Source organism: Sphingomonas jatrophae (assembly GCF_900113315.1).
GTDB lineage: Bacteria > Pseudomonadota > Alphaproteobacteria > Sphingomonadales > Sphingomonadaceae > Sphingomonas_P > Sphingomonas_P jatrophae.
The window spans coordinates 1,062,328-1,116,608 of record NZ_FOZG01000002.1 but is presented as its reverse complement, the minus strand read 5'-3'; the positions used below and the strand labels follow the sequence as shown (position 1 = coordinate 1,116,608).

General features: G+C 69.3%; 62 protein-coding genes (2 of these 62 only partly in view). 22 read left to right on the top strand and 40 right to left on the bottom strand.

Annotation, left to right across the window (positions count from 1 at the left end; genetic code table 11):
* Window positions 1–1,186 carry the 5' end (the start) of a DNA topoisomerase (ATP-hydrolyzing) subunit B gene (gene gyrB / locus BM360_RS14715; RefSeq protein WP_093315780.1) on the bottom strand. The gene continues 1,283 nt to the left of window position 1, outside the view, so the window shows 1,186 of its 2,469 coding nt (coding positions 1–1,186); its start codon is at window positions 1,184–1,186; the stop codon falls past the left edge of the window.
* 77 nt (window positions 1,187–1,263) lie between these two features.
* Window positions 1,264–2,010, bottom strand: a complete 747-nt coding sequence (locus BM360_RS14710) for an OmpA family protein (protein WP_093315779.1) — start codon at window positions 2,008–2,010, stop codon at window positions 1,264–1,266.
* 172 nt (window positions 2,011–2,182) lie between these two features.
* Here BM360_RS14710 and BM360_RS14705 point away from each other — a divergent pair, with 172 nt between their 5' ends.
* The 4 genes from BM360_RS14705 to BM360_RS14690 all read left to right on the top strand — a co-directional run bounded on the left by BM360_RS14705 (window position 2,183) and on the right by BM360_RS14690 (window position 5,384).
* Window positions 2,183–2,788 (top strand): LolA family protein, encoded by a 606-nt coding sequence (locus tag BM360_RS14705; RefSeq protein WP_093315778.1) that lies wholly within the window; start codon window positions 2,183–2,185, stop codon window positions 2,786–2,788.
* Between the two features lie 249 nt (window positions 2,789–3,037).
* The gene (locus BM360_RS14700) at window positions 3,038–3,832 is read left to right on the top strand and encodes an exodeoxyribonuclease III (protein WP_093315777.1); all 795 of its coding nucleotides are present in this window, start codon (window positions 3,038–3,040) and stop codon (window positions 3,830–3,832) included.
* Window positions 3,829–4,890: a GTP cyclohydrolase II gene (gene ribA, locus BM360_RS14695; RefSeq protein WP_093315776.1), complete on the top strand. Its 1,062-nt coding sequence runs from the start codon at window positions 3,829–3,831 to the stop codon at window positions 4,888–4,890. Before BM360_RS14700 ends, ribA begins: the two co-directional genes overlap by 4 nt.
* Complete coding sequence (locus tag BM360_RS14690) at window positions 4,890–5,384, top strand: L,D-transpeptidase family protein (RefSeq protein WP_423228917.1); 495 nt, start codon at window positions 4,890–4,892, stop codon at window positions 5,382–5,384. Before ribA ends, BM360_RS14690 begins: the two co-directional genes overlap by 1 nt.
* Here the strand turns inward: BM360_RS14690 and BM360_RS14685 are convergent.
* The 9 genes from BM360_RS14685 to BM360_RS14645 form a co-directional block, all read right to left on the bottom strand.
* Window positions 5,381–6,082: a DUF899 family protein gene (locus BM360_RS14685; protein ID WP_093315774.1), complete on the bottom strand. Its 702-nt coding sequence runs from the start codon at window positions 6,080–6,082 to the stop codon at window positions 5,381–5,383. The genes BM360_RS14690 and BM360_RS14685 overlap by 4 nt on opposite strands.
* 41 nt (window positions 6,083–6,123) lie before the next feature.
* Entirely contained in the window at window positions 6,124–6,789 is a 666-nt protein-coding gene (locus tag BM360_RS14680) for a TerC family protein (protein WP_093315773.1), read from the bottom strand.
* Between the two features lie 58 nt (window positions 6,790–6,847).
* Window positions 6,848–7,348: a flavin reductase family protein gene (locus BM360_RS14675; protein ID WP_093315772.1), complete on the bottom strand. Its 501-nt coding sequence runs from the start codon at window positions 7,346–7,348 to the stop codon at window positions 6,848–6,850.
* Window positions 7,349–7,370: 22 nt separating this feature from the next.
* Window positions 7,371–8,663 (bottom strand): histidinol dehydrogenase, encoded by a 1,293-nt coding sequence (gene hisD, locus BM360_RS14670; RefSeq protein ID WP_093315771.1) that lies wholly within the window; start codon window positions 8,661–8,663, stop codon window positions 7,371–7,373.
* Complete coding sequence (hisG, locus tag BM360_RS14665) at window positions 8,660–9,325, bottom strand: ATP phosphoribosyltransferase (protein ID WP_093316073.1); 666 nt, start codon at window positions 9,323–9,325, stop codon at window positions 8,660–8,662. The genes hisD and hisG overlap by 4 nt, the downstream gene beginning before the upstream one ends.
* Before the next feature lie 102 nt (window positions 9,326–9,427).
* Window positions 9,428–9,988, bottom strand: coding sequence for a TMEM165/GDT1 family protein (locus BM360_RS14660; protein ID WP_093315770.1), 561 nt, complete (start codon window positions 9,986–9,988; stop codon window positions 9,428–9,430).
* A 296-nt stretch (window positions 9,989–10,284) separates the two neighbouring features.
* The gene (locus tag BM360_RS14655) at window positions 10,285–10,782 is read right to left on the bottom strand and encodes a Dps family protein (protein ID WP_093315769.1); all 498 of its coding nucleotides are present in this window, start codon (window positions 10,780–10,782) and stop codon (window positions 10,285–10,287) included.
* Between the two features lie 102 nt (window positions 10,783–10,884).
* The gene (locus BM360_RS14650; protein WP_093315768.1) at window positions 10,885–11,451 is read right to left on the bottom strand and encodes a TMEM165/GDT1 family protein; all 567 of its coding nucleotides are present in this window, start codon (window positions 11,449–11,451) and stop codon (window positions 10,885–10,887) included.
* A gap of 4 nt (window positions 11,452–11,455) precedes the next feature.
* A complete protein-coding gene (locus tag BM360_RS14645; RefSeq protein WP_093315767.1) occupies window positions 11,456–11,782 on the bottom strand; it encodes a hypothetical protein in 327 nt (108 codons plus the stop codon).
* 97 nt (window positions 11,783–11,879) lie between these two features.
* Here BM360_RS14645 and BM360_RS14640 point away from each other — a divergent pair, with 97 nt between their 5' ends.
* The 5 genes from BM360_RS14640 to BM360_RS19635 are packed head-to-tail and all read left to right on the top strand — an operon-like array spanning window position 11,880 to window position 16,947.
* A complete protein-coding gene (locus BM360_RS14640; protein ID WP_093315766.1) occupies window positions 11,880–14,090 on the top strand; it encodes a xanthine dehydrogenase family protein molybdopterin-binding subunit in 2,211 nt (736 codons plus the stop codon).
* A 27-nt stretch (window positions 14,091–14,117) separates the two neighbouring features.
* Window positions 14,118–15,125, top strand: a complete 1,008-nt coding sequence (hemH, locus tag BM360_RS14635) for a ferrochelatase (RefSeq protein ID WP_093315765.1) — start codon at window positions 14,118–14,120, stop codon at window positions 15,123–15,125.
* 36 nt (window positions 15,126–15,161) lie between these two features.
* Window positions 15,162–15,884, top strand: a complete 723-nt coding sequence (gene phbB, locus BM360_RS14630; protein WP_093316072.1) for an acetoacetyl-CoA reductase — start codon at window positions 15,162–15,164, stop codon at window positions 15,882–15,884.
* Window positions 15,885–15,894: 10 nt separating this feature from the next.
* Window positions 15,895–16,131: a ribbon-helix-helix domain-containing protein gene (locus tag BM360_RS14625; RefSeq protein ID WP_093315764.1), complete on the top strand. Its 237-nt coding sequence runs from the start codon at window positions 15,895–15,897 to the stop codon at window positions 16,129–16,131.
* Between the two features lie 57 nt (window positions 16,132–16,188).
* Window positions 16,189–16,947, top strand: coding sequence for an energy transducer TonB (locus BM360_RS19635; protein ID WP_093315763.1), 759 nt, complete (start codon window positions 16,189–16,191; stop codon window positions 16,945–16,947).
* 10 nt (window positions 16,948–16,957) lie between these two features.
* Here BM360_RS19635 and BM360_RS14615 read toward each other — a convergent pair whose 3' ends face one another.
* From BM360_RS14615 to BM360_RS14605, 3 genes are read right to left on the bottom strand one after another with little or no spacing between them, the layout of a single operon-like run.
* The gene (locus tag BM360_RS14615) at window positions 16,958–17,713 is read right to left on the bottom strand and encodes an SDR family NAD(P)-dependent oxidoreductase (protein ID WP_093315762.1); all 756 of its coding nucleotides are present in this window, start codon (window positions 17,711–17,713) and stop codon (window positions 16,958–16,960) included.
* Complete coding sequence (locus BM360_RS14610) at window positions 17,710–18,126, bottom strand: VOC family protein (RefSeq protein WP_093315761.1); 417 nt, start codon at window positions 18,124–18,126, stop codon at window positions 17,710–17,712. Before BM360_RS14610 ends, BM360_RS14615 begins: the two co-directional genes overlap by 4 nt.
* Window positions 18,127–18,137: 11 nt before the next feature.
* Window positions 18,138–19,298: an MBL fold metallo-hydrolase gene (locus BM360_RS14605; protein WP_093315760.1), complete on the bottom strand. Its 1,161-nt coding sequence runs from the start codon at window positions 19,296–19,298 to the stop codon at window positions 18,138–18,140.
* 79 nt (window positions 19,299–19,377) lie between these two features.
* Here BM360_RS14605 and BM360_RS14600 point away from each other — a divergent pair, with 79 nt between their 5' ends.
* Window positions 19,378–20,544, top strand: a complete 1,167-nt coding sequence (locus tag BM360_RS14600; protein WP_093315759.1) for a serine hydrolase domain-containing protein — start codon at window positions 19,378–19,380, stop codon at window positions 20,542–20,544.
* A gap of 3 nt (window positions 20,545–20,547) precedes the next feature.
* Here the strand turns inward: BM360_RS14600 and BM360_RS14595 are convergent, their stop codons facing one another.
* The 6 genes from BM360_RS14595 to BM360_RS14570 all read right to left on the bottom strand — a co-directional run bounded on the left by BM360_RS14595 (window position 20,548) and on the right by BM360_RS14570 (window position 26,291).
* Window positions 20,548–21,015 (bottom strand): hypothetical protein, encoded by a 468-nt coding sequence (locus tag BM360_RS14595; RefSeq protein WP_093315758.1) that lies wholly within the window; start codon window positions 21,013–21,015, stop codon window positions 20,548–20,550.
* Between the two features lie 115 nt (window positions 21,016–21,130).
* Window positions 21,131–22,651, bottom strand: a complete 1,521-nt coding sequence (locus tag BM360_RS14590) for a fumarate hydratase (RefSeq protein WP_093315757.1) — start codon at window positions 22,649–22,651, stop codon at window positions 21,131–21,133.
* 43 nt (window positions 22,652–22,694) lie between these two features.
* Window positions 22,695–23,312, bottom strand: coding sequence for a phosphatase PAP2 family protein (locus BM360_RS19800; protein WP_207544603.1), 618 nt, complete (start codon window positions 23,310–23,312; stop codon window positions 22,695–22,697).
* Window positions 23,306–24,343, bottom strand: coding sequence for a sensor histidine kinase (locus BM360_RS14580; RefSeq protein ID WP_093315756.1), 1,038 nt, complete (start codon window positions 24,341–24,343; stop codon window positions 23,306–23,308). Before BM360_RS14580 ends, BM360_RS19800 begins: the two co-directional genes overlap by 7 nt.
* On the bottom strand, window positions 24,340–24,783 hold the full coding sequence (locus BM360_RS14575) for a response regulator (protein ID WP_093315755.1): 444 nt from the start codon (window positions 24,781–24,783) through the stop codon (window positions 24,340–24,342). The genes BM360_RS14580 and BM360_RS14575 overlap by 4 nt, the downstream gene beginning before the upstream one ends.
* Window positions 24,780–26,291 carry a sensor histidine kinase gene (locus tag BM360_RS14570; RefSeq protein ID WP_341350600.1) on the bottom strand — a complete coding sequence of 504 codons (1,512 nt, stop codon included), beginning with the start codon at window positions 26,289–26,291 and terminating at the stop codon, window positions 24,780–24,782. Before BM360_RS14570 ends, BM360_RS14575 begins: the two co-directional genes overlap by 4 nt.
* 83 nt (window positions 26,292–26,374) lie before the next feature.
* Here BM360_RS14570 and BM360_RS14565 point away from each other — a divergent pair, with 83 nt between their 5' ends.
* Genes BM360_RS14565 through BM360_RS14555 form a run of 3 tightly spaced genes read left to right on the top strand, consistent with a single transcriptional unit; the run spans window position 26,375 to window position 30,080 of the window.
* Window positions 26,375–27,511: a glycoside hydrolase family 130 protein gene (locus BM360_RS14565; protein WP_093315754.1), complete on the top strand. Its 1,137-nt coding sequence runs from the start codon at window positions 26,375–26,377 to the stop codon at window positions 27,509–27,511.
* Window positions 27,508–29,076, top strand: a complete 1,569-nt coding sequence (locus BM360_RS14560) for an alpha-amylase family glycosyl hydrolase (RefSeq protein WP_093315753.1) — start codon at window positions 27,508–27,510, stop codon at window positions 29,074–29,076. The genes BM360_RS14565 and BM360_RS14560 overlap by 4 nt, the downstream gene beginning before the upstream one ends.
* Window positions 29,073–30,080, top strand: coding sequence for a glycosyltransferase family 4 protein (locus BM360_RS14555; protein WP_093315752.1), 1,008 nt, complete (start codon window positions 29,073–29,075; stop codon window positions 30,078–30,080). Before BM360_RS14560 ends, BM360_RS14555 begins: the two co-directional genes overlap by 4 nt.
* A 57-nt stretch (window positions 30,081–30,137) precedes the next feature.
* Here the strand turns inward: BM360_RS14555 and BM360_RS14550 are convergent, their stop codons facing one another.
* The 6 genes from BM360_RS14550 to BM360_RS14525 all read right to left on the bottom strand — a co-directional run bounded on the left by BM360_RS14550 (window position 30,138) and on the right by BM360_RS14525 (window position 36,069).
* Complete coding sequence (locus BM360_RS14550; protein WP_093315751.1) at window positions 30,138–31,151, bottom strand: sulfate ABC transporter substrate-binding protein; 1,014 nt, start codon at window positions 31,149–31,151, stop codon at window positions 30,138–30,140.
* A 135-nt stretch (window positions 31,152–31,286) separates the two neighbouring features.
* Window positions 31,287–31,898 (bottom strand): Ros/MucR family transcriptional regulator, encoded by a 612-nt coding sequence (locus BM360_RS14545; RefSeq protein WP_093315750.1) that lies wholly within the window; start codon window positions 31,896–31,898, stop codon window positions 31,287–31,289.
* A 115-nt stretch (window positions 31,899–32,013) separates the two neighbouring features.
* Complete coding sequence (locus BM360_RS14540) at window positions 32,014–33,033, bottom strand: MBL fold metallo-hydrolase (protein ID WP_093315749.1); 1,020 nt, start codon at window positions 33,031–33,033, stop codon at window positions 32,014–32,016.
* Between the two features lie 62 nt (window positions 33,034–33,095).
* Window positions 33,096–33,842, bottom strand: a complete 747-nt coding sequence (locus BM360_RS14535) for a molybdopterin-dependent oxidoreductase (protein WP_093315748.1) — start codon at window positions 33,840–33,842, stop codon at window positions 33,096–33,098.
* Window positions 33,839–34,696, bottom strand: coding sequence for a cytochrome b/b6 domain-containing protein (locus BM360_RS14530; RefSeq protein WP_093315747.1), 858 nt, complete (start codon window positions 34,694–34,696; stop codon window positions 33,839–33,841). Before BM360_RS14530 ends, BM360_RS14535 begins: the two co-directional genes overlap by 4 nt.
* A 65-nt stretch (window positions 34,697–34,761) precedes the next feature.
* Window positions 34,762–36,069 (bottom strand): hemolysin family protein, encoded by a 1,308-nt coding sequence (locus tag BM360_RS14525; protein WP_242653490.1) that lies wholly within the window; start codon window positions 36,067–36,069, stop codon window positions 34,762–34,764.
* 141 nt (window positions 36,070–36,210) lie between these two features.
* On the opposite strand from BM360_RS14525, the gene BM360_RS14520 reads away from it, so the two are divergent.
* Window positions 36,211–36,885, top strand: a complete 675-nt coding sequence (locus tag BM360_RS14520; RefSeq protein WP_093315746.1) for a YiaD family glycine zipper/OmpA-like lipoprotein — start codon at window positions 36,211–36,213, stop codon at window positions 36,883–36,885.
* Window positions 36,886–36,909: 24 nt separating this feature from the next.
* Here the strand turns inward: BM360_RS14520 and BM360_RS14515 are convergent, their stop codons facing one another.
* From BM360_RS14515 to BM360_RS14495, 5 genes are all read right to left on the bottom strand, one after another.
* A complete protein-coding gene (locus tag BM360_RS14515) occupies window positions 36,910–38,043 on the bottom strand; it encodes a GNAT family N-acetyltransferase (RefSeq protein WP_093315745.1) in 1,134 nt (377 codons plus the stop codon).
* On the bottom strand, window positions 38,040–38,762 hold the full coding sequence (locus BM360_RS14510) for a glycerophosphodiester phosphodiesterase family protein (protein WP_093315744.1): 723 nt from the start codon (window positions 38,760–38,762) through the stop codon (window positions 38,040–38,042). Before BM360_RS14510 ends, BM360_RS14515 begins: the two co-directional genes overlap by 4 nt.
* Window positions 38,763–38,779: 17 nt before the next feature.
* Window positions 38,780–39,235: a RidA family protein gene (locus BM360_RS14505; RefSeq protein ID WP_093315743.1), complete on the bottom strand. Its 456-nt coding sequence runs from the start codon at window positions 39,233–39,235 to the stop codon at window positions 38,780–38,782.
* 142 nt (window positions 39,236–39,377) lie between these two features.
* A complete protein-coding gene (locus BM360_RS14500; RefSeq protein WP_093315742.1) occupies window positions 39,378–39,998 on the bottom strand; it encodes a hypothetical protein in 621 nt (206 codons plus the stop codon).
* Window positions 39,995–40,276 carry a DUF3572 domain-containing protein gene (locus BM360_RS14495; protein WP_093315741.1) on the bottom strand — a complete coding sequence of 94 codons (282 nt, stop codon included), beginning with the start codon at window positions 40,274–40,276 and terminating at the stop codon, window positions 39,995–39,997. The genes BM360_RS14500 and BM360_RS14495 overlap by 4 nt, the downstream gene beginning before the upstream one ends.
* A 39-nt stretch (window positions 40,277–40,315) precedes the next feature.
* Between BM360_RS14495 and BM360_RS14490 the strand changes: the two genes are divergently transcribed.
* Entirely contained in the window at window positions 40,316–40,678 is a 363-nt protein-coding gene (locus tag BM360_RS14490) for a response regulator (RefSeq protein WP_093315740.1), read from the top strand.
* Window positions 40,679–40,961: 283 nt separating this feature from the next.
* Here BM360_RS14490 and rpmG read toward each other — a convergent pair whose 3' ends face one another.
* Window positions 40,962–41,129, bottom strand: a complete 168-nt coding sequence (rpmG, locus tag BM360_RS14485) for a 50S ribosomal protein L33 (protein ID WP_093315739.1) — start codon at window positions 41,127–41,129, stop codon at window positions 40,962–40,964.
* A gap of 182 nt (window positions 41,130–41,311) precedes the next feature.
* Here rpmG and lgt point away from each other — a divergent pair, with 182 nt between their 5' ends.
* From lgt to BM360_RS14465, 4 genes are read left to right on the top strand one after another with little or no spacing between them, the layout of a single operon-like run.
* On the top strand, window positions 41,312–42,187 hold the full coding sequence (gene lgt / locus BM360_RS14480; RefSeq protein ID WP_093315738.1) for a prolipoprotein diacylglyceryl transferase: 876 nt from the start codon (window positions 41,312–41,314) through the stop codon (window positions 42,185–42,187).
* Complete coding sequence (locus BM360_RS14475; protein ID WP_242653489.1) at window positions 42,171–43,157, top strand: class I SAM-dependent methyltransferase; 987 nt, start codon at window positions 42,171–42,173, stop codon at window positions 43,155–43,157. Before lgt ends, BM360_RS14475 begins: the two co-directional genes overlap by 17 nt.
* A 43-nt stretch (window positions 43,158–43,200) precedes the next feature.
* Entirely contained in the window at window positions 43,201–43,959 is a 759-nt protein-coding gene (gene pgeF, locus BM360_RS14470; protein WP_093315737.1) for a peptidoglycan editing factor PgeF, read from the top strand.
* Between the two features lie 54 nt (window positions 43,960–44,013).
* On the top strand, window positions 44,014–44,274 hold the full coding sequence (locus BM360_RS14465) for a hypothetical protein (protein WP_093315736.1): 261 nt from the start codon (window positions 44,014–44,016) through the stop codon (window positions 44,272–44,274).
* Window positions 44,275–44,280: 6 nt separating this feature from the next.
* Here BM360_RS14465 and BM360_RS14460 read toward each other — a convergent pair whose 3' ends face one another.
* A complete protein-coding gene (locus BM360_RS14460) occupies window positions 44,281–46,371 on the bottom strand; it encodes a RelA/SpoT family protein (RefSeq protein ID WP_093315735.1) in 2,091 nt (696 codons plus the stop codon).
* A 140-nt stretch (window positions 46,372–46,511) separates the two neighbouring features.
* On the bottom strand, window positions 46,512–46,853 hold the full coding sequence (rpoZ, locus tag BM360_RS14455) for a DNA-directed RNA polymerase subunit omega (RefSeq protein ID WP_093315734.1): 342 nt from the start codon (window positions 46,851–46,853) through the stop codon (window positions 46,512–46,514).
* 118 nt (window positions 46,854–46,971) lie between these two features.
* Between rpoZ and BM360_RS14450 the strand changes: the two genes are divergently transcribed.
* The gene (locus BM360_RS14450; RefSeq protein ID WP_093315733.1) at window positions 46,972–48,147 is read left to right on the top strand and encodes a phospholipase D-like domain-containing protein; all 1,176 of its coding nucleotides are present in this window, start codon (window positions 46,972–46,974) and stop codon (window positions 48,145–48,147) included.
* A 37-nt stretch (window positions 48,148–48,184) separates the two neighbouring features.
* On the opposite strand, the gene BM360_RS14445 is transcribed toward BM360_RS14450, so the two are convergent.
* From BM360_RS14445 to BM360_RS14425, 5 genes are all read right to left on the bottom strand, one after another.
* Window positions 48,185–48,793, bottom strand: coding sequence for a class I SAM-dependent methyltransferase (locus tag BM360_RS14445; protein WP_093315732.1), 609 nt, complete (start codon window positions 48,791–48,793; stop codon window positions 48,185–48,187).
* Window positions 48,794–48,875: 82 nt separating this feature from the next.
* Window positions 48,876–49,463: an ABC-type transport auxiliary lipoprotein family protein gene (locus tag BM360_RS14440; protein ID WP_093315731.1), complete on the bottom strand. Its 588-nt coding sequence runs from the start codon at window positions 49,461–49,463 to the stop codon at window positions 48,876–48,878.
* A complete protein-coding gene (locus BM360_RS14435; RefSeq protein WP_093315730.1) occupies window positions 49,463–50,413 on the bottom strand; it encodes an MlaD family protein in 951 nt (316 codons plus the stop codon). Before BM360_RS14435 ends, BM360_RS14440 begins: the two co-directional genes overlap by 1 nt.
* Complete coding sequence (locus BM360_RS14430) at window positions 50,413–51,315, bottom strand: ABC transporter ATP-binding protein (RefSeq protein WP_093315729.1); 903 nt, start codon at window positions 51,313–51,315, stop codon at window positions 50,413–50,415. The genes BM360_RS14435 and BM360_RS14430 overlap by 1 nt, the downstream gene beginning before the upstream one ends.
* Window positions 51,312–52,406: an ABC transporter permease gene (locus BM360_RS14425; RefSeq protein ID WP_093315728.1), complete on the bottom strand. Its 1,095-nt coding sequence runs from the start codon at window positions 52,404–52,406 to the stop codon at window positions 51,312–51,314. Before BM360_RS14425 ends, BM360_RS14430 begins: the two co-directional genes overlap by 4 nt.
* A 134-nt stretch (window positions 52,407–52,540) precedes the next feature.
* Here BM360_RS14425 and BM360_RS14420 point away from each other — a divergent pair, with 134 nt between their 5' ends.
* Together BM360_RS14420 and BM360_RS14415 are read left to right on the top strand one after the other, a co-directional pair.
* The gene (locus BM360_RS14420) at window positions 52,541–53,215 is read left to right on the top strand and encodes an HAD family hydrolase (RefSeq protein WP_093315727.1); all 675 of its coding nucleotides are present in this window, start codon (window positions 52,541–52,543) and stop codon (window positions 53,213–53,215) included.
* A gap of 51 nt (window positions 53,216–53,266) precedes the next feature.
* The gene (locus BM360_RS14415; protein WP_131819275.1) at window positions 53,267–53,647 is read left to right on the top strand and encodes a hypothetical protein; all 381 of its coding nucleotides are present in this window, start codon (window positions 53,267–53,269) and stop codon (window positions 53,645–53,647) included.
* 4 nt (window positions 53,648–53,651) lie between these two features.
* Here the strand turns inward: BM360_RS14415 and BM360_RS14410 are convergent, their stop codons facing one another.
* Window positions 53,652–54,281, bottom strand: partial view of a retropepsin-like aspartic protease gene (locus tag BM360_RS14410; protein ID WP_093315725.1) — the 3' portion only. The gene runs 294 nt beyond the window's last position; only the last 630 of its 924 coding nucleotides appear in the window; the start codon falls outside the window, past its right edge; its stop codon occupies window positions 53,652–53,654.

Here is a 54,281-nt window from a genome sequence, read left to right as displayed (position 1 = left end):
CGTCGATGATCTTCTGCACGATCATGCGCGCGTGGTTGGGATTTTCCTCCAGCCATTCGGCCAGCTTGTCCGCCATCAGCGATTCGAGCGGCGCGCGCACCTCGGACGAGACGAGCTTGTCCTTGGTCTGCGAGCTGAACTTCGGATCGGGCAGCTTGACCGAGACGATCGCGGTCAGCCCCTCGCGCATGTCCTCGCCAGCCAGCGTCACCTTCTCCTTCTTCAGGAGACCGGACTTCTCGGCATAGGCGTTGAGCGTGCGGGTGAGCGCGGCGCGGAAGGCCGCCATGTGCGTGCCGCCATCCCGCTGGGGGATGTTGTTGGTGAACGCCAGCACCTGCTCGTAATAGCTGTCATTCCATTCCAGCGCGACGTCGATGCCGACATCGTCGCGCTGGCCGTTGATCGCCACGGGATCGGGCATCAGCGGCGTCTTGGCGCGATCGAGATATTTGACGAAGGCGGCGATCCCGCCCTCGTAGAACAACTCCACCTCGCGCCGCTCGGCATGCCGCTCGTCCGCGAGGATCAGGCGGACGCCCGAATTGAGGAAGGCCAGCTCGCGGAAACGATGTTCGAGCTTGTCGAAATCGAACTCGACGATCTTGAACGTCTCGGGGCTGGGCAGGAAGGTGACGCGCGTCCCCTTCTTGGCGCCAGCGGGGCCGACCACCTTCAGCGGCGCCTCGGCATCGCCGCGGCGGAAGCGCATGAAATGCTCCTCGCCGTCACGCCAGATGGTGAGATCGAGCCAGTCGCTCAGCGCGTTGACCACCGACACGCCGACGCCGTGCAGGCCACCCGACACCTTGTAGGCATTGCTGTCGTTGGTGTTGTCGAACTTACCGCCGGCATGCAGCTGGGTCATGATGACCTCGGCGGCGGAAACGCCCTCCTCCGGGTGGATGCCCGTCGGGATGCCGCGGCCATTATCCTCGACCGACGCGCTGCCGTCGGGGTTGAGCGTGATCAGGATGCGGTCGCAATGGCCGGCCAGTGCCTCGTCGATGGCGTTGTCCGAAACCTCGAACACCATGTGGTGGAGGCCCGAGCCGTCGTCGGTGTCGCCGATATACATGCCCGGACGCTTGCGGACCGCGTCGAGGCCCTTCAGCACCTTGATCGAGGAGGCGCCGTAATCGTTCGCGGCGGGCGTGGCGGGATCGTTCGCAGTCGGTTCGCTCATGCCGATTATATAGGGAATCGGGCGCGGAACCCCAAGCAAAATGGGCAGGCAGGCGCATGGCCCGCCTGCCTGGTGGCTCAGCCGCGGAAGGCGTCGGCGCGCTGGCCGAGCAGCGTCACCTCGACGCGGCGGTTCTGGCGCATGCCGGCGGCATTGGTGTTGGGCGCGATCGGCTGCGCCTCGCCGCGCCCCTCGACGCGGAAGCGCGCGCGGGTGACGCCCATCGCGTCGAAGGCGGCGCGGACGCTGTCGGCGCGGCGCAGCGACAGCGCCTTGTTGTGAGCGGCGGTGCCGCGCGAATCGGTGTGGCCGGCGATCAGCACGCGCACGCCCGGATTGTCGCGGAGATAGGCGGCGAGCGGGCGCAGGCGATCGAGCGCGCCCGGGCGCAGATCGGCGCTATCGGTGCGGAACAGCACCTCGTCCTGCATCGTCATCACCGCACCCTCGCGGCCCTGGCGGAAGCCGTAGCCGCGCATCGCCGCCCGGTCCCATCCGCCGCGCGGCGGCGCGACGCGATCGCCCGGCGCAAGGCCGCGCCGATCCCAGTCGAAGCCGCCGCGATCGGCACCGGCCAGTTCGATGAAGGCGCGATTGGCGGCGTCCGCCTCCCGCGGGGAGATCAGGCGATCGCCATTGGCATCGAAGTTGCGCGCGACAAAGGCACGGCCGCGTGGATGGTTGCGCAGCTCAGGCAGCAGCACGGGCACGCCGCGGCCGGCGAGGCGGACGGGCGGTCCGTCCCCGCGCAAGTCCCAGCGCTGCGCCGTCGCGGGCGCGGCGAGCGTTGCGGCGATGAGGAGCAAGGGAGTTGCGCGCATCATGGTTCTCCTGAATCGTTCTGCCCGCCCGCTGCCCCGCTCTTGCGGGGGGCGGCTTGAACGCTCGATGAGGCGGATCGTCAGCCGCGGTTCAGCCGTTCGGCGACGCAATTCAGCGCGGGTTCAACGCTTCGCCGATAGGGGAAGCGGGAACCCCCACTCCAGGAGTGTGCCCATGTTTCGAGCGATCGCGCTCGCGCCCATCGCCCTCGTCGCCGCGGCCCCTCTGGCGGCCGCACCTGCCCCGCTCGACCAGGTGTCGCAGCATCTGCGCGCGGTCACCTCGATGACGGCGAACTTCACCCAGACCGATCGCACCGGCAAGGCGCTGACCGGCACGCTCAGCCTCAAGCGGCCGGGCAAGGTGCGCTTCCAGTACCAGCCGGGCGTGCCGCTGCTGATCGTCGGCGATGGATCGCGGCTGACGATGATCGACTATTCGGTGAAGCAGGTGTCGAGCTGGCCGGTCGGCGGATCGCCGCTGGGCGTGCTGCTCGACCCCTCCAAGGATCTGACCCGATTCGCCAAGGTGGTGCCGGGCGCGCCGGACGAGCTGCTGGTCGAGGCGCGCGATCCCAAGCACCCCGAATTCGGCGTGACGACGCTCGCCTTCCAGCGCAATGCGGGGGCGCCCGCGGGCCTCTCCCTCCAGGGCTGGATCACGCGCGACGCGCAAGGGAATCGCAGCTCGGTGATGCTGACCAATCAGCGGTTCAACGTGCCGGTGAGCGACGGAACGTTCCGCTGGCGCGACCCGCGCCCGCGGGGCCGCACGGGTTGATCGAGGTGAACCGACCCGTTCATGCAGGGGCAAGCTAGGCGCCCCTATAAGGACTTCAGCGGCCAGGGAGGCCGCCCGGGATTTTCCCCCTGTTGCCCGGGCCTAGACCCTGACCCGCCTCGCGTGACGAACGCCAGGTCGGCCCTCGCACCATGCCCCCGGTGCGGGGGCCTTTCTGTTTGCGGCATCGCGGAGAGGCCCGCCGGGCAGTGGCAGGACCGCCCCGGCCACGCTACATCGCGCGGCGACATGGCCGACACGCTCAAGATCGTTTCCTGGAACATCAATTCGGTGCGTGCGCGCGCCGGCATCGTCGAACGTCTGCTGACGGAGGAATCGCCCGACATCCTCTGCCTGCAGGAGACCAAGGTGCATGACGACAGCTTCCCGCACGACATGTTCGAGCGGCTGGGCTATACGCACCGCGTGCTCAACGGGCAGCGCATGCACCACGGCGTTGCGACGCTCTCGCGCGTGCCGCTGGAGGAGGCGAGCCGGCACGACTGGCAGGACAATGGCGAGGCGCGGCATATCGGCGTGCGCCTTCCCGGCGGCCTGAGGCTGGAGAATGTCTACATCCCCGCCGGTGGCGACGTGCCCGACCGGACGGTGAACCCAAAATTCGGTCAGAAGCTCGACTTTCTCGAACGCATGATCCGCTGGTCGGAAGAGTTGCGCGAGCCAACTCTGCTGGTCGGCGATTTCAACGTCGCACCGCTGGAATGCGACGTGTGGAGCCACAAGCAGTTGCTCGACGTGGTCAGCCACACGCCGATCGAGGTGGAAACGCTCGGCCGGTTGCAGGCGGCGCATGGCTGGGTCGATCTCGGCCGGCACTTCCACCCCGCGCCCAAGCGGCTGCATACGTGGTGGAGCTATCGCTCGCCCGACTGGACGGTGAATGATCGCGGGCGGCGGCTGGATCATATGTGGGCGAGCCCCGCCGTCGCCGCGCAGGCGACCGATCACCGCGTGCTGGAGCCGTGCCGCAACTGGCTGAAACCGTCCGATCACGTGCCGCTCGTCACCGAGTTCGCCTTTTGAGCGGGGATGCGCGGGTCGCGGCGCGGGGCGTGGATGCGCTGCGGCGCGGCTGGCCCGTCGCGGTGCGCGGGCCATCTGCCACGCTGGCGCTGCTCGCCGTCGAGACGGCGGATGCCGGCCGGCTGGCGGCGTTCGATCCGGAGGCGCGCGCGGGCGTGCTGCTGTCCGCCGGGCGCGCGGCGACGCTGAAGCTGGCGAACCAGGTGGATGCGGCGGTGCCCGATTCGCCCGTGCTGGTAGAGCGCGCGCCGTGGCTGGATTTCGACGCCGCCTTCGCGCTGGCGGACCCGGCACGCGATCTCGCGACGCCGCTGAAAGGGCCCTATCGCGCGGTGCCCGACCCCGATCCGGTCGCGGCGGCGGCGGCGCTCAGGCTGGCGCGGGTCGCGGGCCTGCTGCCCGCCTTCTTCGTCGGCGATGCGGTGGTCGAGGTGACGCTGACGCCCGAGGACATCGACGCACACGAGGATCCCGCCCGGCTGCTGCTCGCGACGCGCGCGCGGCTGCCGGTGGCGGGTGCGGAGACGGCCGAGATCGTCGCCTTCCGTGCGCCGGCAGGCGGGGACACGCATGTCGCGTTGCTGATCGGCACGCCCGACGGCCGCCCCCCGCTCGTCCGCCTGCACAGCGAGTGCCTGACGGGCGATGTGCTGGGCAGCCTGAAATGCGATTGCGGGCCGCAGCTCAACGCCGCGATCCATGGCATGGCGGCGGCGGGCTGGGGCATCCTGCTCTATCTCAGGCAGGAAGGCCGCGGCATCGGGCTGGTCAACAAGCTGCGCGCTTATGCGCTGCAGGACCAGGGATACGACACGGTCGATGCCAATACGCGGCTCGGCTTCGCGGTGGATGCGCGCGACTTCAAGGTGGCGGCGCGGATGCTGGCGCTGCTCGGCCAACGCGAGGTGCGGCTGATGACCAACAACCCGGCCAAGGCGGCGGCGCTGGGTGCGGCGGGCGTGACCGTAGTCGAACGCGTGCCGCACAAGGCGGGTGAGAATCCGCACAACGAACAGTATCTGGTCACCAAGCGCGACCGCACCGGGCACCAGCTGTGATCCTGCGCGCGGCGGCGGGTCGGCTGACCGGGCCGGGCGTCGACTTGCCGTGCGCGATCGGACGGAGCGGCACCGTGGCGGCGGAGGCGAAGCGCGAGGGCGACGGCAGCAGCCCGATGGGGCGCTGGCCGATCCGCGCCGTGCTGCTGCGGCCCGACAGGGTGACGGTGCCGGCGGGCATGACCTTGCCATGGCGCTGGATCGGGCGGGCAGACGGCTGGTCCGACGATCCCGCCGACCCCGCCTATAACCGCCCGGTGCGCCACCCGCATGGGCACTCCGCCGAGCGGCTGTGGCGCGAGGACGGGCTTTACGACGTGATCGTCGTGCTGGGGCACAATGACGCGCCGCCGGTGCCGGGCGCGGGCAGCGCGATCTTCCTGCATTGCTGGCGCGATGGCGCGACGACCGAAGGGTGCGTCGCGGTGGAGCGGGATGCGCTGCTGGCGCTGCTGCCGCGGCTCAGCCCGGGCGACGCAGTGGAGATCGCCTAGTCGTCGAGCGTCGGATACCAGTCCGGCCGGCGGCCTTCGGGCGTGAGATCGAGCAGGGTCCAGAGCGGCTGGAAGTCGGCCTGGCCGCGGGGATCCTGGCCGGGATCGGGCAGTGCCATCTCGTCCGCCCAGAACAGGCGGATCGTGCCGCCCGCGCGGGTGAAGACGGCGAGCCCGGGATTGTCCATGTCGTCGGGGCCGACCGCCTGGAGGTCGGCGACGAAACGGCCGTCGAGATCGGCGAAGAGGGGCAGGTTGCGCCAGCCGCGCTCTGCGGCAAAGGCCTGCATGTCGGCAGCGGACGTGCGCCGGGCGACGACGGCAGGCGCGAAATTGCGGCGCATCGACGGGATCGACTGGTCCCACGCCGCGATCGTCGAGGTGCACATCGGGCAGGGGCGGGTGCGGCCGCCCTGGGGCGCGAACATCATCACGTAGACGACCAGCGTGTCATGATCCCCGAAAAGGCCGGCGAGGTTCGTCTCACCGCCCGGACCCTCGAAGCGGTAGCGATCCTCGAACACGGGGCCGGGCGGCAGCGCGCGGCGCTGCGCGGCGACCGCCTCACGCGTGCGGCGGAGGCGATATTCCTCGGCAAGCAGCGCGGTGCGGGCCGCGCGATAGGCCTCGCTCTCGCCTGGCCAGCGGACCGGCGTCCGCGCTGCCATTGGCTCGACTGGTTCCAGCGCATCGCTCATTCGCCCGCTCCCTCAAGCCATGACGACGTCGACGCAGGCGATCAGAACAGGGTCAGCAGCCCCGTATCGTGCGCGACGAGGCCTTCGTAGATCATCTTGCCCGCGACGTAGACGATCACCGCGAGACCGACATAGGCGATCCAGCGATAGCGCTCGATATAGCGGGCGATCAGATTGGCGGCGACGCCCATCAGGATCACCGACAGGAGCAGGCCGATCATCAGGATGCCGGGATGCTCGCGCGCGGCACCGGCGACCGCCAGCACATTGTCGAGGCTCATGCTGACATCGGCGACCGCGACCGCCCAGGCGGCGGCGGCGAAGCTGCGCGCCGGCTTCACGCCCGCACCCTCGTCGCCCTCGATTTCGGGCGATCCGCCGCCCTGGCCGTGCGACAGTTCGCGCCACATCTTCCACGCCACCCAGAGCAGCAGCAGCCCGCCGGCAAAGACCAGCCCGACGACCTGAAGCAACTGGGTGACGATCAGCGCGAAGATGACGCGCAGCACCAGCGCGGCAAGGATGCCGATGAGAATGACCTGCTTGCGCTGCTTGGTCGGCAGGCCTGCCGCCAGCGCACCGACGACGATGGCGTTGTCGCCCGCCAGCATCACGTCGATCATCAGCACCTGGAGGAAGGCGGCGAGTTGCGCCGGCTGCCCGATGTTGGTGAAATCCGCGACGATGTGCTGCCAGAGTTCGGTCATGCACCGGGCTTAAACGCTCTTGCGCCATGCGCAAGGTCCGAGGCGGCCACGTCCCCGCTCAGGCGAGCGGGCCGAGCGCGGCGAACCCCCCTTCCAGCCAGCCGAGCGGTGCATCGCCGACGCTCGTGCGCACATCCTCGACATTGCCGATGAACAGCTCGTGCGTGCCGTGGATCAAAGTCGTCTGTACACGGCAGAAGATGTTGGCGCAGGCGGCGGGCAGGAAGGGCAGGCCGTCATGCGTCTGCCAGCCCTCATCGGCGAATCGCTGCGCGCGCATGTCGGTGCTCGAAAAGAGCGTGACGAGCGCGGTCTGCTGCGTGCTGAGCAGGTTGATGCAGAAGCGGCCCGACCGCTCGATCGCGCTGTGCGCGCTGGCGTTGCGGTTGATCGCGACCAGCATCGAGGGCGGTGCCATCGAGACCGGGATCACCGCGGACGCAGCGAGGCCGGCGGGCTCGCCACCCTCCGGATCGAGCGTGGTGATCAGCGCGACGGCGGCCGGCATCCGCCGCATCGCTGCCTTCAGCCCGGTTGCGATCTCCGCCTCGTCCGCCATCGCCTGCTCCTGTCTGACCCGCCTAGCGCCCGCCGAGCCGGATGGCGACCGATGCGGCGTGGGCAGGAAGCCCTTCGGCCTCCGCCAGCGCGACCGCTGCCGGGCCGATCCGATCGAGAGCGGCGGCATCGAGCGCGATGAAGCTGGTGCGCTTCATGAAATCGAGCACCGACAGGCCCGAGGCGAACCGCGCGCGACGACCCGTCGGCAAGACGTGGTTCGGCCCGGCGACATAATCGCCGACCGCCTCGGGCGTGTGACGGCCGAGGAAGACCGAGCCGGCATGGCGGACCCGGGCGAACAGCGTGTCGGGATCGTCGATGGCGAGCTGGAGATGCTCGGGCGCAAGCCGGTCAATCAGCGGGATCGCATGGTCAAGCGTCGGCAGGATCAGGATGGCGCCGTTCGCCGCCCAGCTTTCGCGCGCGGTGGCGCCGGTGCGGAGGACGTTCAGCTGATCCTCGACCGCCTCGGCGACGGCATCGGCGAAGGTGGCATCGTCGGTCAGCAGGATCGACTGGCTGGTCGGGTCATGCTCGGCCTGGCTGAGCAGATCGGCGGCCGTCCAGCGCGGATCGTTGGCGGCATCGGCCACGACGACGATCTCGGATGGCCCCGCGACCATATCGATGCCGACCACGCCGTAGAGCTGGCGCTTCGCCTCCGCCACCCAGGCATTGCCGGGGCCGACCACCACGTCGGTGCGCGCGATCCGGCCGGTGCCCCAGGCGAGCGCGGCGATGGCCTGCGCGCCGCCGACGCGCCACACCTCGTCAACGCCGGCAATCTCGGCGGCGGCGAGGACGAGCGGGTTCGTCTCGCCCCCCGGCGTCGGCGTGACCATCGCCAGCCGCCCGACGCCCGCCACCTTGGCGGGAATGGCGTTCATCAGCACGGAGGAGGGATAGGCCGCGCGGCCGCCCGGCACGTAGAGGCCCGCCGCATCCACCGCCCGCCAGCGCGCACCGAGGCGGACGCCCGCCGCGTCCGTCCGCTCGCCATCCTCGGGCTTCTGGCGGGCGTGGTAGTCGGCGATGCGGGACGCGGCGAGTTCGAGCGCGTCGCGCAGATCAGGGGCGAGCGACTCGAGCGCGGCGCGGCGCTCGGCGCGCGGCACCTGCCAGCCGGTGACATCGAGATCGTGGCGATCGAAGCGGAGCGTCAGCTCATGCAGCGCCGCGTCGCCCTCCGCCTTCACGCGGGCGACGATGGCGGCGACGGCCTGCGCGACATCCTCATCCGCCTCGCGCCGCGCGTCGACCAGCGCGGAAAAGGCGTCGGCAAAGCCGGGATCGCGTGCGTCGAGCCGGATCATGCCGCGCGCGCCCCATCCGTCAGGCGGCGAAAGCCCTCCACGAGAGGCGCGATGACGGCGGCACGCGTCTTGAACGCGGCGCGGTTGACGATCAAGCGGGCGGAAACCTCCGCGATCACCTCCACCTCGACGAGGCCGTTCTCCTTCAGGGTGCGGCCGGAGGAGACGAGATCGACGATGCGGTCGGCGAGGCCGAGGACGGGCGCAATCTCCATCGCGCCGTTCAGCTTGACGCATTCCGCCTGCACGCCGCGCGCCTCGAAATGCGCCCGAGTGATGCCGGGATATTTGGTCGCGACGCGGACGTGGCTCCACTCGCGCGGATCGTCCGCCGCCGCCATCGCAGCCGGCTCCGCCACCGAGATGCGGCAATGGCCGATGTCGAGATCGACGGGCGCGTAAAGCTCCGGATAGTCGAATTCATCGAGCACGTCGGAGCCGACGATGCCGACCTGCGCGGCGCCGTGCGCGACGAAGGTGGCGACATCGAACGCGCGCACGCGGATCAGGCTGATGTCCGCCCGGTTGGTAGCAAAGCGGAGCGCGCGCGAGTCGGGATCGGCAAAGGCAGGCTCGGGCTCGATGCCGAGCGCGGCGAAGAGCGGCAGCACCTCGCCGAGGATCCGCCCCTTGGGCACTGCGAAGACGATCGGGTCAGCCATGATCTGCGAGGCCTTAGAGCGGTTTCCACCTTCGTGGAACCGCTCACGGCTTTTGATGGTCTCGGTCGACGAACCGGCAGGCAAGCCTGCCTTGCGACCGCTTCATGCGAACAGCGCGATGAGCGCCACCAGCCCGAGGATGGCGAACAGCCCCGCCGCCACCATGCGGACGATGTTCAGCGGCACGACCCGCGTGATCCGCTCCCCCAGCCACACGGCGGGCATGTTGGCCAGCATCATGCCGATGGTGGTGCCCGCGGCGACGAGCGCGACCGAGCCGTAGCGAGCGCCGAGCGCGACGGTGGCGACCTGCGTCTTGTCGCCGATCTCGACGAGGAAGAAGGCGATCAGCGTGGTGACGAAGGCACCGCGGCCCGGCTTGGTGGTGAGGTCGTCCGCCTTGTCGGGGACGAGCGTCCACGCCGCCATGGCGAGGAAGCCGAGTGCCACCGCCAGGCGGAACCAGAAGCCGTTCAGCAGCCCGGCGACGGCGACACCCGCCCATGCGGCGAGCGCGTGATTGGCGATGGTGGCGAGCAGGATGCCTGCGACGATCGGCCAGGGCCGGCGGAAGCGGCTGGCCAGCAGGATGGCGAGCAGCTGCGTCTTGTCGCCCATCTCGGCAAGCGCGACGACGAGCGTGGAGGCGAACAGCGGTTCCATGGGCGAGCGATCCGGGCCGGGCGGCAGAGACAGGACGACGCCGCACCCCTCCGCCCGGCATGACGGGAGGTGTGGCGCCATCGGTCTCGCTGGAGGGCGTTCAGATCCCTCGATCCGCACCGCGGGCTCTCACCCGAGTATGTCGATACGGAACACGGTGCGCTGGAGGCACCGCCGGCTACTCCCCGGATGACGGGGGAGAGTTAGGCGGCACGGTCGGCTGAGTCAAACCGCGGACATGCGAACGGCGCGGCCTGCCGCTGGCAAGCCGCGCCGTCCTTCAACTTCGCGTCGGATCAGCCGGCGCGGCTGGCCTCGAACAGGAACCAGGCCCGCTCCTCGGCCTGATCGGTCCATTCGTCGACGATGCCGGACGTGGCATTGTCGCCCGCGGATTCGGCGGCTTCCTTAACCTCGCGGAAGGCCTCGACGAGCTTCAGATTGTCGTCGCGCAGCTCGCTCAGCATGTCGGTGGGGCTGACGAAATCGGCGTCATTGTCGCGGATCTGCTGACGGCGGGCGATGTCGCCGATCGAGCGGAGCGTGGTGTTGCCGGTCTTGCGCACGCGCTCGGCAATCACGTCGGTGGTGCCGAGGATCTGCGTCGCCTGATCGTCGAGCATCAGGTGATAATCGCGGAAGTGCGGGCCGGAGACGTGCCAGTGGAAGTTCTTGGTTTTGATATAGAGCGCATAGCTGTCCGCCAGCGCCTGGTTCAGCGTGTCGGCAACGGAGCGGGTGGCGTTGGACGCCAGATCCGTCGGGGTGGCGAGCTTCTCGGGCGCGTCGGCCATGATTGGGGGACTCCTTCGTGTCGGTCGGCGGGCGGAACGATCCGATCGCTTTTTGGTCGCAGAACGGTCCGATGAAATTGGGCGATCAGGCTGAACGCGCGATCAGATCAGCCGCAATGTTGCCAGCGACAGAACGATCCCGACAAGGAGAAACAGTGCGGCGCCGCAACGACGCAGCATGGTGAGCGGCCAGCGCCGCGGAAATGCCGCACCAAGCAGCAAGGCGGGCAGCAGACTGACAATGGCCCCCAGCGTGCCCCCGACCGCGGCGAGCAGCGGCACCTCTGCGCGGGCGGCAAGCGCGAAGATCAGGAACTGCGTGCGATCGCCGAACCCCTGCACGAAGGTGGCGACCAGGGTGGCGGCAAACGGACCCAGCCGCTGATACAGCTGCACCTTGAGCGTGCCCGGCGCGAACAGCATCGCGCCGCCCGCGGCGAGCAGCGCCAGCGCGGACATAAGCAGGGCGGCGCGGTAGGAGACGAGTGCGGCAGCGCCGGCGCCGGCCGCCGCGGACAGCGCAGCGTTGAGCGCGATCCCCGCGACCAGCCCGAGCGCGACGGGCCCGCTCCGCCCGAATCGGGCAAGCGCGGCGAGCACCAGCAATTGCGTGGCGCTGCCCTGTTCCGCGATCAGCGCGGCAAGGAAGCTGGAAAGGAGTGCGTCCACCCGGTCAGGCGAGGCGGACGGATGCGGCGGCGAGCAGCGCCTCGCCCGCGGCCGCGCCCTGGCCGGCGCAGCCGAGCGCGTCCTCCATCAGGTCGATATAGATGCGCACGGGCGCGGCGCGGCCATCCTTGGCCAGCGCATCGCCCAGCGCACCGGCAAGCCGCGCGAGTGCGGCAAAGCCACCCGCCGCCGCCTGCACGCGCAGCCGATCGGTGCGGTGGCACAGTTCCCCGACGGACAGGAGCGCACAATCGCGACCGAGCTGATGGATGCGGGCGGCCAGCTCCGTCGGCGCGCCTTGCTCCGCCTCGATCCGCATCACCGTCGCCATCGCCCGTCTCCCCTCGTCGCCCTTGTGGCACGGCCGGCTTTCAGCCCGGTTAAGGACATCCGCTTGATCGCCGCCCGCCATGGTCTAGACGGACAGGATGACAACAGGCCTTACCCGCCGCAGGCTTCTGATCGGCGGCGGCGCGGGGCTTGGCCTGCTGGTCGGCTTTGCGGCGCTGCCGCGGCGTGCGCCGCCGAACCTCGTCGCCGCCGTCGGCGAGCATGTGCTCGACCCGTTTCTGAAGATCGGCGAGGACGGGCATGTCACCGTCATCGTCGGCCAGGCGGAGATGGGGCAGGGCGTGTGGACGTCGCTGCCGCAGATCCTGGCGGATGCGCTGGGGGCGGATTGGCGGACGGTGGGCGTCGAGACCGCGCCGATCCACCCGGCTTATGCGAACGAGCTGATCGTCGGCGATGCCGCCGCCGCGCGCGCGCCGGCGATGCTGGACGGACTGGCGCGATCGATCGGCGGTGCGGTGGCGCGGCAGGGGCCGCTGATGCTGACGGGCGGTTCCACCTCGATCCGCGCGTTCGAGGCGAAATACCGCCATGCCGGCGCGGTGGCGCGGGCGCTGCTGTGCATGGCGGCGGCAGAGCGCTGGGGCGTGGCCTGGGAGGCGTGCGATACCGAGGCGGGCTTCGTCACCCGCGGCACCGACCGGCTGCGCTTCGGCGAGCTGGCGGCGAAGGCGGCGACGCTGACCCCGCCCGACGATCCGCCGCCGCGGGGACGGCGACCGGACGGGTTGGTCGGCAAATCGGTGCCGCGGCTGGATCTGCCGGCGAAGGTGGACGGATCGATCCGATTCGCCGCCGACGTGCGGTTGCCCGACATGGTGTTCGCCGCGATCCGGCAGGGGCCGCTGGGCGACAGCGTGGTCACCGGCTTCGACACCGCCAAGGCCTTTGCCGTGCCGCACTTGCTGGCAGTGATCGACCGGCCGGGCTGGGTCGCGGCGGTGGCGACCAACACGTGGGCGGCGGAGCGGGCGCTGGAGGCCATGGGGATCGCCTTCACCAGCCGCGCCGCGCGGCCGAGCCAGGCGACGATCGATGCGGCGCTGGAGCAGGCGCTGGCGACGGGCGCGGGCGGGCGCTTCGCCGAAGCGGGCGGCCTGGGTGAGGTGTTCCGCGGCCGGGAGGTGATCACCGCGCGCTATGCCGTGCCGTTCGCTGCGCATGCACCGATCGAGCCGCTGGTCGCCACTGCGCGTTTTTCCGGTGATCGGCTGGAGGTTTGGGCGCCGGTGCAGGCGCAGGTGGCGGCGCGCGATGCCGCGGCGCGGGCGATCGGCCTGTCGCCTGTGCAGGTGACGCTTTATCCGATGCCGATCGGCGGCGGCTTCGGCCGCAAGGCGGAGACGGACGCGGTGGAGCAGGTGGCGGTGCTGGCGGCCAAGCTGAAGCGGCCGGTGCAGCTCTGCTGGTCGCGCGAGGAGGAGACGCGGGCGGCGCGCAATCGGCCGCCCGCCCGCGCGGCGATGGCGGCGCGGCTGGCGCCGGACGGGCGCATCCTCGGCTGGCAGGCGCGGATCGCGGCGCCCTCCACCATGGGCGAGATGATGGTGCGGGGCGGCACGCGCGGCATGGGCGGCGCCGGAGAGGCGGAGGCCGCCGCGGTGGAGGGCGCGCGGCCGCCTTATGCCATCCCTGCGCTGGCGGTGGATCACCTGCCTGTCGATCTGGGCGTGCCGACGGGGATGTGGCGCTCGGTCGCGCACAGCTACACCGCCTTCTTCACCGAAAGCTTCGTCGATGAGCTGGCGGCGCTCGGCGGCCAGGATCCGTTCGGCTACCGCGTGCAGATGCTTGGCGGCCAGCCGCGACTGGCGCGCTGCCTGACGGGCGTCGCGGCGCTGGGCGGCTGGCAGGGGCCGGGCAACGGGCAGGGCCTCGCGCTGCATGCCGGCTTCGGCAGCTATGCCGCGGTGCTGGCGGAGGCACGGATTGCGGACGGGCGGGTGCGGGTGGACCGGCTGGCGGCAACGGTGGATGTCGGGCGCGTGATCCATCCGGAGATCGTCCGCCAGCAGGTGGAAAGCGGATTGATCTGGGGGCTGGCGGCGGCGCTGGGCGGCGCGATCACCTATGCGGACGGCTTGCCCGAGCAGACGAGCTTCGCCGACCTCGGCCTGCCGGTGCTGGCGGATACGCCCGAGATCCTCGTGGAGATCGTCGCGAGCGATGCGGCACCGGGCGGCGTCGGGGAACTCGCGGTGCCGCCGGTCGCGCCGGCCATCGCCAACGCGCTGGCGGCCGGCGGGCGGCGGATGCGAACCCTGCCTTTGCGCAGCGATGGCGCTTGACGCCATCGTCGGGCAAGGAGCGGGCGCATGACACCGCCTTCCGATCATCCCAACATCCCGCGTCCGCGTGTCGGCGTGCTGCTGGTCAACCTCGGGACGCCCGATGCGGCGGAGCCCGCTGCGGTGCGCCGCTACCTCGCCGAATTCCTCTCCGACCGGCGCGTGGTGGAGATCCCGCAGATCGTCTGGCAGCCGATCCTGCGCGGCGTGATCCTGCGCACGCGGCCGAAAAAATCCGCGCATGCCTACAAGCAGGTGTGGAGCGAGGCAGGATCGCCGCTAGCCGCGATCACCCGCGCGCAGGCGCAGGCACTGCAGGGTGCGTTCGGGCCGGACGTGATCGTCGATCATGCCATGCGCTACGGCAATCCCGCAATCGGCGAGCGGCTGGCGGCGCTGAAGGCCGAGGGGTGCGAGCGCATCCTGCTGGCGCCGCTCTATCCGCAATATTGCGCGGCGACGACGGCGACGGCGAACGATGCCGCCTTTCTCGCGCTCGCCGGCATGCGCTGGCAACCGGCGCTGCGCACGCTGCCGCCCTATCATGACGATCCCGCCTATATCGCGGCGCTGGCGGCGAGCGTGCAAAAGTCGCTGAGCACGCTGGAGCAGGCGCCGGACGCGATCCTCGCCAGCTTCCACGGCATGCCCGCGCGCACGCTGGCGCTGGGCGACCCCTATCACTGTCATTGCCAGAAGACCGCGCGATTGCTGTCGGAGGCGCTGGGGCGGGAGCTGATCGTCACCTTTCAGTCGCGCTTCGGCCGGGCGAAATGGCTGGAGCCGGCGACCGACACGGTGCTGGCCGGCCTGCCCGCCAGGGGCGTGCGCCGCGTCGCCATCGTCGCGCCCGGCTTCGCCGCCGACTGCCTGGAGACGCTGGAGGAGCTGGCGATCCGCGGACGCGAGACGTTCCTGGCGGCAGGCGGCGAGCGGTTCGATTACCTGCCCTGCCTCAACGACGGCGAGGCGGGCATTGCAATGTTACGAACCATCCTTGGGCGCGAGCTTGAAGGCTGGATCGGTGCGGCATAAGGCTTGTCGGACAAGTTTACAGCGGGAGAGGCGATGATGGCGCGCGTAGCGATCGTGACGGGCGGAACCCGTGGTATCGGCGAGGCGATCAGCACCGCGCTGAAGGCGGTGGGATGCACCGTCGCGGCCAATTATGCCGGCAACGAGGCGCGGGCACAGGCCTTTACCGAGCGGACGGGCATCCGCGCCTTCAAGTGGGACGTGGCCGATCATGAAGCTTGCGCGGCCGGCGTCGCCGCGGTGGAGGCGGAGCTCGGCCCCGTCGACATCGTCGTCAACAATGCCGGCATCACGCGCGACGGCACGCTGCTGCGCATGGACTACCAGGCGTGGAAGGACGTGATCGACACGAATCTCGGCGGCTGCTTCAACATGGCCAAGGCGACCTTCGCCGGCATGAAAGGGCGCGGCTGGGGCCGGTTCGTCAACATCGGCTCGATCAACGGGCAGGCGGGCCAATATGGCCAGGTCAATTATGCCGCCGCCAAGTCGGGCATCCATGGCTTCACCAAGGCGCTGGCGCAGGAAGGCGCGAAGTTCGGCATCACGGTGAACGCGATCGCGCCCGGCTATATCGATACCGACATGGTCGCCGCGGTGCCGCAGGACGTGCTGACCAAGATCGTCGCCAAGATCCCCGTCGGCCGGCTGGGCGAGGCGGAGGAGATCGCCCGCGGCGTCGTGTTCCTGTGCGGCGAGGAAGCCGGCTTCGTCACCGGATCGACGCTGTCGATCAACGGCGGCCAGCACATGTATTGAGGCGGGCGCGGTGGCGGGTCCGGTAAAACGATCGGTGACGATCGCCGGCCACGCCACGTCGCTCAGCCTCGAACCCATCTTCTGGACGGCGCTGGAGGAAGCGGCGGCGACTGACGGGCTGCCGCTGTCGGCGCTGGTCGCGCGGATCGACGCGGTGCGGGTGCAGGCGCAGGACGCTGCCAATCTCGCCAGCGCGATCCGGGTGTGGCTGTTCGAGCGGGCGCGGGCTGCGGCGAATTGCGATTGATTCGCATTACCTGTTCGATTAGCGAGATCGCTGAGACCGTTCAAAGAGGGTTCAGCGATGGCGACGGCATTTGCACGGGCCGAGCATCCGGACGCCGACCGGCGACAGCCGGCGTTGCGGCTGGTCGTCACGCCACCCGCGCCGCCTGCCCGTTATGGTGAGCGCTCCGGCCCGAACCTGATCGCGCTGGCCGCCATCGCGGCGCTGCACGTTCTCTTGATCTTCGTGCTCATCAAGTTGGACGTGATCCCCGTCAGCAAGCCGAAATATAGCGAGCTGAAGGTGATCGAGCTGGCGGAGGATGTGCCGCCGCCGCCGCTGGAGGCCGCGCCGCCGCCCCCGCCCGAGGCGCCGCCCCCGCCCGAGGCGCCGCAGCCGCCCGCCCCTGCGGTGACCGCGGTCGTCGCGCCGCCCCGCATCGTCGATGCGCCGGTCGCCTCCACCCCCGTCGTCAGCGTGCCCGCGCCGACGCCCGTCGTGGCGGAGACGCCCGCACCGGCCGCGCCCGCGCCTGCCGCTGTGATCGCAGCGCCGATCGTGCCGCCGAACGGGTCGGCCAAGAGCCTGAACAATCCATCGCCGCGTTACCCCACCGAGTCGCGCCGCAAGAAGGAGCAGGGCACCGTTCGCCTGCGGGTCGTCATCACGACGGACGGCCGGGTGAAGGAGATTGCCGTGGCGCGCACCAGCGGGTTCGACCGGCTGGACGAGGCGGCGCTGGATACGGTGCGGCGCTGGCGCTTCCTGCCCGGCACGCAAGCGGGCGAGCCGGTGGAAGCGGTCGGCTATCTCAACATCCCGTTCCAGCTGAGCTGAACGGGCGCGCTCAGCGGCGGCCCGGGCGATCCACCTGGAAGCCGGCGAAGCTCTGATCGACCGGCATCAATTCCAGTGCATTGATGTTGAGGTGCGGCGGCAGCGTCGCCACCCAGAAGATCGTCTCGGCGATGTCGTCGCCGGTCATCGGCGTCATGTCCGCATAGAAGGCGTCGGACGCGGCCTGATCGCCCGTGCGGACGGTGGTGAACTCGGTCTCGACCATGCCCGGTTCGATCGAGGTGACGCGCACGCCCGTTCCGTGCAGATCGGAGCGCAGGCCGAGCGAGAATTGGCGGACGAACGCCTTGGTGCCGCCATAGACGTTGCCGCCACGATACGGGTACGTCGCCGCCACCGAGGACAGGTTGACGATGGCGCCGCGCCGCTCGATCAGCATCGGCAACAGCCGGCGCGTGAGCGTGACGAGGGCGGTGACGTTGGTCGCGATCATCCGCTCCCACCCGTCGAGATCGGCTTCCTGCGCCACCGCCGTGCCGAGCGCGAGGCCGGCATTGTTGACCAGCAGATCGATGCCCGCAAACGGCGCAGGCAGTGCGGCGATGGCGGCCTCCATCGCCGGCCGGTCCGCCACGTCGAAGGCGGCGATGTGGACGCGCTCTGCCCCCAACTCGTCCTGCAGAGCGCGCAGCCGATCCTCGCGCCGCCCCGTCGCGACGACGCGCCAGCCACCCTCGACGAAGCGGCGCGCGGCTGCCAGCCCGATGCCGGCGGTGGCGCCGGTGATGAAGGCGGTGCGGCTCATTTCGCGAACAGCATCGCGTCGTCGGCAAACGCCTTGAATTCGAGCGCATTGCCCGCCGGATCACGGAAGAACATGGTCGCCTGCTCGCCTGTCTGGCCCTGGAAACGGATGTGCGGCGCGATGCCGAAATGCGTGCCCGCGGCCTCCAGCCGGTCGGCCAGTGCCTGCCAGTCGGCCATGGTCAGGACGATGCCGAAATGCGGCACGGGCACGTCATGGCCGTCGACCGGATTGGCCGCGGCATCGGTGCGGGCGGGCGCGAGGTGCGCGACGATCTGGTGGCCGTAGAGATCGAAATCGATCCACGTCTCGGCACTGCGCCCCTCGGGACAGCCGAGCACGCCGCCATAGAAAGCGCGCGCGGCGGCGAGATCGTCGACCGGAAAGGCGAGGTGGAAGGGCCTGAGCGTCATGGCCGTGCGCCTTAACGCCGCGCCGGCGCGGGCGCCAGCGGCGGCACCGCCCAGGGACGCCCGACCTCCAGCGTGCGGAAGCGATCCGCCGGCACGCCGCGCGCGCGCAGCGTCTGCGCGAGCAGCAGCGGCGGCGCGTCGATCGCCTCGTCCGACAGCTGGAACGTGCCCCAGTGGATGCCGAGCGCGTGGGCGGCGCCGACGCCGCGGAACACGTCCGCCGCCTCGACCGGGCTGATGTGGCTCGGCTGCATCATCTCGCGCGGCAGAAAGGCGCCGATCGGGATCAGGGCGAGGCGATAGGGGCCGTGGCGTGCCGCCTCCCGCACCCAGCTGCCGTCGCCCCAGCCGGTATCCCCGGCGAAGAACAGATTGCCCGCCGGCATCCGCACCGCGAAGCCTGCCCACAAGGCACGGTTGCGATCCGCGCCCCAGCGCGTGCTCCAGTGATGGACCCGCTCGACGATCACCTCGACGCCCGGCTTCACCGCAACGCGCCCGCCCCAGTCGTGCGCCTGCGCGGGGATGCCCGCCTTGCGCAGGATCGTGTCGTTGCCGAGGCCCGTGACGATCAGCGGCTTGTCCCGCTCCCACAGCGCCTTCAGCGTGGGGAGATCGAGATGATCCCAGTGGGCGTGGCTGATCAGGATGAGGTCGATCTTCGGCAGATCGTCCAGCCGGATGCCGGGCTCGCGCACGCGCTTCGGCCCGAAGACGAGCGGGCCGGTGCGCTCCGACCAGATCGGATCGGTGAGGATCGACACGCCGTTCGCCTGGACGAGCGCGGTGGCGTGGCCGATCCATGTCACCCACATGGCGAAAGGATCGACCTGGGCCGAGCAGCGCCCCCAATTCTCCACCACCGCGCCGCGCATCGGCGGGCAAGGCGTCGCCTCGGCCGGCGGATAGCCGCGCGGCACGGCGACCTTTTCGGGCCATGGCGCACGGCCCGAGCGGGCGAGGAAGCGGATGAGCCGGGCAGGCGAGAAGCGCGCGGCCGGCCGGCCGGGCGCGTCATCGGGATTGAAGAAGCGGGCGCCATCGAAATGGGCACTGACGGGGCCCTGATAATAGACGCGGTCGAGGAACGGCGGCACGCAGACCGCCGCGAGGCAGAGCCCGACGATGAGGAACAGCAACGCCGTCCCGAAGATCCGCACCGCCCGCCGCATCCAACCTCCTGTCGCCGCACCGCAGCGCGCGAGGCGCGGGCGTGGTTCCCGCGCGTGGGGCATGGCAGTATCGTGCGATATGATGCGCGTCACCGTCCTTGGACTGACCCTGCTGCTCGCCGCCTGTGGGGCGCCGGGCGCGCGCGTGCGGGTGGCGTTCGACGCCGCGGGAGTGACCGAGGTGCGGGCGAGCGGCTATGCCGACCGGTCTGCGCGGCGGCAGGTGACGGCGGACGATCCGGTGCGGATCGCGTCCATTTCCAAGCTGGTTGTCGCGATCGGCGTGATGCGGCTGGTGGAGGCGGGCAGGCTAGACCTTGATGCGGATGTGTCGGGCATGCTCGGCTGGCCGCTGCGTCACCCAAACTTCCCGGACCGGCCCGTCACGCTCCGCCTGCTGCTGTCGCACCGCGCCGGGCTGACCGATGCGGTGGATTATGCGGTGCCGCTGGGCGAGACGCTGGCATCACGGGTGCGCGACCCCCGCGCGTGGGATGCGGCGCACGGCCCCGGCGACTTCTTCCGCTACGCCAACCTGAACTTCCCCGTCGTCGCCAGCGTGATGGAGCGGGCGACGGGCGAGCGTTTCGACCGGCTGATGCAGCGGCTGGTGCTGGCGCCGCTGAAGCTCGATGCCTGCTTCAACTGGCCGACCTGCGGCGACGCGGCCGTGGCGCGGGCGGTGGAGCTGGACGATCGCGCGGGCAAGCCGCTGCGTGACGATCTGCATGGGCGACGGCCGGATTGCCCGGTGGTGCCGGCGGCGGATGGCTCGTGCGATCTGGCGACGTGGCGGGCGGGTGAGAATGGCGCGTTGTTCTCGCCGCAGGGCGGCCTCAGGATCAGTGCGCGCGATCTGGCGACGATCGGCCGGCTGTTGCTGGGCGGCGGCGCGGTGGACGGGGTACGGCTGCTGACGCCGGCTTCGGTCGAGGCGCTGCTGGCGGAGCGCTGGGCCTATGACGGCGGCAACGGCGTGACGGGGGAAAGCACGCCCGGCACGATCTGCGGCTATGGCCTGGCGGTACAGCGGCTGCCCTCGCGCCGAGCCGGCTGCCGCGACGACCTGTTCGGCGACGGCGTGCCGCGGGTGGGGCATAGCGGCGATGCCTATGGCCTGCGCTCCGGCCTGTGGATCAACCGGGCGAGGGGGCGCGGCGTCGCTTACTTCGTGACGGCGGTGCCGGACGGGGAGACGGGGCGGCGCTCGGCCTATTCGCTCAGCGAGGAACGGCTGGCGCGGTGACGCTCAGCGGCGGCGCTTGAGCCAGAGCAGCCACAGGCCAAAGCCGCCGCCGGCCACCGCCTCTGCCAGCCACAGGCGCTGCTGCGTCGTCTCCCACGGGCGGCTCTGCACTGCGAGGAGAGCGCAGACCAGCACCAGCATCGCGCCGATGCTCCACGGCAGCGCCGCCATCCGGCTGAGCGCCGCGCGGTCGGCTCCCTGCGGTGCGGCGATCGCGACCCTGCGGCCTGCGAGTTCGTCGGCGAGTCGATCCGCCCGGCGGAAGGTGAGCGCCACCCACGGCATGGGTGCGACGAACAAGAGGCCATAGGCCCAGGGGTGCCGACCCGGATCGTCGTCCGTCCAGATCGCCCAAGCGGCACCCGCAATCACCGCGACAACCAGCCACCAGCGCATGACGCGCTCCGTCCCGCGCAGCAGGCGTTCATTGTCGGCGAGGAGCGATGCGTGCTCCGCATCGCTGACCGGCACGCCGCCGCTTGCACCATCGCGGTAGTAGACCCAGCCTGTCCCGTGCCGTTCGAACCGCGCCGCGAACTGGGCGATACGGTTCTCGACAACGGGCAGGTGGATCAGCAGCGCGGCCTCACGCCTGTTCGAGCAGGCGCTCCCGCGCGATCTTGTCGCGCCAGACGAGCGGGGCGGTGTGGTGGACCGAGGTGCCGGTGGCGTCGACCGCGACGGTGACGGGCATGTCGCGCACCTCGAACTCGTAGATCGCCTCCATGCCGAGATCCTCGAAGCCGACCACCTTCGATGCCTTGATCGCGCGGGCGACCAGATAGGCCGCGCCACCGACCGCCATCAGGTAAGCCGAGCCGTGCCGCTTGATGCTCTCGATCGCCGCCGGCCCGCGCTCGGCCTTGCCGACCATGGCGAGAAGGCCGGTGTCGAGCATCATGTCGGTGAACTTGTCCATCCGCGTCGCGGTGGTGGGGCCGGCGGGGCCGACCACCTCGCCCGCGACCGGATCGACCGGGCCGACATAATAGATGACGCGGCCGGCAAACTCGACGGGCAGCGGCTCACCCCTGGCCTTCATGTCGGCGATGCGCTTGTGCGCCGCATCGCGGCCGGTGAGCATCTTGCCGTTCAGGAGCAGCCGGTCGCCCGGTTTCCACGAGGCGACGATCTCGGGCGTCAGCGTATCGAGATCGACGCGGATCGACTCCTTGGATGGCGTCCACTCGACCTTCGGCCATTCCTCGAGGCTCGGCGGCTCAAGGTAAGCGGGGCCGGTGCCGTCGAGGTGGAAGTGGGCGTGGCGCGTGGCGGCGCAGTTCGGGATCATCGCGACGGGCTTGGACGCGGCGTGCGTCGGCCAGTCCATGATCTTGACGTCGAGGATGGTGGCGAGGCCGCCCAGGCCTTGCGCGCCGATGCCGAGCGCATTGACCTTGTCGAAGATCTCGATCCGCATCTCCTCGATCTTGTTGGAGGGTCCGCGGGCCTTGAGCTGCGCCATGTCGATGTCGCCCATCAGCGACTCCTTGGCGAGCAGCACCGCCTTCTCCGCAGTGCCGCCGATGCCGATGCCGAGCATGCCCGGGGGGCACCAGCCGGCACCCATTTGCGGCACCATCTCCAGCACCCAGTCGACGATCGAATCGCTGGGGTTCAGCATCTTGAACTTGGACTTGTTCTCGCTGCCACCGCCCTTGGCCGCGACGGTCACGTCGACATGGTGGCCGGGCACCATCTCGACGTGCAGCACGCTCGGCGTGTTGTCCTTGGTGTTGGTGCGGGCGAAGGCGGGATCGGCGAGGATCGAGGCGCGCAGGCGGTTTTCGGGGTGAAGGTAGGCGCGGCGCACGCCCTCATCGACGACCTGCTGGAGCGAGCGGTCGCCTTCCAGCCGGCAATCCTGGCCCCACTTCACGAACACGGTGACGATGCCCGTATCCTGGCAGATCGGGCGATGCCCCTCCGCGCACATGCGGCTGTTGGTCAGGATCTGGGCGATGGCGTCCTTGGCAGCCGGGCCCTGTTCCGCCTCGTAAGCGGCGCCGAGCGCGCGGATATAGTCCATGGGGTGGAAGTAGCTGATATATTGCAGCGCATCGGCCACGCTGTCGATCAGATGCTCCGGCTTGATGATGGTGGTCATGCGGCCCTCCCCGGCCTGGAAACTTGGGCTGCCCTGTAGCAAATCAGGCGCGTCGCGCCAGTCGCGCCCAGGCAAAGGCCCATGTCGCCCCGAACAGCCAGCCGGCGAGCACGTCGGACGGCCAGTGGACGCCGAGCACGATGCGGCTCGCCCCGATCGCCAGCGTGAGCGCGATGCCGGTGACGAGCGCGAAGCGGGCAAGCGGCGGACGCGCGCCGAGCGCGGCGACGGCGGCGGCGAGCGAGAGATAGACGATGGCCGAGTTGGCGGCATGGGCGCTGGGGAAGCTGGCCGAGCCGACCTGCTCCAGATGCTCGAACAAGGCCGGGCGGAGGCGCGCCACCGCATGCTTCAGCAGATCGACGGCGAGCGAGCCGCTGAGGGCGGCGGCGACTAGCAGGAGGGCCTGGCGCCAGCGCCCCGCCACCGCCATCGCGCCGGCGGCAATCGCGACGACGAGCGTCAGCACCACACCCGAGCCGAGCGCGGTCACCGCGCGCACCCTCGCCGGCGGCAGCGCGCCGTAAAGCGCCGACAGGATCGTCTTGTCCCAAGCGCCGCCCCAACCCGAATCGAGCAGCGCGCCGACCTTGAGCAGGATCAGCGCCAGCCCCGCTGCCAGCGCGAAGCCGAGGAGAGCCCCGCGTACCCGGCTTAGCACGCCGCCTGCAGGGTCGCGCGGACGCCGCGATGGGCGAGGTCGAACTCGACTGCGGTGCCGAGGCTGGCGGCCATGGCGCGGATCAGCTTGGTGCCGAGCCCGGTGCCGCGCGGTGCGCCCGCCACCGGCATGCCGCAGCCATCATCCTCGACCGCGAGGAGGAAGCTGTCGTCGGGCTGCTGACGCAGCTGCACGCGGATCTCGCCGTCGCACGATGTCTGATAGGCATATTTGCAGGCGTTGGAGACAAGCTCGTTGACGATCACGCCGACCGAGACGGCACGGTCCGTCTTGAGGCGGATCGGCTCAGCGTCCAGCCGCAGCGTGCGGCGGGCGGCGGGGGTGGACCAGGTGTCCTCGAGCTCCTTCAGCAGCGCGCCGAGATAGTCGCCCATCTCCACCGTCTCGACATCGTCGGAGGTGTAGAGGCGGCGGTGAACCTGCGCGATCGCCGTGATGCGGCTCTGCGTATCCTCGAGCGCGGCGCGCGCGGCGGGATCGTCGAGCTCGCGCGCCTGCATCTGAACAAAGGCGGTGACGAGCTGGAGCGAGTTGGCGACGCGGTGATTGACCTCGCGCAGCAGCGCTTCCAGCCGCGCGTTGGAGGCGCGCAGTGCATCCTCCGCCTCTTCCTTGGCACGGCGCAGTCCGACCTGCTCGGATGCGCCCTCGAACGCAGCGGCGAGCAGGTCGAAGAAATCGTCGCCGATCGACTTCACGACATATTCGGTGGCGCCCGCCTTCAGCGCGGCGACGGCGATCCGGCTTTCCTCCGAACCGGTGACGTAGACGACGGGCGGCAGATCGGGCAGCGCCTGAAGCTCGGCCAAGGTGGCGAGGCCGTCCATGCCGGGCATGTAGTGATCGATCGCGATCAGATCGAAGCGGCCCTGCTGCGCGAGCGCGACCCCCTCGGGGCCGCTGCCGGCCGTCGTCACCTCGAAGCCGCGGCGTGCGAGGGCGCGCGCGGTCAGCCGCCGCAGACCGTCATCGTCGTCGATGTAGAGGATGTGGCGGGGACGGTCGCTCATTCCTCGGGATCGGGCACCTGGATCACGGACAGGAACAGGCCGAGCTGGCGGATGGCCTGGGCGAAGCTCTCATAATCGACCGGCTTGGTGATGTAGACGTTGCAGCCGAGATCGTAGCAGCGCTGGATTTCCACCTTGTCGTCGGTGGTCGTGAGGACGACCACGGGGGTGCGGCGAAGAGGGCTGGTATCTTCCTTGAGGCGGACGAGAATGTCCGTCCCGCTCATGTCGGGCAGGTTGAGATCGAGCAGGACGAGCGCCGGGCCGTTCGCCGCCGGCCCTTCGGGATGGTGGAAGAGGTAATCCAGCGCGCTGGTGCCGTCCGTGAAATGACGGATGGCGTTCGAGATTCCCGCGCGGCGGATGTTCTTCTCGATCAGGCGGGCATGGCCCTCATCGTCCTCGACCATGACGATGTTGACGCTCTGCTGTCCGTTCATGACTGCCGCTCACCTTCCTTCACGAGAATTGCCGGCAGCACGACCCGGAAGGTCGCGCCCGAACCCAGTTGCGATTCGACACCGATCGTGCCGCCGAGCCGATAGACCAGCGCACGGACATGCGCCAAGCCGATGCCTTCGCCCGGCTGATCCTGTACGCCCGACCGGCGGAACAGGTCGAACACGCGCTCATGATCCTTTGGATCGATTCCGCGGCCATTATCCGCAACCTCATAGATCAGTCGCGGCCCTTCGCGACGGCCGCGCACCTCGACAACGCCGGGGCGGCCGGGCGCGGCATATTTGACCGCATTCTCGATGAGGTTGGAGAAGACCTGCTCGATGGCCACGCGATCGCTGACGATCGCCGGCAGCGGCATATCGACCCGCACCTCGGCACCGGCCGCATCGAGCCGGTGGGCGAGCGACCCGCGAATCCCTTCGATCAGCGCGGCCATGTCGAGCCGTTCCGGCGTGATGACGCGCCGCCCCTCGCGCGACAGCTTCAGAATGGCGTTGATCAGCCGGTCCATCTTCTGCGTCGAGGCACGGATGAAGCCGATCGCCTCCGGCAGGTCTTCACGGGCCGCGAGGCGGGCCTCCTCGTCGACGATGTGCGGTGCCTCTTCCTCGGCCCGGTCGATCAGCGCGGCGAGCGGCTTGGTCGCCGCCTTCAACTCGGCGGTGAAGCCCATCACGTTGACCAGCGGCGAGCGCAGATCGTGGCTGACGATATAGGCGAAACGCTGAATCTCTTCGTTCGCGCGCTGGAGATCGGCGGTGCGCGTCTTGACCGCATCCTCCAGTCCCTCGTTCAGCTGGCGGAGCGCTCCCTGGCTGCGGCCAAGCTCGGTCACGTAGCGGCGGATGACGACGAGCGACAGCGCGGCAACGCCGAGCAGCAGCAGCGCCGCCACCCCGATCACCCAGTAGAACAGCCGCCCGGTGCGCACCTGCTCCGCCTCGCGCAGGGCGAGCAGGCGGTTCTCCTCGGCGAACATCCGGTCGGTGACGCGCCGCATCTCGCGGACGATGGCGATGCTGCCATCGACGCCGAAGCGGCGCAGCGCATCCATCGCCCGACCCGAGCGGACCAGCGCGACCGATTCGTCCGCCAGTTCCTTCTGCGCGCGATCGAGCTGTTCGAGCCGGGCGACCGGCCGTTTCTGCGCGGGATTGTCCGCGGTCAGCCGGCGCACCCGCGCCAGCGCGCGCGGCACGCCGACCGACGCCTCTTCATAGCTTTGCAGGAAGCTTGGCTGCTGCGTCAGCATATAGCCGCGCCGCGCCGTCTCGATCCGCTCGAACAGCAGGCGATATTCGAAGATGCCGCGCTCCACCTCGTAGGTGTGCGTGACCCATCCTGTCTGCGCCTGGTTGCGCGACACGACATAAGCGGCCGCCGCGCCGGCCGCGATCAGCGCGAGGAAGCCGACGGACATCAAAGCCACGACCAGCCAATTGAACTGCCGGTCGCTGAGGGCGATGGGATTGAGGACGCGCTTCACGGCAGTGGCCCTGACGTGAACGCGCAGCCAAGTAAAGCCATGGACTTACGGAACCGTGCCCGGCGCGCACCGTTGCGCGCACGATGCCGGAACGATCCACGGCCGTCCTCGACGACCGCCTCGTCTTCACGCCCGACGATGTCGATCTCGCGCGCTCGCCGCTGCGCGGATCGCTGGGCGCGGACACGTTCGTGCTGGGCGCGTTCAATCCCGGCTTCACGCGCCTGCCGTCGGGCAATTTGCTGATGATGGTGCGCGTGGCGGAGGCACTGTGTGAGCCGGTGGTCGCCGGCCTCGCGCGTGCGATCCGCTGGACCGCCGACGGCTACGTGCTCGATGGCTGGCCGCTCGCCGATATCGACATGGCCGACCCGCGCCAGTTCGAGCTGAAAGGCAAGCGGCACCGCGTGCTCGGACTGACCTCGCTCTCCTGGCTGCTGCCGGTCGAACTGGATGCGGACGGACGCCGGATCGTCGATGTGCATTACGACCGCGCGATCGCGCCGGTGGCAGATTACCAGCATTATGGCGTCGAGGATGCCCGGATCAGCCGGATCGATGGACGATACTGGATGACGACCTGCTCGGTTTCGGCCGAGCGTCATTCGACGACGATGCACGTCAGCGGCAACGGGCTCGACTGGCGGCTGGAGGGCATCGTCCTCGATCATCAGAACAAGGACATGCTGCTCTACGAAGGCCGTGTGGACGGCGCCTATTGGGCGCTGACGCGGCCCTTGGGCGAGTGCTGGTTCCTCTATCCGCCGGGCTCCGAACACCTGCCTGGCCCGTCCATCAACCTCGCCCGCTCGCCCGACGGGCTGCACTGGCGGCCGCACGAGGCGCCGGGCATCCGCCCGCGCGCGGGCACCGCCACCGCGGCGAAGGTGGGCGGCGGCACGCCGCCGGTGCTGACGGACCGGGGCTGGCTGACCTTGTGGCACGGCGTCGCGCCGCAGGAGACGGTGGGCGTCTACCGCACCTTCTGGGCCCTGTTCGACGCGGCCGAGCCATGGCGGCTGATCCACCTCGACGACACCGTTCCCGTGCTGGAGGCGAATCCGGCGCTGACCGCACGCTTCGCCGACCGGCTCTACTTGCCCAGCTCCGTCGTCTTCTCGACCGGCATGGTCGATGCGGGCGACGACTGGCTTGTGGCGAGCGGGGAGGCGGATCTCGCCTGCCGGCTGACCCGCATTCCCAAGGCACGCTTCGCATGAGCGAACGGCCGTGGTGGGAGGCGGCCACCATCTACCAGATCTATCCCCGTTCCTTCCAGGATGCGGATGGCGACGGTGTCGGCGATCTGGCTGGGATCGAGGCGCGGCTCGACTATTTGACGATGCTGGACGTCGATGCGCTGTGGCTGTCGCCCATCTTCCCCTCGCCCATGGCGGACTTCGGCTATGACGTGGCTGATTATACCGGCATCGATCCGCTGTTCGGCGATTTGGCGGCGTTCGACCGGCTGCTGGCCGCGGCGCATGCGCGCGGGCTGAAGCTGCTGCTCGATCTCGTGCCCAACCATTCGTCGGACCGGCACCCATGGTTCGTCGAAAGCCGCTCCTCCCGTGATAATCCGAAGCGCGACTGGTATATCTGGCGCGATCCAGCGCCGGACGGCGGACCGCCGAACAACTGGATCAGCGATTTCGGTGGCCCGGCGTGGGACTATGACGCGGCGACCGGGCAATATTACAGCCATGCCTTCCTGAAGGAGCAGCCGGACCTCAACTGGCGCAATCCGGATCTGCGCGCGGCGATGATGGACGGCCTGCGCTTCTGGTTCGACCGCGGCGTCGACGGATTTCGCATCGACGTGCTGTGGCACATGATCAAGGCGGCCGACTTCCGCGACAATCCGGTCAACCCCGGTTACGCGCATGGCATGGGCGAGATGCACAAGGTGTTGCAGCTCCATTCCACCGACCAGCCCGAAGTGCACGACATCTCGGCCGAGATGCGGCGCATCGCGGACGACTATGGCGCGCGGCTGCTGATCGGTGAGATCTATCTGCCGAACGACCGGCTGATGCATTATTACGGCACACCGGAAGCCCCGGGCGTGCACCTGCCCTTCAACTTCCAGCTGATCGGGATGACCTGGGACGCGGCCACCATCGCCGCCGCCATCCGCGACTATGAGGCGGCGCTGCCGCCCGGCGGGTGGCCGAACTGGGTGCTGGGCAATCACGACCGCCCGCGGATCGCCGCCCGTGTCGGCGAGGCACAGGCACGCGTGGCGGCGATGCTGCTGCTGACGCTGCGCGGCACGCCGACGCTCTATTATGGCGATGAGCTGGGCATGGCCTATGTGGCGATCCCCGAAGACAAGGCGGTCGATCCACGCGAGTTGCGTGAACCCGGCCTCGGCCTTGGGCGCGATCCGGTGCGGACGCCGATGGCGTGGGATGCGGGCGCGCAGGCCGGCTTCACCACGGGGGCGCCGTGGCTGCCGCTGCACGACGACTGGCGGACCCGCAACGTGGCGGCACAGGCGGACGATCCGTGCTCGATGCTGACGCTCTACCGCCGGCTGCTCGCGCTTCGGCGGGAGGAGCGAGCGTTGTCGCTCGGCGACATCTCGGCGGTGGACGCTGAAAATGACGTGCTGATGTTCGAGCGCCGGCTGGGCGACCGACGACTGCGCGTGCTGCTCAATCTCACCCCCGAGAGCCGGAGCATCGCCTGGAGCGGCACGCCTCTGCTCTCGACGCTCGCCGGCGAGCCCGAGCCGGGAATGCTGCGCCCCGATGAAGGAATCATAGTGGAGCTGTCCGCTTGAAGATCGCCATGCTCGCGCCGATCAGCTGGCGCACGCCGCCACGCGCCTACGGGCCGTGGGAACTCGTCACCTCGCTGCTGACCGAGGCACTGGTGGCACGCGGCGTCGACGTGACCCTATTCGCCACGCTCGACAGCCAGACGGCGGGCACGCTCGCCGGCGTGGTGCCCGCGCCTTACTCGGAAGATCCGGCGATCGATGCGAAGGTGTGGGAGTTCGCCCATCTCGCCCATCTGTTCGAGCGTGCGGGCGAATTCGACCTGATCCACAATCAGGCCGACTTCCCTGCCCACGCCTTCGCCAATCTGGTGCCGACGCCGATGGTGACGACGATCCACGGCTTCTCCTCGGATCGCATCCTGCCGATGTACAAGCCGTATGAGCACCGCGTGCACTATGTTGCGATCTCGGACTCGGATCGGCATCCGTCGCTCGATTATGCCGCGACGATCCATCACGGCATCCGCATCGACGACTTCCCGTTCGAGCCTCAGGGCGCGGAACGACTGCTGTTCTTCGGCCGCATCCATCCCGACAAGGGGGCCGCGGACTCGATCCGCGTCGCGCGGGCGGCCGGGCGGGAGATCGTGCTGGCAGGCATCGTGCAGGACAGCGGCTATAGCGAGCGGGAGGTGGAGCCTCTGCTCGGGCCGGATGCGCGCTTCATCGGTGCGGTCGGCGGTGCCGAGCGCGCGCGGACGCTTGGACAGGCCGCGGCTCTGCTCCACCTCATCCATTTCGACGAGCCGTTCGGTCTGTCCGTCGCCGAGGCGATGGCGTGCGGCACGCCGGTGATCGCCTATGCGCGCGGATCCATGCCGGAGCTGATCGTCGATGGCGTGACCGGCTTTCTCGTCAACACCGAGGCGGAGGCGATCGCGGCTGTCGAGCGGTTGGGGGAGATCGACCGGGCGGCCTGCCGGGCGCATGCAATCGAACGCTTCTCGGTCGAGCGGATGGCGGACGATTATCTCGCGCTCTACCGCCGCATTCTTGGCAGCTGACAAAGAAGCGGCCCGGCGCTCCGTGAAGCGACCGGGCCGCAGGGTGCGCTCAGGGAGTCACCGCCTGGCGTCTCGATAAATCCGGTCGAACAGTCCGCCGTTCGAGAAGTGGGCCTGCTGCACACGCGCCCAGCCGCCGAAATTACGATCCACCTGCAACAGCGCCAGTCGCGGGAAATCGGCGGCGTAGCGGCGGGCAACCGCGGGGTCGCGGGGTCGGTAATGATTGCGCGCGATCAGTTCCTGCGCCTGGCGGCTGTAGAGGAAATCGAGATAGGCCTGCGCGGGTGCCCGCGTGCCCTTGCGATCGACTACCTTGTCCATCAGCGCGACCGAAGGCTCCGCCAGGACGGAGACGGACGGCACGACGATCTCGAACTGGCCGCCGCCCAGCTCCTGCTGGGCGAGGATCGCCTCATTCTCCCACGTGATCAGCACATCCCCCTGTCCGCGCTGGACGAAGGTGGTGGTGGCGCCGCGCGCACCGCTGTCGAGCACGGGCACGTTGTGGAACAGCCGCGTCATGAAATCGCGCGTGGCTGCGGCCGTGACGTAGCGGCGCTGCGCATAGCCCCAAGCAGCGAGATAATTCCAGCGTGCGCCGCCGCCGGTCTTCGGATTGGGCGTGATGACCTCGACGCCGGGCTTTGCCAGATCATCCCAATCGCGGATGTTCTTGGGATTGCCCTTGCGCACCAACAGCACGATCGTCGACCAATAAGGCGCGCTGTTTGCCGGCAGACGGGATTGCCACGTGGCGGGCAGCAGTTTGGAGCGCTTGGCGATTTCGTCGATGTCGTAGGCGAGGCCGAGCGTCGCAACATCGGCATCGAGCCCGTCGATGATGGCGCGGGCCTGCTTGCCCGAGCCGCCATGGCTCTGCTGGATAGTGACGATTTGGCCGCCATGCGTGCGGGCCCATTGCCGCGCAAAGGCGGCGTTGACCGCGCGGTACAACTCACGCGTGGGATCGTAGGAGACGTTGAGCAGGCTGACCGGCGGAGCGGCGGCGAAGAGTGGCGACGCCAGCAGGAGCGCAGTGAGCGCGGCTAGGAAAGGACGGCGAGTCATTGCGTGCAGGCTATTCTCCCCTGCACCGGTAGAGAAAGTGCTTTTTTCTTCCCCCCGCCGCAGCCGCGCTTCGTCCTGTCGCGGTCAGCGGGAAAGCGGTCCGGCCGCCCGCGCGGTGCGGGCGGCCGGTGCCGGTCACTCGCCCTTGGGCTTGCGGCCGCGACGCTTCGGTGCAGGAGCGGGCTCCGCCTCGGCAGCGGGCTCTTCCACGGCTGCGGGCTTCGCCGCCGCCTTGCCGCGACGCTTGGGCGCGGGCTTCTCCGCGGGAGCCGCCTCCGCAGGCGTCTCGTCGACGGGTGCCTCGGCGATGTCGAGCTCCGGCTCGGCACCCTCGGCCTCGTCCGCATCGCGCGGCTTGCGGCCGAGGCCGATCGCCTTGGCCAGCGCCTTTCGGCTCTCCGAATAATTCGGCGCGACCATCGGGTAATCCGAAGGCAGGCCCCACTTCTTGCGATAATCCTCAGGCGTCATGCCATAGTTGGTCATGAGATAACGCTTGAGCATCTTCATCTTCTTGCCGCTCTCGAGCGAGACGAGATGATCCGGCTTGATCGAAGAGCGGACCGGAACCGCCGGCTTCTGCTGTTCAGCAGGCGCCTCGACCGGCTTGCCGAGACCGGCGAGCGTGGCGTGGACCTGCTGGATCACGGGCGCGACATCCTGCGCGGGCAGGCGATTGTTGGTGACGTAGGCGGCGACGATGTCCGCGGTGAGCGTCAGCAGGGTTTCGTCGGATGTATCGGCCATGAGGGTTCCTATCTACTCGGCCGGCCAACGCAGCGACCCGGGCCGGACTGGCTGATCAGATGGTGGAATCATGCACGAACTGCAAGCGTAACTTATGTGCAATGGAAGTTTACAGTCAATGTTCACCTTTCGACCCGTGAGATTTCGCACGATCCTGTTCGATGATCTCGGGTGAAAGCAAGACTTCCATCCCGTCAAAGGCGCAGATCACGTCGAGCGGGCGTGCGTGACCGGCAGCGTTAAAGGCGGCGTAACGCACCGTCTCGCGGTGCATGGCGGCGATCGCCTCGTCATCGCTGGTCGGCTCGTGGTGGAACATGGCGAGCGTGCGGACGCCTGCCGCCTGACACAATTCGACCGCGACGATATTGGAGCTGTGGCCCCAATCCGCCTTCAGCGTGACACTCTCGGCCAGCGAATACATGGTGTCGAAGATGACGAGATCGGCGTCCTTCAGGAAGGCACCGAACCGCGCGGCGCCATCGCGATCGGCGAGCTTGTGCTCGCCATCGGTGGCGTAGCAGAGCGACGCGCCACCAGCTTCGAAGCGGTAGGCGAAACTTCCGTGACTGTGATCCTGGACTGCCAGCGTAACGAACACACCTGCAATCTCGTGCACCTGTCCGGGCTGCATCGGCTGGAACGAGATGGTGGCGCGTAGCGCGTCGAACGGCACGGGGAAGCTGATTTCTTCCTGCTGCCGACGCAGCGCCTGCTCCATGTCGGGATGGCCGCCATGGATGACGATCGTCGCGCGCGGATCGAAGGCGGGCGCGAAGAACGGGAATCCCATGATGTGATCCCAGTGCATGTGCGACAGGAAGATGTGAAAGACGGGCGCATGGCCCGCGGCGATGCGATGCATCGCATCCAGGCCGAATTCACGCAGACCCGAGCCCATGTCGCAGACGAGGAAGGCATCCTCCGGCCCTTCGATCTCGACGCAGGACGTCGCCCCGCCATAGGAACCGCCCAATGCGAAGGGCAGGGTGGCGACGAAGGCGAGTGCCTCCTCCCGATCGGCGAAGCGTAGGCCGTCAGCGGCGAGCAGCGCGCGCGCCAGCTTGTCGGCCGTGCTGTCCGCGCGGGGGCCCACCGGCAGCGAGCCCCGCGTTCCCCAGAAGCGCACTCGCATCGATCAAGTCCCTCAATGGGACAGGAGACTAGCGCGCGAGGCAGCCTGCGCAACCGGGAAGATCAGATGCCGGCATACCAGGCGTAATCGGCAACATCTTCCCAATATCCGCCCTTGCCGCGGCCGATCTGCCCAAGATCCGCCACCGCCTCGATCCGCTCAATATATTTGGCTGACTTGTACCCGAGCTGCCGCTCGATCCGCACGCGGAGCGGCGCACCGTTGGCGACCGGTAGCGCCGCGCCGTTCAGGGCATAGGCAAGGATGGTCTGCGGATGGCGCGCGTCGATCATGTCGACGCTCTCATAATATGGCGTGGCCCCGAAGCGGTCGGCGCAGTGGAAGACGATGTAGCGCGCGGCGCTCTGCACCCCCACCATGTCGAGCAGGATGCGCAGCGGCACGCCGGTCCACTGGCCGATCGCGCTCCATCCCTCGACGCAGTCATGGCGCGTGATCTGCGTACGACGCGGCAGGCGGCGCATCTCGTCCAGCGACACGCTGAGCGGCCGGGTGACGAGCCCGTCGATCCGCACCCGCCAGTCGCGGAAGCCCGAGGCGACATGGGCGGCATAAGCGGGGCCGGCTGCGGTGACGTTGCCATTGGCGCGGAACACGGTCGACAAATCGCCTGCGCCGAATTCGCGGGCGAGCGCAGAGCGATCCACCAGCAGGCGTTGGGTATCATGGGTCAGCCGCTCACCCGTGCGCAGCAGCGAGCGGAAGGCGGGCGAGCCGTCCAGCCGGTCGCACGCCGTAAGTGGCAGTGCGGCGAGCCCGGCGAGCAGCGGGCGGCGTCCGATCGTCATGGCAGATGCTCCCGCCTTACTTCGCCCTCGGGGTGGGTGGCCTGATCTTCTTCTTCGGGCGGCAGGCGGAAGCGACCGGTGATCATCGAGCGGATCTCGTTCCACGGGCCCGCCAGCACCACCATGATGAGGTGGACGAGGATGAAGCCGACCAGCGAGGCCATGGCGATGAAATGAAGCGAGCGGGCCGACTGCCGCCCGCCGAACAGATCAAGCAGCCACGGCCAGCCCGCATCCATGGCGGGCGACATGGCAAGACCCGTCAGCACCAGTAGTGGCAGGATCAGCAACAGCACCGCGCAGTAGGCCAGTTTCTGGAGGATGTTGTAGCGGAGCGCAGCTTGCCCCTTGGGGAAGCGCAGCCGGGCATGCTGGCGCACGTCGTGCCAGATCGCCGATGGCCGCAGTTCCGCACGCGACGGCAGCAGATCGCGGCGAAGATGGCGGTTGATCACGCTCCACAGCAGGTAGGCGATGCCGGGGACGATCAGGACCCACGCGAAGAACAGATGCCACAGCCGCGCGCTCGACAGGCTGTAGCCGGACGGGATCGTCGCCCAGTGCGGGAAGGCGCGCCGCCGCTCGACGCCGTTCGCATCGCGCCACAGGCCGAGCACGCCCGTGGTCGGGATCTCGACCGAACCGATCCGAACCAGCCCGCGATTGCCAGTGGAGCCGATCTCCAGCCAGGCCGGATCGCTGTTCGCGCCCGCCTTGCCCCAATAGAGCCGGGGATGCGCATTGAAGATCATCAGCCCGCTCATCACCATGATGATGACGGTGAGGGCATTCAGCCAGTGCCACAGCCGCGTCGAAAGGCGGTGGCGCGGCACGAGCGGGCGGGCATCGGGCATGGCCGGGAGAGTGGGGCTTTGCAGGGCGATGCGCAATCGCCGTTCGCCGCCTCTTGGCCTAATGCTCAGGCGTCCAGCGGCGTTGCGAGCAATTTGTCGATCTTGCGCCCGTCCATGTCGACGATCTCGAACCGCCAGCCCTCCGCCTCGAACGTCTCGCCCGTCGTCGGCAGGTGGCGCAGCACCGATAGCGCGAAGCCCGCAGCAGTCGCATAGTCGCGATCCTCTGGCAGGGTGACGCGCAGCCGCTCCGCCATCATGTCGGCGGCGAGCGAGCCGGAGATCAGCAGGCTGCCATCCGCCCGCTCGACCAGCGGCGGATCGGCATCCTCGTCCGCATCCGAGGCGAAGGCGCCAGCGATTGCCGCGAGCAGATCCGCCGGCGTGACGATGCCGTCGAAATGGCCATATTCGTCGTGCACCAGTGCCATCGGCACTTCCGCCGCACGCAGCACCTGGAGCGCGTCCATCGCGTCCATCTGGTCGGGGATGACCGGGGCGGTGCGCATCAGCGCCTCGAGGTCGAGCGGGCGGCCGGCGATCGTCGCCGCCAGCACGTCGCGCGCCTGCACCACGCCGACGATGTCATCGACCGACCCCTTTGCCACCGGCATTCGGCTGTGCGGCATCGCGCCGAGCTTCTGGCGCAGCGTGTCGGCATCCCAGCCGCAATCGATCCACTCGATCTCGGTGCGGGGCGTCATCACCTCGCGCGCGGGGCGGTCGGCGAGGCGGACCACGCCGGAGATGATCGCGCGCTCGCTCTCCTCAATCACGCCGGCATTGGAGGCCTCGGCGACGATCAAGTGCAGTTCCTCCGCGGTCACCTGCGACTCACCCTCGCGCGACAGGCGCATGAGCTTGAAGATCGCCGCACTCGACTTGTCGAGCACCCAGACGACCGGTGCGGTCACCTTGGACAGCCACAGCATGGGCAACGCCATGTAGATGGCGATCGGCTCGGGATTGCGCAGCGCGATCTGCTTGGGGACGAGTTCGCCGACGATCAGCGAGACATAGGTGGTCAGCACGATCACCAGGGCGAAACCGACTTCGGCTGCGCTGTCCGCCGGTACGCCGAGCAGCATCAGCCGCTCGCCCACCGGACCGCCGAGGCTCGCACCCGAATAGGCGCCCGCCAGGATGCCGATCAGCGTGATGCCGATCTGCACCGTCGACAGGAAGCGGCCGGGATCGGAGGCGAGCTGGATCGCGGTGGCGGCGCCCCGGCCGTTCTTCGCCCGCGCCTCCAGCCGTGCCTTGCGCGCGGAGACGATCGCCAGCTCGCTCATCGCGAACAGACCATTGAGCGCGATCAGCGCGATGATGATCGCGCAATCGATCCAGGGGAAGGGTTGAAGAGGCTGAGCCACGGTCTGCCTGCGGTCTTTGGACGGAAAGCATGTCCACGACAACTGATTACGTCGTCGGGCCCGTGTTCGCGCTGCGCTGGAACCACCCGGCTTGATTCAGGTTGGCCGCGGCAGGATCGAAATATCGAGGAGACCACAAAGATGCGCCGCACCCACAGCCTGTCCGCCGCCGTCGCGGCGCTCGGCCTGATGACGACTGCCGCTTGCACCACCGATCCGGTAACGGGCGAGCAGCGCGTGTCGCGCGCGGCGATCGGCGCGGGCGTCGGCGCGCTCGGCGGCTTCCTCGCGGGCGACGTGCTGGGTGGGCGGCGCGACCGGACGGAGAAGATCGTCGGCACCGGCATCGGCGCGATCGCGGGTGCGGCCGTCGGCGGATATATGGACCGGCAGGAGCAGGAGCTGCGCCGCAAGACGGCAGGCACGGGCGTGAACGTCGTTCGCGAGGGCGACCAGATCAAGCTGGATATCCCCGCCGGCATCACGTTCGACACCAACAGCTATGCGATCAAGCCCGAATTCCGCAGCACGCTGGATCAGGTCGCATCGACGCTTTCGGACTATCCGCAAACGATCATCGACGTCTACGGCCACACGGATTCGACCGGCAACGATGCGATCAACGTGCCGCTGTCGCAGAACCGTGCCCGCTCGGTCGCCGATTACCTCTCGACCCGCGGCGTGGCGCCGGCGCGGATGGCGACGCAGGGCTTCGGCGCGAGCCAGCCGATCGCCAGCAACGACACGCCCGACGGGCGCAGCCAGAACCGCCGTGTCGAAGTGCGCATCGTGCCGCTGACGGACGATCGCGGCTAAGCCATAGGCCCGGGCGCGGCGGCCTCAGCCGCCGCGCTTGAACGGACCCATCTCGGTCAGCACCTCGATGTCCTCGGCCACCGCCTCGCGTTCACGGACGAGATAGTCCGCGACCGCGCGGCGGAAGCCGGGATCGGCGATATAGTGGGCCGACCAAGTGGGCGTCGGCGTGTAGCCCCGCGCCAGCTTGTGCGAGCCTTGCGCGCCCGCCTCCACCGTCTTCAGGCCGCGGGCGATGGCGACGTCGATCGCCTGATAATAACAGAGCTCGAAATGGAGGAAGGGCACCTCCTCCGTCGCACCCCAATAGCGGCCGTAGAGCGTATCGCGGCCGACCAGATTGAGCGCGCCAGCAATCGGCTTGCCGCCGCGGAGGGCCAGCATCAGGATGACGGCATCGCCCATCCGCTCGCCCAGCAGCGTGAAGAAGCGGCGGGTGAGATAGGGCTGGCCCCACTTCCGCGCGCCCGTATCCTGGTAGAAGCGCCAGAAGGCGTCCCAATGCCGCTCCTCGATCTCGGCACCCGTCAGGTGGACGATCTCCAGCCCTTCGACCGCCGCCGCGCGCTCCTTGCGAATGGCCTTCCGCTTGCGGCTGGCGAGGCGGTCGAGGAAGTCGTCGAAGTCGCGATAGCCGTCATTGGCCCAGTGGAACTGGCGGTCGGCACGGATCAGCCAACCCGCCGCCTCGAACAACGGCACCTGTTCGGGCGCGACGAAGGTGGCATGGGCGGAGGACAGGCCATTCTGCTCGACCACCGCCTCCGCTGCCGCCAGCAGAGCGGGGGCGAGTGACGCATCGCGCAGCAGCAGGCGCGGACCGGGCACCGGGCTGAACGGCACCGCGATCTGGAGCTTAGGGTAATAGCGCCCGCCGGCCCGCTCCAGCGCGTCCGCCCAGGCATGGTCGAAGACATATTCGCCCTGGCTGTGGCTCTTGGCATAGGCCGGCAGGATCGCGGCGGCGCGGCCGTCCGCGCCGTCAACGGCGATCGGCACGGGTTGCCAGCCGGTCCGTCCGGTGGCGCTGCCGCTTTCCTCGAGCGCGGAGAGGAAGGCGTGGCTGACGAAGGGGTTGGTGTCCCCTGCGCAGGCGTCCCACTCGTCGGCGGGGAAGGCGGCGACGCCGCGCTCCATCCGGGCGACCGTGTCGCTCATGAGCGTGCGCGCTCGTAGATGATCTCGTCCGCATGCGCGAAGGCGACCGCCTCGGCCGCAGCGTCGCGCACCGTCCACGTCAGCACCGGCAGGCCGCGACGGCGCATGCGGGCGGCAAAGCGGCTGGGCAGATCGCGCACGTCATAGGCAAGGAACTCGGCACGGGCGCGACGGCGCGCGAGGCTGCGGGCGATGTTGCTCCGCCAGCCGCGGCGGCCTTCCTCGGTGACGACGAGACCGCGCGGGATGTGCGATGCGTGCGCGGCGAACCAGCGGCCGACCTCGGGGTTGAACGACATCACCGCAGCGTCGCCGCGATAGCCCTCCAGCGCGCGGGCGACCGAATCGCACAGGGGCGCGACGTTCAAACCACGCGCCTTCACCTCGATAAGCACGGGCACCTTGCCGAGGATCTCGGTCAGCACCGCATGCAGGCTGGGGATCGTCTCGCTGGTGCCGGTCAGGTGGATGCGGTCGATCGCCTGCGCGGTGCGGTCCGCGACGAGGCCGCTCTCGCCGGTCAGGCGGGCGAGATCCCAGTCGTGGAAGACGAAGGCCTCGCCGTCGCGGCTGGCCTGCACGTCGCACTCGATGCCGTGGCCGGCCGCGACCGCCGCTGCAAAGGCCGTGCGGCTATTCTCCACCACCGCGCCGCCGTGCAGCCCGCGATGCGCAAAGGGCTGGCGGCGGAGGAAGGCGGTGCGGGCGGAGCGGGACAAGCTAGTGCCCGGCGGCGTCAGCGGATCGCGACGACCGCATCGACCTCGACCACCGCGCCGAGCGGCAGCACCGGCACGCCGACGGCGCTGCGGGCATGGCGGCCGGCATCGCCGAACACCGCGACCATCAGCTCGGACGCGCCATTCGCCACCTTCGGCTGCGCGGTGAAGCCCGCATCCGAATTGACGAACACGCCGAGCTTCACGATCCGCTCGACCCGATCCAGCGAGCCGAGCGCGGCCTTGATCTGGGCGAGCAGCATCAGGCCGCACTTCTCGGCGGCGCGCGCGGCATAGGCCTCGTCACGATCCTGGCCGGCGCGGCCGGTCATCAGCTGGCCGTCCTCGAACGGGAGCTGGCCGGAGACGTGGAGCAGGCCGTTCGCCTCGACCGCGGGGACATAGGCAGCGACGGGCGCGGCGGCCTGGGGAAGCGTGTGGCCGAGCTCGGCCAGGCGGGCGTCGATGGACATGGATGCCTTTTCGGAAGGAGCGATGACGCGGTCAAGCGCCGCTTAAGTTGACAAAGGTGACACTCAGAGGCCGTTTTCCGACACGATGTCGGACGCGCGGGCAGAAATCAACGAAAGACAATAACCATATCGGTTAGGTTTGTCAAGCCGCTGGCTGGCCCTGAAGCCGCTCCAGCAGCCATGGCAGCGCCTCCGCCCAATCATCGATGCGGGCATGCGCCGCAGGGGCGGGCGGCAGCACGCCGGCGAGCGGCGCATCGGCGATCATGTGCAGGCGCCAGACGTCCGGCGCATGCTCCGCCACCGAGGCATGGTGCGAGGCGATGTCGTCGACAAAGGCGGCGACGGGCGGCTGCCGCTCGGCCAGCAGACGCTCGACCGCGGGGCCCTTGCCGCCCTGATTGCAGACGACGGCGTGACGCAGGCCGAGCGCATCGAGCTGTGCGACGCGGTGCGGCTGGCGCTCGTCGCCCAGATTGGTCAGCACGACGATGTCGGCGACCTCGCCGATCTTCTCCAGCGCCTCGCGCGCATGCGGCACCAGCGTCTGGCGCGGCATCTCGGTGTCGAAGAAAGCCCCGAGCAGCCGCCACATTTCGGGCCCGGGCACGACGCTGCCATCCGCCCGGCGCATCGCCTCCGCCCAGCTTTCCTGCGCGGGGGTGAAGGTGATGGCGTGCGCTTCCTGAAGCCACTCGGCGAAGTGCGACACCATGTGCAGCAGCACCTCGTCGCAGTCGGTAATCAGCAGGGGACGGGTCATGCTATCGGATCCAATGCGCGGTGGGCGGCGACGAGCGCGTCAGGCGAGCGGCGCAGCGCCTCCGCGCAGGCGACCAGATCGGGCTCGTGGCTTTCGAGGAAGGCGAGCACCGCCGCCTGCACCGCGGGATCGCCGATGCGGGTGCGCAGATCGCCCGGCGTCAGCCCGGTGACGGAGAGCAGGCGCGTGGCGCGATCATCGTCCTCCAGCGTCCAGCCGAGGGCGGCGAGCGCGATCACCGTCGCGCCATCTGCGTCGATTGTTGGATGCGGGGGCATGGCCTATGTCTCGCGGCAAGATCGGGGGGTGGGCGCGCCGTGCAGAAGAAAGTGATGGTTGTCGAGGATAACGCGCTCAACCTGAAGCTGTTCTGCGATCTGCTTCGCGCGCACGATTACGAGACGGAGGCGGTGAGCGACGGGCGCGAGGCGCTGGCGACGGCGCGCGCCTTCATGCCCGACCTCGTCATCATGGACATCCAGATGCCGCACGTCAGCGGGCTGGAGCTGATCCAGGCGATGAAGCGCGAGCCGGCGCTGGCGGCGATCCCGATCATGGCGGTGACGGCCTATGCCGCGCGCGGCGACGAGGAGCGGATTCGCGCGGCGGGGGCGGAGGCGTTCGTCTCCAAGCCGATCTCGGTCATGCGATTCGTCGAGGCGGTGGAGGGATTGGTTTAGGGGGAGGATGCCGCGGTCGGCCTAACGCTCAGCCCGTCATCCTGGACTTGTTTCAGGATCCACTCGGCGGCCTGGCATTCCGGCCGCAGGATGTGACTGCCGGTGGATGCTGAAACGAGTTCAGCATGACGGAACGGGGAGTGGCGGCGGCGAGCGCCAGCGGCGGCTGGAGGTGCCGCGCGGTGGATGCCGGAACAGGTCCGGCATGATGAAACTAGAGGGTGGCGGCGCTTTACGCGCGAAACGCCATGTCACCCCGGCCCTGAAGCCGGGGCGGCCAGGATCACTTGATCTTGGCTTCCTTGAAGTCGACATGCTTGCGCACGACGGGATCATACTTGCGGAAGGAGAGCTTCTCGGTCTTCGTCCGCGGATTCTTCTTCGTGACGTAGAAGAAGCCGGTGTCGGCCGTGCTGACGAGCTTGATCTTGACGGTGGTCGGCTTCGCCATGGCCTGGCCCTTGTATCCTGGAAAACGAGAAAAAGGGCGCCGTCGCCAGCGCCCCGTATCGTGCGGGCAAATGACGCAAGGCTGGGGATAAGTCAAGCCGCGCCGCTTGGAGGAGCGCCGCCGCTTGTGAGAGGCCGCCCCGCGCCGGTAAGGAGCCGGAAACCGCAACAAGGGCCTGTCCGATGTTCCTCGCCGCCATCGCCGACGCATCGGCCGCCCTGCACTGGGAATCGCTCGGGCTGACGCCCGGCATCGATCTCGGCACCTGGGGCGGCTTCCATCCCGTCATCCGCTGGTATTCGCTCAGCTACATCGCCGGCATTCTCGTCGGCTGGTGGTATCTGCTGAAGCTGCTCGATCAGCCGGGCGCACCGATGGCGCGGCGCCATGCCGACGATCTCGTCTTCTACGCGACGCTGGGCATTCTGCTCGGCGGGCGGCTGGCCTATGTGCTGTTCTACAAGCCCACATTGCTGCGCGAGCCGCTGGAGATATTGAAGCTGTGGGAGGGCGGCATGTCGTTCCACGGCGGGCTGGCGGGGGTGATCCTCGCGCTGGTCTGGCTGGCGCGGCGGCATGGCCTCTCCTTCCTGCGGATCTGCGATTACGTTGCCTGCGTCACGCCGTTCGGGCTGTTCTTCGGCCGCATCGCCAATTTCGTGAACGGCGAGCTGTGGGGCCGGCCGACGAGCCTGCCGTGGGGGATCGTCTTCCCGCGCACCGGCGACGGCATCCCCCGCCATCCGAGCCAGCTCTACGAGGCGCTGCTGGAGGGCGTGCTGCTGTTCGTCGTGCTGAACCTGCTCTTCTGGCGGACGCAGGCGCGCTACCAGCCGGGCAAGCTCTGGGGTGTCGGCCTCGTCGGCTACGGCCTGTGCCGCTTCCTGGTCGAGATGGTGCGTCAGCCGGACGAGGGGCTGGAGCATCTGTGGTGGGGGCTGAGCATGGGGCAGACGCTGTCGCTGCCGATGATCGCAGGCGGCCTGTGGCTGATCTGGACCGCGCCTGCGCGCCGCGTGCGGGTCGAGCCGATTGCCGGGAATGCCAGCGTCGCCTGATCTCGCCGACAGTCTGCGCGCGCGGGTCGACGCGGCGGGGGCGATCCCGCTCGCCGCGTGGATGGCGGCGTGCAACGCGCATTATTATGCGACGCGCGATCCGCTGGGGCGCGGCGGCGACTTCATCACCGCGCCCGAGATCAGCCAGATGTTCGGCGAGCTGATCGGCCTGTGGGCGGCGAACCTTGCGGGCCGGGCCGGCGTGGCGGACTTCGCCTGGGTGGAGCTGGGGCCGGGGCGCGGCACGCTGACGGCGGACGCGCTGCGGGCGATGGCACGGGCCGGGCTCAAGCCGCCGGTCCACTTCGTCGAGACCAGCCCGGTGCTGCGGCGCGCCCAGGCGGAGCGGGTGCCCGATGCGGTGTGGCACGATTCGGTCGGGAGCCTGCCTGCGGACCGGCCGCTGATCGTCGTCGGCAACGAGTTCGTCGATGCGCTGCCGATCGTCCAGATGGTGAACGGGCGCGAGCGGATGGTGCGGCTGGAGGGCGGGCGATTCGCCGCCGATCCGCTCGATGGTGAGGTGATCGAGACGTGCCCGGCGGGTGTCGCCATCGTCGCGGCGCTGGCGGAGCGGATTGCCCGGCGGGGCGGGGCGCTGCTGCTGATCGACTATGGCCATGCCGGGCCGGTGACGGGGGACACGCTGCAGGCGGTGCGCGGCCACCGTTTCGCCGATCCCTTTGCCGATCCGGGCGAGGCGGACCTGACCGCGCATGTCGATTTCACGCCCCTGCTGGCGGCGGCGCGGGCGGCGGGCTGCGCCGCGTCCGGGCCGGTCGGCCAGGGGGCGTTCCTCGAGTCGCTTGGGCTCGGCCCGCGCGCGGCGATGCTGGCGCGCGCGCAGCCGGCGCGGACGGAGGAGATCGTGCTCGCCCGCGCGCGGCTGGCGGAGGCCGACCAGATGGGCACGCTGTTCAAGGTGATCGCAGCGGTGGCGCCGGGCTGGCCGATGCCGGCGGGGTTCTGAACCCGGCCTTCGCACCAGAGCGGCGATCCGCTAGACACGCGGCATGATCCCCCACGCCCGCTCGCGCCTGCTGCCCGCCCCGCACGGCTTTCTCGGCCGCGAAGGCGGCGTATCGGGCGGCATCTATGCCGGGCTGAACGTCGGGCTTGGCTCTGCCGACGATCTCGGCGCGGTGCGCGAGAATCGGGTGCGCGCCGTGGCCGGCGTGGCGCCGGGCGCGGCGCTGGTGACGCTGCACCAGGTCCACTCGGCCGACGTGGTGACGGTGACCGGGCCGATCCCCGACGACGTTCGCCCACCCGCCGACGCGCTCGTCACCGATCGGCCGGGGCTGTTGCTGGGCGTGCTGACGGCGGATTGTGCGCCGGTGCTGTTCGCGGACGAAGCGGCCGGCGTGGTCGGTGCGGCGCATGCCGGCTGGGGTGGCGCGCTGAAGGGCGTGACCGACGCGACGCTCACCGCGATGGAGGCGCTGGGGGCGGATCGCGGGCGGATCGCCGCAGCGGTCGGCCCGTGCATCGCGCGCGCGTCGTACGAGGTGGGCGAGGAGTTCGTGCGGCGATTCGCGGAAGACGATGCGGAGAATGAACGCTTCTTCGCCGATGGCGTGCGGCCGGGGCGGTGGCAGTTCGATCTGGAGGCCTATGTCGTCCACCGGCTGGCATCGGCGGGTGTGGGGCGCGTCGATGCGCTGGGGCTCGACACCTATGCCGACGAGCGGCGCTATTTCTCCTTCCGCCGCGCCACGCACCGCGGTGAGCCGGATTATGGGCGGCAGATCAGCCTGATCGGCCTGCCCTAGGGATCGAAAGCGGCGGCCGCGTCATTCAGGGCAGACCCGTTCGGGAGATGATCCATGACGCTGCGCCTCGCCCTTGCCGCCTTAGCCTCGCTGGCCGCTAGCTCCGCGCTTGCGCAAGCGACCGACCCGGCGGTGGTCGGCCAGATCCTCACGCAGCGCGGCACGATGGAGGGCTATGCCGAGCGCGCCCGCGCGCGCCAGCAGGGGCGACAGGCGGCGCCGGCGGTGTCCGCCGCGTGCATGCGCGCATGGAAGCTGCGCGACCGCATGAACCGGGCGCAGAAGCGCCGGCTCTACGAGCTTTGCCCGCGCTAAGCCGGTCTAGATCCGCTCGGCCTGGCTGATCGCATCGGCGGCGCGGAGTGCGGCCAGGATGCGCTCGAGATGCGCGCGATCGCGGACCTCCACGGCGACATGGTTGGTGTGGAAGGCGCGGTCGCGGTGGAACAGCGCCATGTTGACGATGTTCGCGCCCTGCTGCCCGAGGATCGTCGCCATCACGCCGAGCGAGCCGGGCTCGTTCTTCACGATTACCGACAGGCGGGCGATGCCGCCGTCCGAACCGTCGCCCCACGCCAGATCGACCCAGTCGGCATCGACGCCGTCGGCGAGTTCCGGACAGTCGATGGCGTGGACCTCGACCATCTCGTCGGGCCGGCGGAGACCGACGATGCGGTCGCCCGGCACCGGATGGCAGCAGGGCGCCAGCCGATAGGCGACGCCGGGGGTCAGCCCCCTGATCGAGATGGCGGCGCGCTGCGGCGGCGCCTTCAGGCGGGCGACGTCGGAGCCGGTGGCGCCGGGCATCAGCGCCTCCATCACCTGCTCGTCCGTCACGTGGCGGCGGGCGATCGCCTCCATCAGCGCATCCGCGTCCGACAGCTTCAGCCGCTTGACCGCCTGGTGCAACGCCTCGGGTGCGATCGGCGCGGGCAGGCGCTGGACGATCTCGTCATAGAAATTGCGGCCGAGCGCGACCGTCTCGTCATGTTCCTTGTGGCGGACGAAGCGGCGGATGGCGGCGCGCGCCTTGCCCGTCGTGGCGAAGGTGAGCCACGACGGCTCCGGATGCTGCGCCTTGGAGCGGAGGATGACGATCTGGTCGCCATTCTCGATCCGGGTGCGCAAGGGGACGACGCGGCCATTGACCTTGGCGCCCACCGCCTGATCGCCGAGATCGGTGTGGACGGCATAAGCGAAATCGATCGCGGTCGCGCCCTTGGGCAGCTGGATCAGCTCACCCGTGGGCGTGAAGGCGAAGACGCGATCCTGGTAGAGCCCCATGCGGGTATGTTCGAGCAGCTCCTCCGGGCTTTCCGCCTGCTCGAGGATCTCGACCAGATCGCGGATCCACGGCACCTGCGTGTCGGGATCGCCCTTCTGCTTGTACGCCCAGTGCGCGGCGAGGCCATATTCGGCCTGCGCGTGCATCTCATGGCTCCGGATCTGCACCTCGATCCGCGCCTTCTCGTTGTGGAAGACGGTGGTGTGGAGCGAGCGATAGCCGTTGCGCTTGGGCGTGGAGATATAATCCTTGAACCGGCCCGGCACGCTCGGCCAGCGGCCGTGGATCAGGCCGAGCGCGCGGTAGCAATCCTCGGCCGAATCGACGACGACGCGGAAGGCCATCACGTCGGACAGTTGCTCGAAGCTGATGTGCCGCTCGGCCATCTTGCGCCAGATCGAATAAGGATGCTTTTCGCGCCCCGAAACCTCCGCCTGGAGGCCGGCGCGGCCGAGCAACAGGCGGATGCCTGAGCTGATGCGGCTGATCTGATCGCCGCCGCCTTCCTTCAGCTGCGCCAGCCGCCGGGTGATGCCCTCATAAGCCTCGGGCTCGAGCTGCTTGAAGGCGAGTGTCTGCATCTCCTTCATGAACTCGTACATGCCGATCCGCTCGGCCAGCGGCGCGTAGATCTCCATCGTCTCGCGGGCGATGCGGCGGCGCTTCTCCTCCGACTTGATGAAGTGGAGCGTGCGCATGTTGTGCAGCCGGTCGGCCAGCTTGACGAGCAGCACGCGAATGTCGTCGGACATGGCGAGGAGGAACTTGCGGAGGTTCTCCGCCGCGCGCTCATTCTCCGTCTGCGCCTCGATCTTCGACAGCTTGGTGACGCCGTCGACCATCCGCGCGACGTTGCCGCCGAACTTCGCCTCGATCTCCTCGCGTGTTGCGACCGTATCCTCGATCGTGTCGTGCAGGATGGCGGTGGCGATCGTCTCCGCATCGAGGCGGAGATCAGTGAGGATGCCCGCCACCTCGATCGGATGGCTGAAATAGGGGTCGCCGGAGGCGCGCTTCTGATTGCCGTGCGCGGCGACGGAGAAGACGTAGGCGCGATTGAGCAGCGCCTCATCCGCGTCGGGATCGTAGCTTAAAACCCGATCGACCAGCTCATATTGTCTCAGCACCCGCGCTACATGGGGCGCGGGGGCGCGGAAAGGCAAGCGGGAAGGGTTTGCGGCGCAACAAGATTGTTCAGCGCGCCGGTGTCACGCCGTCACGCAGGTGGCCGAAACGAAGAAGGGGCGATCCGCTCGCCCCTTCCTGCTTATTCGTAATCGCCGCCGGTATTCTGGTTGCGCGGCGGTGCGGCGGCGGTGAGGCGCAGCGCCTCGGCCGAGGCGGCGAGGCTGCCAATCTCGTCCGGCGCATCGTCATCGTCGACCTGGACGCGCTGCATGTTGGAGACGACCGCCTCTTCCAGCTCACGCGGGAGCACGGTCTCTTCCGCGATCTCGCGCAGCGCCACGACGGGGTTCTTGTCCCGGTCGCGATCGAGCGTCAGCTCGGCGCCGCCGGAAATCTGGCGGGCACGCTGCGCTGCCAGCAGAACCAGATCGAACCGGTTCGGGATCTTGTCGACGCAATCCTCGACGGTGACGCGCGCCATCTCATCGCTCCGCTCAGGGGCCGCAGCTCGGTGGCTGTGGGAAAGGCGTGCCGCTAGCCGAAAACGGGCCTGCACGTCAAGGTCGGAAACCAGCGGGCGGGCGGGCGTTGCAGCCCGGATGGCGGATGCGGAGCGCGAAGAGGCGGGGGCGGACGGCGTGACCCATGAGGTCGCGGGCAACCGGCTGCGCCTGCTGGTGGAGGGCGAAACGCGGCTCGAGGCGCTGATCGCGCTGATCGAGGGCGCGCGCAAATCGCTGCGGCTGCTCTACTACATCTACACCGACGACGACACCGGGCGGCAGGTGCGCGATGCCCTGCTGGCGGCGGTGCAGCGCGGCGTGCGCGTATCGCTGATCATCGACGGCTTCGGTAGCGATGCGGACGATGCCCTGTTCGCGCCGCTGGAGCAGGCGGGGGCGCATGTCTGCCGCTTCAGCCCGCGTTTCGGCCGGCGCTATCTGCTGCGCAACCACCAGAAGCTGGCACTGGCCGACGAGACATCGGTGATCGTCGGCGGCTTCAACGTCGAGGCGGATTATTTCGGTGCGGCGGACGATGGCGCATGGCGCGATCTCGGCCTGCTGGTGGAGGGGCCGGCGGCGGCGCGGCTGGCGCCCTATTACGACGCGCTGGAGGCGTGGGCGCGGATGCCCAAGGGCCGCTGGCGCGATCTGCGCCACATCCTCAAGGGGGCGAGCGAGGCGGAGGGGCCGGTCCGCTGGCTGATGGGCGGGCCGACGCGGCGGCTGAGCCCGTGGGCGCTATGCCTCAAGCGCGACATGCAGGTGGCGCGGCGCATCGACCTGATCGCTGCCTATTTCGCGCCGAACCCCGCCATCCTGCGACGGATCGAGCGGGTGACCAAGGCGGGCGGCACCGCGCGCGTGCTGACCGCGGGCAAATCGGACAATGACGCGACGATCGCCGCCGCGCGCCACACCTATGCCCGGCTGATCCGGCGCGGCGTCCGCGTGTTCGAATATGCCGCGACCAAGCTGCACACCAAATTGTTCGTGGTGGACGATGTGACGCACATCGGCTCGGCCAATCTCGACGTGCGCAGCCTCTACATCAACCTGGAGCTGATTCTGCGGGTGGAGGATGCCGGCTTCGCGCAAGCGATGCGCCGCTATTTCGAGGGCGAACTGGCCGCATCCGAGGAGATTACGCGCGAGCGGCATGCGCAGGCCGGCTGGCTCAGCCGGCTGCGCTGGGGGCTGGCCTATTTCATCGTCGCGGTGCTGGACGTGAACGTGACGCGGCGGCTGAACTTCGGGCTGGACGGCCGCTGAGGGCCGGACCCGGAGTGTGCCGAGGCGAGCGGAAAGCTCAGTCCTTCCAGGCCCAGTAGAGCTGGGCGGGGGGCACGTTCACCGGCTCGAACGCATGGTCGATGCGGCGGAAGTGCGGGGTGAGGAAATCCTTCACCTTGGGATTGAACTGATAGACGAGGAAGGCGCCGCCCGGGCGCAGCGCGGCGTGCGTCTCGGCGGCGATGCGCGGGCCGATGCCGGCGGGCAGGGTCGAGAAGGGCAGGCCGGAGAGGATGTAATCGGCGCTGGCATGGCCATGCGCAGCGATGATCGCGCGCACGTCCGCCGCGGAGCCGAGCACGGGGACGAAGCGGCTGTCGGTTATGCGGCGGCCGAGATAGCCGATGAATTCCTCGTTCGTGTCAATCGCGATCAGCTGCGCATCGGGAGCCATCCGCTCGAGGATGTGCGGGCAGAAGGTGCCGACGCCCGGGCCATATTCGACGAACAGTTTGGTGTTCGCCCAATCGACGGGCTTGAGCATCCGCGCGATCAGCTTGTCCGACGAGGGGATGATCGAGCCGACCATCACCGGGTGCTTCAGAAACTGCCGAAAGAACATCCGGAGCGGCCCCGGCTCGCGCCCGCGACGGTCGATGGCCCGCTCGGGCAGGGAAGACGGCATGATGACTCCGGCGCGACGATAGAATGTCAGAGCGATTGCAAAAGGCCGCGCGGAAGGCAAGTTCCGCGGTGTTCGGTCCGTCTCAGCGCCCGATCCAGTCGGCGACCTCGGTCGCGACCTGGTTGGCCGCCTGGTTGAGCGCGGCGGGCGCGTTGGCCGCATCGATCGCGGTGACGGGCACGCGCGCCTCGAACCGGCGGGTGCGCACCTGATCCTGGCCGGTGCGGGCAAGCACCGCATCGAAGGTGACGACGGCGCTGCTGCTGGCGGCATCGAGGCCGAACGCCTGCAGCCGCCCGTCCAGGCGGGTAGCGGGGGCGAGCGCGGGCTGGCGGTAATCGGGCACGACGCGGCCGGTGCGCGCCTCCACCACCTCGGCGAGCAGGTGGCGGAACAGCCGCGCCGGCGGCTCCACCCACTGCGCGTCCTTGAGATAGGCGACGGCGGTGGGCGAGGCCTGCACGGGCACGCGCAGGCCGACCAGCGACTGCGGCGCGGTCGGCAGGTTGACCGCGATCGCCTGTGCATCGGTGCCGGTCATCGCCGTGCCGGGGGCAAGCCGCTCGGCAGGGGTCAGCGACATGAGCGTGGGCGGCACCTTGGCCCCGAAGCTGACACAGGCGGCAAGCGCCAGCGCCGGCATTGCCGCGGCGAGCGGTTTCAGGCGCATCACTTCCTCCCCGGTTCGTAATCGGGCAAGCGGCCGCCGCCGATCACCCCGCCAACGCCGCCACGGTCGAGCTTCTGCGCGACGGCGGTGAGCGCTTCGGACATTTCGTTGAGATTGCGGATCAGCGCGTTCGCATTGGGCACTGTCTGCTGCGAGAAGGTGCGCAGGCCCGGCCGTGCATCGCCGATCGCCGCATCCAGCGTCTCCATGCTGCGCTGTGCCGAGGCGATCGCCTTGTTCAGATTGGCGGCCGCCGGCTGGACGTCGCGCGCGACGATGCCGTTGGTGGTGGCGGCGAGCTGGCCGATCTGGTCTGCCGCGACGCCCGCCGAGCGGATGGCGATGCGCGTTTCCGCCAGCGTCGCGCGGATCTCCGGACCCTGGCCGGCAAGGCTCTGCGACAGCTTGTCCATGTTGGCCAAGATGTTGCGGATCGAGTTCTGGTTGCGATCGTCCAGCATCTGGCCGAGCCGCTCGGTCAGCGTGCTCAGCTTGTCGAGCAGCTGCGGCGCGGAGTTGAGCAGTTCGCCGAGCGCGCCGGGCTTGGTCGGGATGACGGGCACGCCATAGGGCCCCTCGTCGGTGATCGGCGGCTGGCCCTTGATCGCACCGTCCAGATTGATCTGGCTGACGCCGGTGAAGCCGACGCCGGCGATGGTGGCGGTGGTGCCCTGGAGGACGGGCACGTCCTCCTTCACCGAGATGCGCACCTGCACGAATTCGGGGCTCTGCGGCATGATGTTGATGTCCTCGATCTTGCCCACCGGCACGCCGGCGAAGGTGACCGAGGAGCCCTTGGCGAGGCCATCGACAGAGGTCTTGAAGAAGATGTCGAACTTCTGATCCGAACCGCCGGAAAAGCCCGCGATCCAGATGAGGAAGACGACCGTCAGCAAGGTAAGGCCGAGCACGACGCTGCCGACCAGCACGTTGTTGGACCGGTTTTCCATCAGCGCGCCACCCCTTCTGCGCCTTGCGCCTGGACCTGCCCGGCTTCCGCCTGGCGCTGCTGTTCCCGCAGGCGAGGCCCCTCTTCACGTTCGGCGCGGCCGAGATCCTGATCGCCGCCGGCGGCGGCCCGGCCGCGTGGACCGTTGAAATATTCCTGTATCCAGGGATGATCCAACGCGAGCAATTCCTCGATCGTTCCGATGGCGATCACCTTGCGATCCGCCAGCACCGCCACGCGGTCGCAGATGGCATACAGCGTGTCGAGATCGTGCGTGATGAGGAAGACGGTCAACCCCATCGTCGCCTTGAGCTCGAGGATCAGCTCGTCGAACGCGGCGGCGCCGATCGGATCGAGGCCGGCGGTAGGCTCGTCCAGGAACAGCAGCTCGGGATCGAGCGCGAGCGCACGGGCCAAGCCGGCGCGCTTCTTCATGCCGCCCGACAGCTCGGACGGATATTTCGGACCGGCCTCGGGCGGCAGGCCCGACATGGCGACCTTGTAGGTGGCGATCTCGTCCAGCAGGCGCTGGTCCAGCCGGCGATAATATTCGCGCAAAGGGACTTGCACGTTCTCGGCGACGGTCAGCGTGCTGAACAGCGCGCCGCCCTGGAACAGTACGCCCCAACGGCGGCGGACATTCTTCGCCTCTGTCTCGTCCCGGCCGATCATCGGCTCACCGAACACCGCGATCTCGCCCTCGGCGGGTGTCTGCAGGCCGATGATCGAGCGCATCAGCACCGATTTCCCCGTGCCCGAGCCGCCGACCACGCCGAGGATCTCGCCGCGGCGCACCTCCAGATCGAGGTTTTCGTGCACCGCCTGTTCGCCGAAGCGATTGGCGAGGCCGCGCACGCGGACGACGATGTCGTCGTCGCAGCGATCGTCCGTGTCGCGCTTCATATCCAGCCGATCTGCGCAAAAAAGACCGCGAAGAACGCATCCACGACGATCACGAGGAAGATGGACTGCACGACCGCGGCGGTGGTGCGCAGGCCCACCTCCTCGGCATTGCCCTCCACCAGCATGCCCTGGAAGCAGCCCGCCATGGCGATGATCGCGCCGAACACCGGCGCCTTGACCAGCCCCTGATAGACATCGGTGATCGGCACCACTTCGCGGATGCGGGTGACGAAGGTGATCGGCGGAATGTCGAGCGACAGCCAGCTGAACAATCCGCCGCCGATCAGCGCGATGATCGCGGCGTAGAAGCCGAGCAGCGGCATGACGACGATGGCGGCGAGCACGCGCGGCACCACCAGCGCCTCCATCGGCGAGACGCCGATGGTGCGCATCGCATCCACTTCCTCCGCCAGCTTCATCGAGCCGATCTGCGCGGCAAAGGCGGAGCCGGAGCGGCCGGCGACCATGATCGCCGTCATCAGCACGCCGAGTTCGCGGAAGGTGAGCCGGCCGACGAGGTTGATCGTGAACACCTCCGCGCCGAACTGGCGAAGCTGGATCGCGCCCTGCTGCGCGATGACGATGCCGATCAGGAAGCTCATCAGCCCGATGATGCCGAGCGCCTCCACGCCGACCACCTCGAACTGGCGGATGATGGCATGGCCGCGCAGCCGCTTGGGATGGCGCAGCAGCGACCAGAACGCCACCAGCACGCCGCCGAAGAACCCGACCAGGCCGATGCCGGTGCCGAAGGCGCGGATCGCCGCGCCGCCGACCTGATCGGCGACGCGAAGGGCAGGGGCGGGCCGTTCGGGGCGGACCTGCGGCTGCCGGTCGCCCGCGGCGACCTGTTGCAGCAGGCGTTCGGTATCCTTGTCGGCGCCCTCCACCGGCACGCTGCGTTCGCGCGCGAAGCGGTGGATCACCCATGCGCCGACAGTGTCGATCCGGTCGATGCCGGACAGGTCGATCCGCGCGGGCGGGGGCGACAGCGCCTCCAGCCGCTCCGGCAGGTCGCCCAGCCGGGCAAGCGTGACCGCGCCGCTCAACCGCAGCACGTCGCCATCCTGAGTGAAGGTCGCCCCGCTCATGCCACCTATCTGTGTGGCAAAGGGCGCGCGGGGGCAAGCATCACCGCATCAGACGCGCAGTGCCGATGCGCGGTTCCGTGCGGCAGCGTGCAATGGCGGTGGCTATTCGCGCCACGCGCTTTAGGGGCACGGCCATGCGCAACCTCGCCATCTACGACATGGACCGCACCGTCACGCGGACGGGGACCTACACGCCCTTCCTGATCCACGCGGCGCTGAGGCTCGCGCCGTGGCGGCTGGTGCTGGCGCCGCTCGTGCCGCTGGTGATGCTGGCCTATGCGGCCAGGGCGATCAGCCGGAAGCGGCTGAAGGAATGGAATCAGGCGCTGCTGATCGGTCGATCGGTGCAGCGCGCGCGGCTGCGGCCGGTGGCGGACAGCTATGCCGAGCGGGTGCTGCGGCTGAACGTGCTGCCCGGCGCGCTGGCGCAGATCGCAGCGGACAGGGCGGAGGGGCGCCGCCTCGTCCTCGCGACCGCATCCTACCGCCTCTATGTCGAGGCGATCGCCGCGCGGCTGGGCTTTGACGACGTGATCGCGACCAACTCGATCGCCGGGCTGGACGACCGCATCATGGCGCGGATCGACGGCGAGAATTGCTACGGGCCGGACAAGCTCCGCATGATCGAGGCATGGCTGCGCGCCGAGGGGATCGAGCGCGCGGCGGTGAAGGTGCGCTTCTATTCGGACCATGCCTCCGACGCGCCGGTGATGGAGTGGGCCGACGAGGCGGTGGCGGCCAACCCGTCGCCGCCGCTCGAGCGCCTGGCCGCACGGCGCGGCTGGCGCGTCGAGCGGTGGGACCGCTGAGGAACGATTCGGCCGCTTCGGTCGCTTTCCCAGGACAGGATGGAGGATGCGATGCGGCGGATGCTTGGTCTCGGTCTCGCGCTGGTGTCGGGCATTGCGGTGGCGCAGATCCCCGGCACGGGTCAGGGCGTCGGCGCCATGGTGGGCGAAGGGCTGAACCAGCAGGCGCTGCCGGGCGCGACGCTGGGCGGCGTCACCGGCCAGGTCCGCGCGATCGATGACGAAGCGCGCGATTCGGCCCGGATGGCGAGCGACCGGGCAGCCGCCGGGACCACTCCGCGCGTCGAGGCGAAGGCGGGCGTGCGGGTGGAGCGCGGCACGCGCTGCTACGACACGTCGGGTGAGTTCGATGCCGCGGCGCGCGACGGCTATTATTATTGCGAACGCAGCGGCGCGGGCGCAGGCGCGGCGGTGAAGGCGCGCGGCAACTGAGCCGTCATTCCCGCCGCAGCTGAAACCGCACACGCCGCCGCCCGAAATCGAGCGCGACGCGGCGGAACGTCTCCAGCACGTCGGTGCCGAGCAGCAGGGCCGGCTGATCGGCCAGGCCGAACAGGCGGAAGGGCGGCAGATCGGCGAAGGCGACGGTGAGGTCGCGCAATTCCAGGCGGCCGATGCGGATCGTCGGCAGAATGGCGAGGTCCGCCTCCACCGACGCACCGGTGACGCTGGTCAGCGTGACCGGACGGAGCGGCCGGCCACGGCGGCGCTGCGCCATATGCCGATGCAGGGCCATGTTGCCGATCGTCACCTCCGACCCGGTGTCGATCACCGCCGAGACGCGCCGCCCGCCCACCGTCACCTCGGTCAGGATCAGCTGGCCGCGGCGCCGGCGCGCGGTGACGACGATCTCGCCGTCCAGCATCGTGGCCGAGCGGCGCGAATCCTCGACCTGGATCAGCTGGCGCTTGAAATCGAGCAGCAGCCGCTGATTGGCCAGCGCATCGATGCCGATCAGGCCCGCCGCGCCGATATGGCTGTCGAGCAGCACCGGCAGCGTCAGCCCCTCGATCACGGTGGTGCCGAGCGACAGGCTGTCGACCCGCACCGTCGAGACGCGCGTCGC

Bases quoted from the DNA above. Each gene is read 5' to 3' on its own strand.
- BM360_RS14660 (WP_093315770.1), bottom strand. From the start codon at position 9,988: ATGGAACCGCTGTTCGCCTCCACGCTCGTCGTCGCGCTTGCCGAGATG.
- BM360_RS14675 (WP_093315772.1), bottom strand. From the start codon at position 7,348: ATGGCGGACGAGGCGGAGATCGCAACCGGGCTGAAGGCAGCGATGCGG.
- BM360_RS14575 (WP_093315755.1), bottom strand. From the start codon at position 24,783: ATGAACGGACAGCAGAGCGTCAACATCGTCATGGTCGAGGACGATGAG.
- hisD (WP_093315771.1), bottom strand. From the start codon at position 8,663: ATGATCCGGCTCGACGCACGCGATCCCGGCTTTGCCGACGCCTTTTCC.
- BM360_RS14415 (WP_131819275.1), top strand. From the start codon at position 53,267: ATGCGGCGGATGCTTGGTCTCGGTCTCGCGCTGGTGTCGGGCATTGCG.
- lgt (WP_093315738.1), top strand. From the start codon at position 41,312: ATGTTCCTCGCCGCCATCGCCGACGCATCGGCCGCCCTGCACTGGGAA.
- BM360_RS14645 (WP_093315767.1), bottom strand. From the start codon at position 11,782: ATGGCGACGGTGATGCGGATCGAGGCGGAGCAAGGCGCGCCGACGGAG.
- BM360_RS14475 (WP_242653489.1), top strand. From the start codon at position 42,171: ATGCCAGCGTCGCCTGATCTCGCCGACAGTCTGCGCGCGCGGGTCGAC.
- BM360_RS14515 (WP_093315745.1), bottom strand. From the start codon at position 38,043: ATGAGCGACACGGTCGCCCGGATGGAGCGCGGCGTCGCCGCCTTCCCC.
- BM360_RS14550 (WP_093315751.1), bottom strand. From the start codon at position 31,151: ATGACTCGCCGTCCTTTCCTAGCCGCGCTCACTGCGCTCCTGCTGGCG.
- BM360_RS14530 (WP_093315747.1), bottom strand. From the start codon at position 34,696: ATGCCCGATGCCCGCCCGCTCGTGCCGCGCCACCGCCTTTCGACGCGG.
- BM360_RS14700 (WP_093315777.1), top strand. From the start codon at position 3,038: ATGGCCGACACGCTCAAGATCGTTTCCTGGAACATCAATTCGGTGCGT.
- BM360_RS14565 (WP_093315754.1), top strand. From the start codon at position 26,375: ATGCCGGAACGATCCACGGCCGTCCTCGACGACCGCCTCGTCTTCACG.
- BM360_RS14600 (WP_093315759.1), top strand. From the start codon at position 19,378: ATGATGCGCGTCACCGTCCTTGGACTGACCCTGCTGCTCGCCGCCTGT.
- phbB (WP_093316072.1), top strand. From the start codon at position 15,162: ATGGCGCGCGTAGCGATCGTGACGGGCGGAACCCGTGGTATCGGCGAG.
- BM360_RS14495 (WP_093315741.1), bottom strand. From the start codon at position 40,276: ATGCCCCCGCATCCAACAATCGACGCAGATGGCGCGACGGTGATCGCG.
- BM360_RS14435 (WP_093315730.1), bottom strand. From the start codon at position 50,413: ATGGAAAACCGGTCCAACAACGTGCTGGTCGGCAGCGTCGTGCTCGGC.
- BM360_RS14440 (WP_093315731.1), bottom strand. From the start codon at position 49,463: ATGCGCCTGAAACCGCTCGCCGCGGCAATGCCGGCGCTGGCGCTTGCC.
- BM360_RS14450 (WP_093315733.1), top strand. From the start codon at position 46,972: ATGGCGGATGCGGAGCGCGAAGAGGCGGGGGCGGACGGCGTGACCCAT.
- pgeF (WP_093315737.1), top strand. From the start codon at position 43,201: ATGATCCCCCACGCCCGCTCGCGCCTGCTGCCCGCCCCGCACGGCTTT.
- BM360_RS14465 (WP_093315736.1), top strand. From the start codon at position 44,014: ATGACGCTGCGCCTCGCCCTTGCCGCCTTAGCCTCGCTGGCCGCTAGC.
- hisG (WP_093316073.1), bottom strand. From the start codon at position 9,325: ATGGCTGACCCGATCGTCTTCGCAGTGCCCAAGGGGCGGATCCTCGGC.
- BM360_RS14560 (WP_093315753.1), top strand. From the start codon at position 27,508: ATGAGCGAACGGCCGTGGTGGGAGGCGGCCACCATCTACCAGATCTAT.
- BM360_RS14615 (WP_093315762.1), bottom strand. From the start codon at position 17,713: ATGAGCCGCACCGCCTTCATCACCGGCGCCACCGCCGGCATCGGGCTG.
- BM360_RS14705 (WP_093315778.1), top strand. From the start codon at position 2,183: ATGTTTCGAGCGATCGCGCTCGCGCCCATCGCCCTCGTCGCCGCGGCC.
- rpmG (WP_093315739.1), bottom strand. From the start codon at position 41,129: ATGGCGAAGCCGACCACCGTCAAGATCAAGCTCGTCAGCACGGCCGAC.
- BM360_RS14655 (WP_093315769.1), bottom strand. From the start codon at position 10,782: ATGGCCGACGCGCCCGAGAAGCTCGCCACCCCGACGGATCTGGCGTCC.
- rpoZ (WP_093315734.1), bottom strand. From the start codon at position 46,853: ATGGCGCGCGTCACCGTCGAGGATTGCGTCGACAAGATCCCGAACCGG.
- BM360_RS14505 (WP_093315743.1), bottom strand. From the start codon at position 39,235: ATGTCCATCGACGCCCGCCTGGCCGAGCTCGGCCACACGCTTCCCCAG.
- BM360_RS14685 (WP_093315774.1), bottom strand. From the start codon at position 6,082: ATGAGCGATGCGCTGGAACCAGTCGAGCCAATGGCAGCGCGGACGCCG.
- BM360_RS14430 (WP_093315729.1), bottom strand. From the start codon at position 51,315: ATGAAGCGCGACACGGACGATCGCTGCGACGACGACATCGTCGTCCGC.
- BM360_RS14680 (WP_093315773.1), bottom strand. From the start codon at position 6,789: ATGACCGAACTCTGGCAGCACATCGTCGCGGATTTCACCAACATCGGG.
- BM360_RS14580 (WP_093315756.1), bottom strand. From the start codon at position 24,343: ATGAGCGACCGTCCCCGCCACATCCTCTACATCGACGACGATGACGGT.
- BM360_RS14640 (WP_093315766.1), top strand. From the start codon at position 11,880: ATGACAACAGGCCTTACCCGCCGCAGGCTTCTGATCGGCGGCGGCGCG.
- BM360_RS14425 (WP_093315728.1), bottom strand. From the start codon at position 52,406: ATGAGCGGGGCGACCTTCACTCAGGATGGCGACGTGCTGCGGTTGAGC.
- BM360_RS14500 (WP_093315742.1), bottom strand. From the start codon at position 39,998: ATGACCCGTCCCCTGCTGATTACCGACTGCGACGAGGTGCTGCTGCAC.
- BM360_RS19635 (WP_093315763.1), top strand. From the start codon at position 16,189: ATGGCGACGGCATTTGCACGGGCCGAGCATCCGGACGCCGACCGGCGA.
- hemH (WP_093315765.1), top strand. From the start codon at position 14,118: ATGACACCGCCTTCCGATCATCCCAACATCCCGCGTCCGCGTGTCGGC.
- BM360_RS14420 (WP_093315727.1), top strand. From the start codon at position 52,541: ATGCGCAACCTCGCCATCTACGACATGGACCGCACCGTCACGCGGACG.
- BM360_RS14520 (WP_093315746.1), top strand. From the start codon at position 36,211: ATGCGCCGCACCCACAGCCTGTCCGCCGCCGTCGCGGCGCTCGGCCTG.
- BM360_RS14445 (WP_093315732.1), bottom strand. From the start codon at position 48,793: ATGCCGTCTTCCCTGCCCGAGCGGGCCATCGACCGTCGCGGGCGCGAG.
- BM360_RS14535 (WP_093315748.1), bottom strand. From the start codon at position 33,842: ATGACGATCGGACGCCGCCCGCTGCTCGCCGGGCTCGCCGCACTGCCA.
- BM360_RS14540 (WP_093315749.1), bottom strand. From the start codon at position 33,033: ATGCGAGTGCGCTTCTGGGGAACGCGGGGCTCGCTGCCGGTGGGCCCC.
- BM360_RS14610 (WP_093315761.1), bottom strand. From the start codon at position 18,126: ATGACGCTCAGGCCCTTCCACCTCGCCTTTCCGGTCGACGATCTCGCC.
- BM360_RS14590 (WP_093315757.1), bottom strand. From the start codon at position 22,651: ATGACCACCATCATCAAGCCGGAGCATCTGATCGACAGCGTGGCCGAT.
- BM360_RS14545 (WP_093315750.1), bottom strand. From the start codon at position 31,898: ATGGCCGATACATCCGACGAAACCCTGCTGACGCTCACCGCGGACATC.
- BM360_RS14710 (WP_093315779.1), bottom strand. From the start codon at position 2,010: ATGATGCGCGCAACTCCCTTGCTCCTCATCGCCGCAACGCTCGCCGCG.
- BM360_RS14605 (WP_093315760.1), bottom strand. From the start codon at position 19,298: ATGCGGCGGGCGGTGCGGATCTTCGGGACGGCGTTGCTGTTCCTCATC.